This is a genomic window from Rhodococcus sp. p52 (genome assembly GCF_000763325.2).
Classification (GTDB): Bacteria; Actinomycetota; Actinomycetes; order Mycobacteriales; family Mycobacteriaceae; genus Rhodococcus; species Rhodococcus pyridinivorans.
This window is the reverse complement of sequence record NZ_CP016821.1, coordinates 57,672-114,057: the sequence shown is the minus strand read 5'-3', so window position 1 is coordinate 114,057 and position 56,386 is coordinate 57,672. Positions and strand designations below refer to the sequence as shown.

Here is a 56,386-nt window from a genome sequence, read left to right as displayed (position 1 = left end):
GCCGGCTCGTTGAGTCCGTCCGGGCGCTGACGGAGCGCGTGCCCGTGGTGGCCCTCGTGGTCGGCCGCAACGACGTCGCCGAGTTCGCCCAGTCCCACACCGGCGCGCTGGCCACCTCGTGGCGGACCACGCGGGCCGCGCTGCGCCAGGCCGGCGCCATCCTGGTCGACGACGAGCAGCAACTGGTCGACGCGGTCGTGGCGCTCTCCCACTCCCGTCTCGCCCCGGCCGCGAATCCCGGCGTCGGCATCGTCACGGCGCAGGCCGGGCCCGGTCTGCTGCTCATGGACAGCCTGCGCGGGCACGGTGTCGCCGTGCCCGGTCTGTCGGACGGGACGGTGGCGCGGATCGGTGAGCTCCTGCCGCCGCTGACCTACCAGCGCAACCCGGTCGACACGGGCCGCCCGAGCGAGACGTTCGGCGCCGTGCTCGAGGCCGTCGCCGCCGACCCGGGCGTGGACGTCGTCGCCACGTACGCCCTGACGGAGCCGGACAGCATCGACCTGGCCGCCACGGTTCCGGCGGCCTCGGCCGCCTCGGCCGTCCCGACCCTCGTCGGGCTCGGCGGCGCGCCGGAGGAGGTCCGGGAGATCCGCCGTCGTCTCCACGCCGCCGGCGTCGCCGCGTACGGCGCCCCGACGGCGCTGGCCACCGGTGCCGCGGCACTCGTCGAGGACGCGCGGCGCCAGCACCGTGCCCGTCAGGACGCCGGCGCCGGCACCGACGGCGGAGCGGACGGGGCCGACGGCGGAGCAGACGCGTCGTCCTTCCCCATGGTGACGCGGACGGCGTGGGACGAGGACGAGGCCAAGGCTCTGGTGGGGCGGCTCGGCTTCCGCACGATGGCCCGCCGCGCCTGCCAGAGCGACGCCGAGGCGCACGCCGCCCTGGACGCCGTCGGCGGCCCGGTCGCCGTCAAGCTGCTCGACGCCGCCGTGCTGCACAAGACGGAGATCGGCGGCGTGCGCTTGGGCGTGCGCACCCACGACGAGCTGGATGAGGCCCTCGCCGCGCTACGCGCCGCGGGCGCGGACCGGGTCCTCGTCGAGGCGATGGCACCCTCCGGCGTCGACCTCATCGTCGGCGCCCGCCGGGACCCGGTCTTCGGCCCCGTCGTCCTGCTGGGGCTCGGCGGCACCGTCGCCGAGGCGTTGCAGGACGTCAGCCTGCGCGTCGCGCCGCTCTCCCCCGCCGAGGCCGCCACCATGCCTGACGACCTCGCCGGGCGCGCCCTGCTGGAGGGCTTCCGCGGCTCGCCCACCCTCGACCGCTCCGAGCTCGCCGCCCTGCTCAGCGCGCTCGGCGCCCTGCTGCTCGACCACCCCCACCTGGGCGACGTCGAGATCAACCCGCTGCGGGTCACCGCGGACGGGCTTGTCGCCCTCGACGCTGTCGTCACCACGAAGGAGTCGTGATGGTCCGCCCCATCGCCGAAGGAATCGTCCCCTGGCCCTCCGAGCTCGCCCGCCGGTTCACCGCCGCCGGCTACTGGGAGGGCAGGTCGCTGGGTCACCACCTGTGGGCCGCCGCCGACGAGCACCCGGCCAAGACCGCCGTCGTCGACGGCGACGTGCGGATCACCTACGCCGACCTCGTCGCCCGCGCCGACGCCGCCGCCTCCCGGCTCCGGGACCTCGGCGTGGCCCGTGGCGACCGGATCGTCGTCCAGCTGCCGAACGGCTGGGAGTTCGCCGTCCTGACGCTCGCCTGCTTCCGCGCCGGGATCGTGCCGGTGATGGCCCTGCCCGGGCACCGCCGCCACGAGATGTCCTACTTCGTCGAGCACGCCGAGGCGGTCGCCGTCGCGGTGCCCGACGTGGTGAAGGACTTCGACCACCAGCAGCTCGGGTTCGACCTCGCCGCCGAGCACGCGGTCCTGGAGCACGTGCTCGTCGCCGGCGAGCACGTCGCCGAGGGTGCCGTCGACCTGGGCGCGCTCTGTGCCCCGCCCGCCGATGACGCCGACGCCAGGTCGCACCGGGCAAGGTGGGACGCCGCGGAGCCGGCGAGCTCCGACGTCGCCCTCTTCCTACTCTCAGGCGGCACCACCGGCATCCCGAAGCTCATCCCCCGCTCGCACGACGACTACGCCTACAACGCCAAGGAGTCCACGAAGGTCTGCGGCTTCGACACCGACACCGTCTACCTGGTCAGCATCCCGGCCACGCACAACTTCCCGCTCGCCTGCCCGGGCGTACTCGGGACTCTGCTGGTCGGAGGGACGGTGGTCATGCTGCCCAGCCCGTCGCCGGCGCGGGCGTTCGCCACCATCGAGCGTGAGGGCGTCACGCACACCGCCGTCGTCCCCGCCGTCGCCAAGCGGTGGCTCGACGAGCAGGCCGCCAACCCGACCGACCAGCTGGCGTCGCTCAAGGTGCTGCAGGTCGGCGGCTCGCGGCTGGCCGACGAGGTAGCCCGCCGCGTCCCCGGCACGCTCGGCTGCATCCTGCAGCAGGTGTTCGGCATGGCCGAGGGACTGCTGAACTACACCCGCCTCGACGACCCCGAGGAGATCATCTTCACCACCCAGGGCCGCCCGATGTCCCCGGACGACCAGGTCCTGCTCGTCGACGAGCACGACAACCCCGTCCCGCAGGGCACGCCGGGGTCTCTCATCACGCAGGGCCCGTACACGCTGCGCGGGTACTACCGGGCCGAGGAGCAGAACGCCCGGGCCTTCACCACCGACGGGTGGTACCGCTCCGGCGACATCTGCCGCATGGACGAGATGGGCAACCTCATCGTCGAGGGCCGCGACAAGGACATAATCAACCGCGGCGGGGAGAAGATCTCCGCCGAGGAGATCGAGAACCTCGTCTACCAGCTGCCCGCGGTCCGGCTCGTCGCCGCTGTCGCCATGCCCGACGACGTCCTCGGCGAGCGGGTGTGCGTCTACGTAGTCCCGCACGACGGGCAGTCCGTGAGCCTAACGGACGTCCACGCCGCGATGGAGACGGCCGGGGTGGCCCGGTACAAGTGGCCCGAGCACCTCGAGGCCACCGACGAGCTGCCGACGACGAAGGTCGGCAAGATCAACAAGAAGGCGCTCCGCACCGACATCGCGGAGCGTCTCGCTGCCGGGCTTGGCATCCGCGCGAGCCTCTGATGCCGGCTTACGCATTTGCCGGGGTCACCCCGGTCGTCGATCCGACAGCGTACGTCCATCCAAGCGCGGTCCTGATCGGTGATGTGGTGGTCGGGCCGGGCTGCTACGTCGGTCCGCACGCGTCCCTGCGAGCCGATCTCGGCGGAATCGTGCTGGGTGCGGGCTCGAACGTGCAGGACGGCTGCGTCGTGCACACCTTTCCCCGCCGCACGACCGTGATCGGCGAGGACGGGCATGTCGGGCACGCGGCGGTGCTCCACGGGTGCACGGTGGGGGCCGGCGCGCTGATCGGGATCGGCGCCGTCCTGCTCGACGGCGCACGGGTCGGTGAGCGTGCCTTCGTCGGGGCGGGCTCGCTTGTGCCTGCGGAGATGCAGGTTCCCGCCGGACACCTGGTGCTCGGCTCCCCGGCTCACGTGGTCCGCGAACTCTCCGACACCGAGTTGGAGTGGAAGGCGAACGGCACCCGGATGTACCACGAAATCGCTGTCCTCTCGCACGAGCGGCTCGAGGAGGTCATCCCTCTCACAGCCCCCGAGGCGGACCGCCCGGCGCTGCCCTTCGGCTCGGACGATGCCGTTCCCATCCGCGAAGCAAGAGTCACCGGCTGACGGTGACCGAGCTGCCAAATCAGCACGTCACACGTTTCGAAAGGATCAGACGATGACCACCACCGAAGAGCCGCTCGAGCACAGCGACGTCGAGAACGCGATGCAGCCGGAGGACACCCCCGAGCTGCGCGAGCTCTACGCCGGGTTCGAGGCGAACCACATGATCCCGCTGTGGACCCAGATCGACGACCTCATGCCCACGAGCCCCTCGCCGAAGGCGGTGCCGCACGTGTGGAAGTGGTCGACGCTCTACCCGCTCGCGCAGAAGTCGGGCGACCTGGTGCCCGTCGGGCGCGGGGGCGAGCGCCGCGCCATCGGCCTGGCCAACCCGGGCATGGGAGGGCGGGCCTACGTCTCCCCGACCCTGTGGGCAGCCATCCAGTACCTCGGCCCGAAGGAGACGGCTCCGGAGCACCGCCACTCCCAGAACGCCTTCCGCTTCGTCGTCGAGGGCGAGGGCGTCTGGACGGTCGTCAACGGCGACCCGGTGCGCATGTCGCGCGGCGACTTCCTGCTGACCCCGGGGTGGAACTTCCACGGCCACCACAACGAGACGGACCAGCCGATGGCCTGGATCGACGGTCTCGACATCCCGTTCTCCTACACCAACGACGTGGGCTTCTTCGAGTTCGGGTCCGAGCGCGTCACCGACTACGCGACCCCGAACTACTCCCGCGGCGAGCGGCTGTGGTGCCACCCCGGCCTGCGTCCGCTCTCCGGCCTGCAGAACACCGTGTCCTCGCCGATCGGCGCATACCGGTGGGAGTACACCGACCGTGCGCTGACCGAGCAGCTGCTCCTGGAGGAGGAGGGCCAGCCGGCGACGGTCGAGCAGGGTCACGCGGCCGTGCGCTACGTGAACCCGACCACCGGCGGTGACGTGATGCCGACCATCAGGGCCGAGTTCCACCGCCTGCGCGCGGGCACGGCGACGGCGACCCGCCGCGAGGTCGGCTCGACGGTCTTCCAGGTCTTCGAGGGCTCGGGCTCCGTCGTCATGGACGGCACCGAGCACCAGCTCGAGATCGGCGACATGTTCGTCGTCCCGTCGTGGGTGTCGTGGTCGCTCCAGGCCGACACCCAGTTCGACCTGTTCCGTTTCTCCGACGCCCCGATCATGGAGCGTCTCCACTTCGACCGCACCTACATCGAGGGAGCCGACCGATGAGACTGACCACCCTGCGCACCGCCTCCGGGACCGTCGCTGCCCGGGTCGACGGCGACAAGGCCGTCGAGCTGACCGGCTACACCGACGTCGCGGACCTGCTGCGTCGCGGCGACCTCGCCGCCGTCGCCCAGGCGGCCGGCACCGAGCACGACCTGACGACGGCGGACCTCGCCCCGGTGGTGACCACACCGGGAAAGATCGTGTGCGTCGGCCTGAACTACCGCAACCACATCCTCGAGATGGGCCGCGAGCTGCCGGAGCACCCGACGCTGTTCACCAAGTTCCCCGAGGCCCTCATCGGTCCGCGCGACGAGATTCAGGTCCCGCCGGAGTCGGACAAGATCGACTGGGAGGGCGAGCTCGCCGTCGTCGTCGGCAGGAGCGTTCGCCGGGCCGACGCCGAGCAGGCGGAGGCCGCGATCGCCGGGTACACGATCATGAACGACATCACCATGCGCGACTACCAGTACCGCAGTCCCCAGTGGTTCCAGGGCAAGGCGTGGGAGAGCTCGACCCCGCTGGGCCCGGTCCTCGTCCCCCCGGACGAGCTGCCCGCCGACGCCGAGCTGGTCACCCGCCTCGACGGGGAGGAGATGCAGCGCGCCCGCATCGACGACCTCGTCTTCGACGCCGTCGCCCTGGTGCGGTACATCTCGACGATCTTCACGCTCAACCCCGGTGACGTCATCGCCACCGGCACACCGGGGGGCGTCGGCCACGCGCGCAAGCCGGGCCGTTACATCTCCGCCGGGCAGACCGTGTCCGTCGCGATCGACGGCATCGGCGACGTCGTCAACGTGGCGGTCGCCGAGAACGTCGCGGGCGCCGCCGAGCAGACGCCGGCCACGGTGGGCGTATGAGCACCACGCTCGAGCAGGCCCGTGAGGAGCTGCGCCGCCGTCAGGGCGCGGGTGCCCGGTACGACGCCGCCGACGCACCGGCTCGAGAGCTGGCGTGGGCACGGACGGGGACGGCGTACTTCGCACGGAAGCTCAACGAGCTGACCGACGAGGACCTGTTCGGCCCGAGCCTGCTGCCCGGATGGACCCGCGCGGCCCTCGTCGCGCACGTGGGCTACAACGCCCGCGCGCTCACCCGGCTGTGCGAGTGGGCGCGCACCGGCGTGGAGACGCCGATGTACGCCTCGACCGAGCAGCGCAACGCCGAGATCGACCGAGGCGCCACCCTGCCTGCCCGGGCGCTGCGGAACCTGTTCGCCCACGCCGAGGTCCACCTGAACGTCGAGTGGCGCGACCTCACCGACCATCAGTGGGACCACGAGGTCCGCACCGCGCAGGGACGCACCGTCCCGGCTCGCGAGACCGCCTGGATGCGCGCCCGCGAGGTCTGGGTCCACGCCGTGGACCTCGACAACGCCGGCTCCTTCCGAGACTTCCCCGCCGACCTGCTCGACGAGCTCCTCGCCGACGTCGTGCGGGCGTGGGCGCGGCGCCCGGAGGCGGTCGAGATCGTCCTCGCCCCCGCCGACCGCGGCGAGCAGGTCACCGTGGGCGAGGGGACCGGCCCCACGGTCACCGGCACCACGGCGGACCTCGTCCGCTGGCTCACCGGCCGTGGCGCACGCCGACTGACCAGCACCACCGGCGAGCTGCCCAAGATCCCGCGCTGGTTCTGCCCCGCCGGTGCCAAGGATCGGCTCCCTCCGGCACTCTCTCTGCTTTACGGCAGCTGTTCCGTTGAAGGTGAATTGGCCGTTCGTAGGGCCAGACGGGCTGCATGTCGGCCTGCCCAGCGACCCGTGATGAAAGCGGGCGCGAGACCGCCGACATATCCGTAGCGGGAAAGACCGCCTGCGTCGGCGCCAGCTGCGAAAAGATCTGGAAGAGGGGTGCCATCGTGGCCAAGCACTTGCGCGTCGGTGTCGATAGCAACTCCCCCAAAGGTGAACGTGATAGACGGCTGTACCATGACGGCGTAGTACGGGGAGACCTTCGGACCCCTCGCTGAAGGTGCTACCCGTACGCCATCGACCGATCCACCACCTGTTGTCGACGACGCTCGAAAATGAGGCCATAGCGACGGTCGAAAATGAGGCCACCCAGACAGATTGGATGGGTGATCTCTGTGGAGGATTGGGCTCTGGTCCGGCGGCTGGTGGCGGATGGTGTTCCGCAGCGTCAAGTCGCCCGGGACTTGGGTATCGGACGGGCGACGGTCGCGCGGGCTGTGGCCTCGGAGGGGCCACCGAGGTACGAGCGGCCGGCGGTGTCGACGTCGTTCACGCCGTTCGAGCCGGCGGTGCGGCAACTGCTGGTCACGACCCCGGACATGCCCGCGACGGTGATCGCCGAGCGGGTCGGGTGGACCGGGTCGATCACGTGGTTCCGTGACAACGTGCGGCGTCTGCGCCCGGAGCATCGGCCAGTTGATCCGGCGGACCGGCTGATCTGGCTGCCGGGGGACGCGGTGCAGTGCGACCTGTGGTTCCCGCCGGTGCGGATCCCGCTCGAGGATGGCACGGGGGCGGTGCTGCCGGTGCTGGTGATGACCTGCGCGTACTCACGGTTCACGCTGGCCCGGATGATCCCGTCCCGTCACACCGCGGATCTGCTGCTGGGGATGTGGGATCTGCTGATGCAGCTCGGGTCGGTACCGCGACGGTTGATCTGGGACAACGAGGCCGGGATCGGACGCGGTCGCCGTCATGCTGAAGGGGTCGGTGAGTTCACCGGGACCCTGGCCACCACGCTGCAGCGCTGCAAGCCCTACGACCCGGAGTCCAAGGGACTGGTCGAGCGCAGGAACGGTTAGGGCCTTCACCCCGGATCTTGGACACGGTGGGTGGTTGATTACGCCGCGGCTTGCAGCGTAGTGGCCCGGCGGGCCTCGTAGGTGGATGGGGAGAGATAGCCGCACCAGGAGTGACGGCGTCGGGTGTTGTAGCGGGTGGCCCACCGGAACACTCGTCGGCGGGCGTCGGCCTCGTCGCCGAAGGTCGCCGCACCGGCGAGGACCTCGCGCTTGAGGGTGGCGTTGAAGGACTCCGCGAGCGCGTTGTCGGCCGAGGAGCCAACAGCGCCCATGGACTGGGTGACGCCGAAGACGCGGCACAGCTTGGCGTAGTCCTTCGAGGTGTAGACCGACCCGTGGTCGCTGTGAAAGAGCGCGCCCTTCAGCGATTCGCGGTCGGCACGGGCGGCCTTGAGCGCGTCCTCAACCAGGCTGGTGCGCATGTGGTCGGCGACCGCCCAGCCGGCGAGCTTGCGTGAGCAGCAGTCGATCACGGTGGCCAGGTAGAGGTTCGACCCGTCCGCGAGCGGCAGGTAGGTGATGTCGCCGACGTACTTCTGGTTCGGCTCGGTGGCGGTGAAGTCCCGGTTGAGCTGGTCGGGGAACTTCTCCTCGGTCTGGTCCGGCACGGTGGTCCGCACGCGTCGGCGGAGCCGGATCCCGGCGAGCCCGTGCGCCTTCATCACCCGGGCGACCCGCTTGTGGTTCACGCGTTCTCCCTCGGGCTTGTCGTCGTTGAGTTCGGCGGTCACCCGTGGCGCGCCGTAGGCCCGGTCGCCGCCCTGTTTGGGGTCCTGGACGACCCGAATCTTCTCCGCGAGCACCGCATCAGCACGGGCACGCTCCTCGCGGGCAGGGGCTGCGGCAACCCAGGCGTAGTAGGACGAACGCGCGATCTCGATGACCTCGCACAACCGCTTCACCTCGAAGGCGTCTTGGTGGTCGGCGACGAACTGGAAGCGGCTCACCAGTTCGTCTCCCCAGCGAAATACTTGGCCGCCTGGCGAAGGATCCGCTTCTCGGTCTCGATCTTGGTCTTTTCCGCCTTCACCGCCGCGAGCTCGGCCTCAAGTCGGGCGATCTTCGCTGCCGGCGACTCCGGTCGGCCACCCGATGGCGGGGCCGCTCCGATCGCTGCAGTCCTCGACCCCGTGCCGTAGGTCTTCACCCACGCCGCCAACGTGCCCCGGGCGATCCCCAGGTCGTCAGCGATGCCGGCCAGCGTGGCCCCCGGGGTGGTCTCGAAGAGATCGACGGCCTGACGACGGAACTCCTCGGAGTAGTTCTTCCTGGCCATGAACTGGATCATCTCGCTTCCTCCAGCCACTGCTGGATTCTGCGTGTCCAAGATCAGGGGTCAAGCCCCCAGTACAATCAGCTGTTCACCATGCATGGCACGATCATGCTGCTGATGTACGCCACTCCTGTGGTGTTCGGCTTTGCCAACTACATCCTTCCACTGCAGATCGGCGCGCCCGATGTCGCATTCCCCCGGCTGAACGCCTTCAGCTACTGGCTGTATCTGTTCGGATCCCTCGTTGCAGTCGGCGGCTTCATCACCCCCGGCGGCGCCGCCGACTTCGGCTGGACCGCGTATGTGCCTTTAAGCACGGAAGTGCACTCCCCCGGCATGGGCGCAAATCTATGGATCGTGGGCCTGGCCATCTCAGGACTGGGCACCATCCTGGGCGCAGTCAACTTCATCACCACCATCGTGTGTATGCGAGCCCCCGGCATGACGATGTTCCGGATGTCGATCTTCACTTGGAACATTCTCGTCACCTCCATCCTGATCCTCATCGCCTTTCCGCTGCTGACCGCAGCGTTGATGGGGCTGCTATACGACCGGGTACTCGGCGGTCACCTCTTCGATCCCGCCACCGGCGGAGTGATGCTCTGGCAGCATATGTTCTGGTTCTTCGGTCATCCCGAGGTCTACATCATCGCGCTGCCGTTCTTCGGCATCGTCTCCGAGATTTTCCCGGTGTTCTCCCGGAAGCCGATCTTCGGTTACACCGGCCTGATCTACGCCACCCTCGGCATCGCGGCCCTGTCGATCGCGGTGTGGGCGCACCACATGTATGCCACCGGCGCGGTGCTGCTGCCGTTCTTCTCGTTCATGACCTTCCTGATCGCCATCCCGACCGGAGTGAAGTTCTTCAACTGGATCGGCACCATGTGGAAGGGGCAGTTGACTTTCGAATCACCGATGTTGTTCTCCGTGGGTTTTTTGATCACCTTCCTCTTCGGCGGCCTGTCGGGCGTGATCCTGGCCTCCCCTCCTATGGACTTCCAGCTGCACGATTCGTACTTCGTGGTGGCGCACTTCCACTACGTCGTGTTCGGCACCGTGGTGTTTGCGACCTATGCGGGTATCTACTTCTGGTTTCCGAAGATGACCGGTCGAATGCTCGACGAGCGCCTAGGCAGGTGGCATTTCTGGTTGACATTTCTGGGCTTCCATTCCACCTTTCTCGTCCAGCACTGGCTGGGCAATGAAGGCATGCCCCGCCGGTACGCCGACTACCTGCCCTCGGACGGATTCACCACCCTGAACACGATTTCGACGATCGGATCTTTTGTCCTCGGTGCCTCGGTGTTGCCATTCGTGTGGAACATCTTCAAGAGCTACCGCTACGGGCAGATCGTCACTGTCGACGACCCCTGGGGCTACGGCAACTCGCTCGAATGGGCGACTACCTGCCCGCCGCCGCGACACAACTTCACCGAACTGCCGCAGATCCGCTCCGAACGGCCGGCGTTCGAGCTGCACTACCCGCACATGGTCGAACGCATGAGGGCCGAGGCACACGTGGGTTTCGGTGGTGCGCCCAGGAGCACCGAAATCGCTAAGCGTGAGCTTGCCGAACCGCGGAGCACCGGCGAGGCCTCGGCACGCACCGATACGAAGGAATAAATCGTTCGCCGTCTCGGCGCCGAAAGATCGGAAAATACCGTTGAAGACCAACATGCCGGTGGTGACCGTGCCGGCAACAGACCGAGCCACCGCGGCATTGTCCGACTGGCTCATCCGAGACCTGACCGCCGTGACGCTCGAGCATGCAGGGCTTCCGGATCCTCAACGGTTACGTCGCCTGCCGCCGATCACCGCCGCGCACATCGGCAAGCCGGGTAAGTTGCGCCGACATGTGCGTGCGTTGGAACATGTTCTCGGGCAGGTGGATCGGCATCTTCGTGCCGGTGCGCACCTGCGCGAGCATGGCCTAGGAACCGAGTCGGTACCGGCCGTGCCGACAGAGCTCTTCGACGTGGCGGCGGACCTGGCCGGCACCGTCGTCGAGCGTGGCAGTCCGGCCGCGGCACTGGCCAATCGGGCGGTGCTGCTCGCGGCCGGAGTTATCGGCCGGGGGCTGGGGGTAGTCGATGCCTCCGCGACCTGGTCCGCTACCGCGGGGTCGTATTGCGCGATCATTGCGCAGTTGTGGCGGGACGAGCCCCAGGCACAGGTGCTGGTCGATCCCGGGTAGAGGGCTGGTGCCTGGTCCGAGGGGTGCGGGTACCTGCGCCGGTCGGTCCTCGGACGGATCGGGCTGGATCCATCCGAGGGCCGACCGGTCTGCTCCGCTTTGGACGGTCGCGGTCACCGGAACATTTTCCCAGGGCGGAGGTCGAGTTATGAGCGAGTCGGGTGACCGTAGTGATCCGGACGAGGTACAGCCCGGCGACGAGTCGACTGTCTACCCCGATCCGGTCCACAGTCGACAGGAGCTGGCGGCCGCCGAAAAGAGGGTCGCCGGACAGATCGATCCCGGGATGCGTGCGGTGGTGGTCGCTGCAGTGGTGGTGGTGGTGGCGGTCTCGTTCTCACTTCCGCACAACGGTGGCGCCAACGGCTGGCAGGTGCTGGCCGGCTCTACGGTGGCACAGGCCGAAACCATCACCCTTCCTTCGCGGATCTTTTTGGTGCTGGCAGCGGTGTTCGGGATCGTGCTCTCGATGCTGGCGCTGGTGACCCGACGATGGGTGCTGGCCTGGTTTGCCAGCGCCGGGTGCACGCTGGCGATCGTGTTCGGTGTGCTTGCCGTGTGGTCGCGGCAGACCCTCGATCCCGTCGCCGGTGGGGCCGGCCCGGGCATCGGCTTGTTTTTGGGGTGGGGAGCGATGACCGTCCTGGCGTACCACTGGATCAAGGTGGTTTGGGCGCGGTCGTCGCAGATGGTCGAGGCCGAGGCTGCCCGTCGGGCTGCCGAATCCGAGCTGCCCGAGCAGTACCTGCACCGGCTTCCTCCACCACGCGAGGACGGCACGTAGTCGTCCGAGCATTCCCGCGCGCCTCGCAAAAGGTACCTCGCGATGGGGAGAATATCGCTCGATGCGCCGTGAGTGAGCGGAGGCTGCCGCTACCCGGAAACTTTTGTCAGATCAGGGTCTGCCAGTACGGCCAGAAGGCGTGCGCTACCAGGGCGGATACAGTCAGCGTCCAGACGGTGGGGACCACTGCATGCAGCCGGTGCAGCCGCTGCCATGACCGCAACGGTCGATGTTTTTGCACCGCCTCGAGGTGCAGCAGGCAATACCACCAGCCGAGCACGCTGACCAGCCACACCACCATGCAGTACGGGCACAGCGCTTCGATCCGGTAGAGGCTCTGGAAAATCAGCCAGTGCACGAAGGCGACCGCCGCGGTCAGGCCGGCGAACAGGCCGTTCCAATACCAGCGGGGCACGCCGGCCCCGGCCAGGACCGCTACGGCGGTGGTCAGTACGACCGTGAAACCGATGACGCCCAGCAACGGATTAGGGAAGCCGAACAGTTCCGCTTGCCACGAGGTCATGATCGACCCGCAGCTGATGACCGGGTTGATGCTGCACGAGGGCCGATAGGCCGGATCGGCCAGCACGGCGAACTTTTCGACGGTGAGTACCAGCGAGGCTAGTAGCCCCGCTGCGCCGCAGACAACGAGGATCCAGCCCACCCCCGTGCTGCCGAGCGTCCGACCCGACGCCTCGTCGGTGGCAGGCGCCGCCGGACGCGTCGGGGCGCTCACTCGGCCAGCGCCGCGTCGATCCGGGCCCGTAGCTGTTCGTAGGTGGGCATGGGGGGCAGCTCGACGCCGTTGAGGAACAGGGTGGGTGTGCCTTGTACACCGAGGGTAAGACCGTCGTCGAAGTCCCGGTCCACGCGCGCGCTGACGGTGGGATCGTTGACGTCCCGCTCGAATGCGGCCATATCCAGGCCCAGTTGTTCGGCAAAACCCCAGAATACTTTTTCCTGGGACTGGCTCGACTCGCCCCACTGTGCCTGGGTGTCGTACATGAGCTGATACATCGGCTCGAGACGCCCTTGCCGGGCCGCGGCTTCGACGACCCGTGCGGCCAGATGGCTGTTGGTGTGGCTGGGAATGGGGAAGTAGCGGATCCCAAAGTCGATCCGCCCGACGTACTCGTTGCGGATTTGTTCCATCACCGGGTACAAGGCCCGGCAGGACTCGCATTCGAAATCAAGGAATTCGACGAGTTGGACCTTGTCGTCGGGGGCCGTGGACAAGGTACGGATATCTGGGGTCCACACCGGTGCCGTGGCAGCGCCGGGCGCCTCTTGGCCAGTCGTCCCGGCGTTCGTCCCGGCCCTATTGGTGTAGAGCAACACCGACAACAACACCACGAACAGGGCGACCAGAGCCGCGGACACTTTCACATTGGTCGTCAGTTTCATATTCTCGTCCGTCTCGGTGTCTGAGCGAGCCGGTAGCGTCACCGACCAACCGTAAAACTACGGTACATAGTAGATGGGCTAGGGTAGACCCCGATCAGCACCCTTTGCGTTCTCTCGACAGGCCACCGCGCCGGACGCTGCGCCGGGGTAGGGAGCCGAGAAAGTATGTTCCCATGACCAGACTCATCACGATCTTCGCCGCGGCCGCCGCGGTGCTGCTCCTCGGCGTCGCGCCCGCGCAAGCTCACAGCATGTTGATCGGTTCGACTCCCGCCGCCGACGCCACGGTGGCAAGTTCCCCGGACGGAATCGAACTCGAGTTCAACCAACCCATCAACACCGCTTTCGCCACCGTGACACTTACCGACAGTTCGGGCACTCAACGGGGAAGCTCCGAGGCGATTGTCGACGCAGAACGGGTGCGGCTGGCCATCCCGGAGCCCTTGACCGCAGGGGAGTATACCGTCGGCTACCGGGTCGTCTCCGCCGACGGCCATCCCATCACCGGTTCCTACGCCTTCACCGTCACCGCGGCGGCCGGGCAGACACCGACCTCCGAGGCTCAGGAGGCGTCCCCCTCGTCGGGCGCAGCCGAGCCCGAGACCACCGAAGCGCAGGTTGCCCCTGAGGACTCACAGTCCTCAGGCTCGTCGATTCCGTTGCTGCTGGGGTTCGCAGTACTGGGGGTGCTGGTCATCGCCGGGGGCACCTGGGCGGCAATGCGCGCCTTCCGGAAGAGCTGACACCGGACTCGGCGAGGAGGTGCTGCCCGCAGTCATCTCCTCGCCGGGACTCTGTGCACACCGCGACTTCTTGAAATTTCGGTTCCCCTGACTTTTAATTCAGGGAAACCTTTTGGAGGGCGGATGACGCTGACGCGCAATGTCGGGCCAGTGCAACGGTGGCGCCGTGGGACTCTTCTCGGACCGGCATTCGTCGCCTCTATCGCCTACGTCGATCCGGGCAACGTGGCCTCCAACGTCAGTGCCGGGGCCCAGTTCGGTTATCTGCTGGTGTGGGTCATCGTGGTGGCCAATGTCATGGCCGCGCTGGTGCAGTACCTGTCCGCCAAACTCGGTCTGGTCACCGGCAGGTCGTTGCCCGAGGTGCTCCGCGAGCGCATGTCCCTACCGGCGCGCTTGGCGTACTGGGGACAGGCGGAACTGGTCGCCATGGCTACCGACCTGGCCGAGGTCATCGGCGGCGCCATCGCCCTGAACCTACTGTTCGATCTCCCGCTACTGACGGGAGCGTTGATCACCGGAGCGGTCTCGTTGCTCTTGCTGCTGGTGCAGGACACGCGTGGTCAGCGCGGTTTCGAACGGGTCATCACCGGTCTGTTGCTGGTCATCGCGATCGGGTTCGTCACCAGCCTTTTCGTTGCCCCGCCCCCCGCCCACGCCGTGGCCGCAGGACTCGTGCCGCGCTTCGACGGTGCCGAATCGGTGCTGCTCGCGGCGGCCATGCTCGGTGCGACCGTGATGCCGCATGCGGTGTACCTGCACTCGGGACTGGTCCGGGATCGTCACGGTCATCCCGAGCCCGGTCCGCGACGGGCCGTGCTGCTGCGGGTCACACGCTGGGATGTCGGACTGGCCATGGTGGTGGCGGGCACGGTGAATCTGGCCATGTTGCTCACGGCCGCGACAACGTTGCAGGGCCGGGAGGGGGTCGATTCGATCGAGGAGGCGCACACGGCGCTGGGCCTAGAACTCGGCTCGACGGTAGCGCTGCTGTTCGCGCTGGGCCTGTTGGCCTCCGGGTTCGCGTCGACCTCGGTGGGTGCCTACGCTGGGTCCTTGATCATGGACGGGCTGCTGCGCAGACGGATACCGCTGCTGGCGCGGCGCTTGATCACCCTGGTGCCGGCGTTGGTGGTGGTCGCGCTCGGGACGGATCCGACCCGGGCCCTGGTGCTCTCGCAGGTGGTGCTGTCGTTCGGTATTCCTTTTGCGTTGATCCCTCTGGTGCGTCTGACCAGCGATCGGGCGCTGATGGGCATCGACGTCAACCATCGGCTCACCACCATGGTGGCGTGGGTTATTGCTGCCACGATCACGGCGCTCAATTTGGTGTTGATCTATTTGACGGCGCGGCCTTGACTGCGTCCGTTCCGAAACATCGGATTGATGAGGATCAGGGCCGGGGCCGTTTCGGTGGGTATTTTCGCTGGTTATCGATGATGCGGATCTCGTCGTTGATCCGGGTGCGCAGCCGATGCAGGGCTACCAGCGACACTGCTATCCCGGCGAGTACACCGACAAGGAGCGTCCACGTCAGCGACACCTCGAGTCCGAGAAGGTGGACGCCGGCCACCGCGGCGCCGGCGCAGCCGGCGACCACCGCCAGACGGACTGCGGTGTAGAGGAACACCAGGCGGGACACCCGCATGGTCGACGACTGTTTCATGATCGCTCCTGAGCGCCGACCCGGGACGGTGCCGGTCCGGGTCCTGGCAGTTTCGCCGGTCAGTTCATCGGTAAGGGTGCGGCGCCGTGGGCCGTAAGTAGTTGCTGCATCGTCGTCGATTCGGCTTGCTGGGTGTCGGCGATCTGTCGGGCCAGCGTCGTGACCACTTGTTCGGTGGCGTTGGCCGCGGCGTAGCGTGCCATCGGCAGGCCGCCTTGATGGTGCCGAAGCAGCAGTTGCAGGTACAGGGTGTCGAATGCGGGGCCGGTGGTGCGTCGTAGCGTGTCGAGTTCGGAGGTGGTGGCCATCCCGGGCATCCGTGGTCCTTGGATGGCCGATCCGGGCGGCATCGCCGCGTGCTCGGTCATACCTGCCGCCGTCCCGGCGCTGTCCTCGGTAGCGCGCATCCAGGTCATCGGTTCCCCGGCCGCCTGCAGCGGTCGGTCCCATACGGCCAACCAGCCCTGCATCGTGCCCCATTGGCCCTGCTGGGTGGTGAGCACGTCGTAGGCGAGGGTGCGGACCGCCGGGTCGGTCGCGTTGGTCAGCGCCATGGCCGACATTTCTACCGCCTGGCTGTGGTGCACCGACATGTCCTGGGCGAAGCCAACCTCGACCGAGTCCTGTGCAGGTGGCTCGGGATGACCGCCTCTCAGTCCCGAGGCACCGATACCCAGATAGAGACCGACGACGAGCGCGAACACACCCACGGCGAGCGTGCGGCCGAGCCTGGCCCATCCACCGGCAGCGGGAGCGGCGGGGGCAGTGAGGACGGGAGTGTCGTCGGACTCAGCCATTGCCGGGTCCGAGGTTCGAGCCTGTCGCCGGGGCGGCGGGGGCAGACTGCTGGCCCACGGTCATGGGGACGGCGTCCGGCCCCGGCGCGGACGCATCGAACGGCGGCGGAGCGCTCGGATCGAAACTGCCTGGAGTGGTGGAGCAGGTGGCACCTGCCTCGGGGTGGGTGTTGGGGTTTCGGCGCAAGGCAGTGATGAACTGGGCGAGTCGATCGTCTTCGGAGTCATCGAGCGCGAGGCGGTGGCCCCAGGACTGCACCGAGATCGGGGATGGCAAGCCCGGATAGGGCGACATCAGGGTGTAGGGCTGGCCGTCGACCTTCGCCTCCAATGTTGACACCTCGTCCCCGGTGACCTTCTGCGGGTCGTACGTAATCCACACCGCGCCGTGTTCGAGCGAATGCACCGCGTTCTCGCTGCGGATCGGTTCGGAATAAACCGTGCCGGTACAGGTGGCCCAGTACTGATCGTGTGGGCCCCCCATCGGGGGAGTCTGGTCGTAGGCCACCCGTTGCGGTGCCTGCACATGCGTTCCGGCCGGGTAGTCGATCTTCTCCACCCCGTCGATCACCGCAGACGGATCGGGGTTGTCCGCACTGGGCACGTACTTCTGGGCCTCGGTGCGTTCGGAGATCTTCGGGACGAGGTTGTACGCGATGGCCCCGATCAGGGCGATGATCACCACGGCAGCGCCGATCATCGGCCACGGCACCCGGTGCGAGTCGGCTAGGAGGAGCGGTCCCGGTCGCTTTCGGGGCGTCTGCGACTTCGGTTTGTCTGAGCTGTTCACCGCGTTTGCCTTCCTCGGCACCGATAGGCCGTCGCCCTACCGTAAATACTATAAATCATAGTTTTCCACGTGGGGGCCGTCGGAGGCTGCCATCGCCGAGCCGACGCGGCGGCTATGCCATCCGCGACAGGTCTGTCGGGGGTACACCCCGTTGCTGCAGCCACTGGGTCGGATCTACCTTCGTACCGGCCGGATCGGTGGTTTCGAAGTGCAGGTGCGGACCGGTGGACTGACCACGATTGCCGACGGTGGCGATCTGCTCACCGGCTTGCACACGCTGATCTACCTCAACCAGCGTTTCGTTGATGTGGCCATAGGTGCTGGTGGACCCGTCATCGTGCCGGACCTGGACCCACAGACCGAACCCGGAGGCCGGGCCGGAGTCGATCACGGTGCCCGAGGCGGCAGCATAGACCGGGGTGCCGATGCTGTTGGCGATGTCCAGACCGGCGTGGGACGAACCCCATCGCGGTCCGAACGCGGAGGTCAAGGTGCCCGAGACCGGAGCGACGGCGAGGGGCTGCAGTGTCGGTGTCGCCCAGGAGGCTGCGTTTGTCGGCACCGCTGAGCTCGACGGCAGGGCCGGAACAGTGGCGGCAGGGGACACTACCGCGGGAAAACCCGGAACCGCGGCGAGTTGGTCGAGCGCCGCCTCGACCTCCGGCAGAGCGGCCAGTGCTGCGAGTTCGGCTGGCAACGGGACCGGTGCAGGCGCGGCGGCATGCACACCACCCGAGGTCGGCTGGGCAGCCGCGGTGCCCGGAGCGAGAATCTGAGATCCCACGATCAGCAGTGCGCCGGTCGCGACCGACGATGCACATGCCCCGGTCGTGGCGCGGTTCGTCGGCGCCCGGTGCCGCCCCCGGCGTCCTTCGGATCCTGGCGCGGAACCCGGTTCTATATCGGTAAGGTAACGGATTTGGTTCCGGGTTGATGCATGGTGCCGTCCCACAATAACGCTCCTGACATGCTCTTTCGATGTAGATCCGCCGTTGCCGCGACGGGTAAGATAACGAAACGATATACTAAGAAGGCGCTAAAAACTACCTGTCTTAGTAATTGGGTGGGTGTGGGCCTTCTGGCGACCGATGAGCAGGATCCACATCACGGCCGCGGCGGCGAGCACCTCAGGGCCCGAACCGAGCCGGGTCGCCCAGGTCAGTCGGGTACCCAGGGGCAGCTCACCGACGAGGACGTCGGCGGTGAACATCGCACTGCGGTTGGTGACCGCGCCGTCGGGAGTGATCAGAGCGCTGACGCCGCTGGTAGCCGCGACCACCACGGACCGCCCGTGCTCTACCGCCCGTAGCCGAGACATGGCCAGCTGCTGGTAGGTCATCTCGGTGCGGCCGAAGGTCGCGTTGTTGGTGGGCACTACCAGCAACTGGGCGCCTGCCCGCACCGACTCGGCAACCGCATCGTCGAAGGCAACCTCGTAACAGGTCGCCACCCCCACCGGTACGCCGTTGAGCTCGACCCGGCCGGTACCGTCTCCGGGGATGAACCGGCCTGCCTGCGCGGCCGCCGGCCACAGGCGCTCGATCACCGGGCGCAGCGGCAGATATTCCCCGAATGGCACCAGGCGCCGCTTGAGGTGCCGGGCCCCGGGACCTGTCACCGGATCCCACACCAGCGCACTGTTACCGCTGGTGCCGTCCCCGTTGTCGAGCACGGCACCGACGAGGATGGGCACGCCGATGGCGGCAGCGGCCTCATCGAGCTCGGCGTGGGCATCGGCCTGACGCAGCGGATCGATGTCCGAGGAGTTCTCCGGCCACACCACCAGCTGCGGCCGGGGCGCGCGACCCGACGCCACGTCGACGGCAAGTCGTTCGGTCGCCGCGACGTGATTGTCGAGCACGGCCCGACGCTGGGCGTTGAAATCGAGCCCCATTCGCGGCACGTTGCCTTGCACGGCCGCGACCGTGACCGTCGATGCCGGGAAGCGGGCGGAGTCGCGCATCCCGACGAGCGGTGCCGCCGCAAATGCGACCGCTGCCAGCAGCATCGAACCCATCGCGACCGCAGGCCGCCGCTCGCGCGCAGCGATCACGGTTGTGACCACCGCGGTGCCGATCACCGCGACGGCGAAGCCCACACCGGCAGGCCCAGCAAGGGAAGCCAGCTGCAGAAGTGGCCCCTCGGCTTGCCCGAAGGCCAGCCGTCCCCACGGAAATCCTCCGAACGGAATCCGTGCGCGTATTGCTTCGGTGACCACCCAGGCGGCGGCAATCGATACCGGGGCCGCCGGGCGGCGGCTGAGCGCCGCGGCCAGGGCGCCGAATATCCCGACCGCGAGCGCCTCGATCGCTGCAAGCGCCAACCAGGGCACTGGTCCGACGTAGACACCGACCCAGGGCAGCAAGGGCAGAAAGAACCCCAACCCGGCCAGGTAGCCGTAGCCGAAGCCGGCGCGCCTGCGTCGGCCGTGCAGTACGGCGGTGAGCACGGCAATGGCGAGCGGGGCCAACCACCATCCCGTGCGGGGTGGGAAACTGGCATAGAGCATCAGCCCGGCCAGAATCGATGCCGCACTACGCACCGGCACCGACAACTCCGGTCCGCGGCGGCGCACCGAGGTAGGGAGCGCCACGGTGGTGGCCCCCTCACTCATCGACGAGTTCCCTCCTATTAGGCGGACGCGCAGACCCCTGTACACACAGGTACACATGCCCAGGGTGTGTCAGTTCAGTCCGGCATAGGAGTGCAGCCCCGAGACCACCATGTTGATGATGAACAGGTTGAACAGCATAGATACGAACCCGGCAATGTTGATCCAGGCCGCGCGGGTTTCCCGCCAGCCGGCGGTGGCCCGGGCGTGCAGGTAGGCGGCGTAGATCACCCATGCGATGAACGAGACGGTTTCTTTCGGGTCCCAGCCCCAGAACCGGCCCCAGGCGGCTTCGGCCCAGATCGCGCCGAGGACGACCCCGGCACCGAACAAGGGGAACGCGAAGATCGTCGTGCGGTAGGCGAGACGGTCGAGGGCGCGGGCGTCGGGGAGCCGTTGCATGAGTCGGGCCAGCCGGGTATCCGGGCGTTTTTCGGCGTTCAACGCCAGCAGAAACAGCGTGCTGGCCACCCCGGAGACGAGGAAAACTCCGCTCGAGACGGACACGACCGAGACGTGGATCGGCAGCCAGAAAGACTGTAGCGCCGGCACCACCGGGGCGGCATCGGCGTAGAGCACGGTGCCAGCGACGAACAGCAGGATCAGCACCGGGATCAGCGCGAATGCCCACAGCACGCGCAGCGCCGGGCGGCGCAGCACGATCAGCCCGGCAAGTACGCCCACCGCGCAGGTGACGGTGACGAACTCGTACATGTTGCCCCAGGGGAAACGCGCGGTGGCCAGCCCGCGCAGCACCATCGAACCAACGTGCAAGATCAGGGCGATCACGAGGACGCTGACGCCCATGCGGCCGAGCCGGTCCGAAAGGTCCCGCCGGGGTGGCTCGGCGACCCGGCCCGGCCTGTCGGCGGGGACCGCAGAGGTGGTAGAAGTGGCAGAGGTGGTGGCGGCCGCGAGGATGGGTGCGGTACGGCGCACCCGCACGGCCGCGAATTCGGCGATGAACAGCACCAGCGCCAGTAAGTAGATGGCGAAGGCTGTTTCGAAGCTCAGGTCGGAGTAGCGGGCGAGGGTGTCGTCAATCGGCATACGCTATCGGTCTTCCTTCGGAGCAGAGGGCACATCGGGTAGCAGGCGCTGACAGATGTCGGTGAACTCCGAACCCCACCCGGCCTGGTCGGTACGGGCCAATCCCCCCAGTTCGAGGGCGGTGCCGGCGCCGTCAGGGCGCAACCGCACCCAGATCCGGCGGCGCTTGATCACCAGCGAGGCCAGAAGTCCGCCCATCATGGTGATTGCGAAGACCAGCACCCAGTTCTGCGCGGGATCATGAGAGACCTGCAGGTAGGCGAATTCCTCGGCGCCGTCGAACCGTACCGCGGTACCGTCGGCCAGGGTCGTGGACTCGCCGGGCTTCAGGTTGACGCGGTCCTGTTTGACCAACCGGCCCTGATTGATCATTTCGGAGTTCAGCTTGAAGATCGACTGCGGAATGCCGGTATCCAGGCCGGTATCGCCCTTGTAGATGTCGATGGCCACGGCCGGATCCAACATGTCGGGGAACACCGAGGTCAGCAAGGTGCCGTCGAACGCTGCGGTGGGCGCGAACAGCCCTTCGAGCGCGATCTGGTTGCGGCGGCGCTCGTCCGGATCCGGGTAGGTGCCGCCGGGCGGATCGAAACGCAGGGCGCCGCTGCTGAGGAACGTGGTGGCGTCCTCGGGGGCGAACTGCAATGTTTCGGTGCGCGATTGTCCGTCGGGGAAGGTCACGGTGAACCGGGGCGCGTAGCCGTGGCCGGTGAGGTAGACCCGTTCGTTGCCCAGGCGCAGCGGTTCGTTGACCCGCAGTCGGTGCTGCTGCCAGCGGTCGGTGCCCAAGTCCTCTCCGTTTTGGTAGGAGATGTTCGAGGTGAACATCTTCGCTTGGCCGTTGTCGAGGTAGTCGGCGGAAAAGTCCTCGACCCTGACGCAGAAGGGCTCGAGTCCGGTGCCGTCGGTGGCGGTACCGGCTCGGAACGAGTCGTACACCGCCGGGGAGGTGTTGCAGAACCCGGGACCGCCGTCGGCGATGACGATCACCGCGCCCTCGTACCCGAACAACCGGCCGGTGGCCACCGCCACCAACAACCCCACCAGGGAGAAGTGGAAGACCAGGTTGCCGGCCTCGCGCAGGTAGCCCTTTTCGGCGGAGATCGACCGGTGCCCGTCGTCGCCGGTGCGGGTGACCGTTCGCCACCGGCGCAGCACGGTCTGTACCTGCTCGAGAGTGTCGTCGATGGGAGTGTCGAGTTTTCCCTGGTGGTGGTGCGGCAGCCGGGACAGATTGCGCGGTACCGCGACCGGCTCACTGCGCAGCGCCCGCAGATGCTCGCGCAGGCGCGGGAGCAGACATCCGATGAGCGAGATCATCAGCAGCGCGTAGATGGCGGTGAACCAGAAGCTGGCGAACACGTCGAACATTTCGAGTCGGTCCAGGAGCGGGCCGAGAACCGGGCGGGCGGCGATGTACTCGTCGACCTTGCCGACGTTGAGGTTGCGTTGCGGGAGCAGCGCCCCGGGGATCGCGGCGACCGCGAGCAGGAACAGCAGCACCAGGGCGGTGCGCATCGAGGTGAGCTGACGCCACAGGTTCCGGGCCTGGGCGAGGGCGCGGCGCCACGGAGGAGGACTCGGTAGCGGTGGTGCCGGATTCCGGTCGGTGAGGGTCATATCGGTAGCACCACGCTGGTGACGAACTCATCCCGGATCCACGCGATGAACAACTCCCATGCCCCGGTCAGCAGAGCGATGCCGACCGCGAGGAGCATCACGCCGCCGACGATTTGAATGGTGCGAGAGTGGCGGCGCAGCCATCCGACACCGCGCAGGGCCGAGGACGAACCGAACGCCAAGGCGATGAACGGCAGTCCCAGTCCCAGGCAGTACGCGACGATCAACAGCACTCCGCGGGCGGCGGTGGTGCCTTCGGTGCCGGCCGCCACAGACAGCACCCCGGCCAACGTCGGGCCCAGGCACGGTGTCCACCCCAGCGCGAAGACCCCACCGAGCAGCGGGGCGCCGGCGAGTGAGGAGATGCGCCGGGGCGCAAAACGGGTGTCCTTCTGCAATGCCGGAATCAGGCCGATGAAGGCCAGGCCCATCACGATGGTGATCACCCCGCCGAGGCGTTGGAGCAGTTCCTGGTTGATCCGCAGTGCCCCGATCACCCCGAATACCGAGGCGGTGGCCAGCACGAACACCACGGTGAAACCGGCGACGAACAGGCCGGCGGCGCCGGTGACCCGCCACCGGCCCGTGGTGTGTACCCCGGCGGTGCCTACACCGGCAGGGGTCAGGGCCGGTGCTTCGGCGCCGGAGACGCCGGCCAGATACGACAGGTAGCCGGGCACCAGGGGCACCACGCACGGAGAGGCGAACGAGATCAACCCGGCCAACAGACAGGCGCCCACCGCCAACAGCAGCGGCCCGGACGCGGCCGCGGTCTGGAAACTCGCCCCGATTCCCTGCGCGAGCACAGTCACGGTCACTGTTCGGCCGCCACGCGTTCGATGACCGGTTGCAGGTCCTCGGTCAGCAGGGCCCGCAGGAACACCGCCGCGACGCGATGCTGCCGGTCGAGGACGAGCGTGGACGGGATGACGCTGGTGGGAAAGGCGCCACCGAGGGCGGTCAAGGTCGCCATCGGCGGGTCGTAGATCGATGGGTAGGACACATTGTTGTCGATCACGAAGTCCTGGGCCTTGTCGCGCTGGGGATCGCGGACGTTGATACCGAGAAACTGCACTCCCAGATCCTGGGTGGCTGCGTAGGCGCGCTCGAGATCGTCGGCTTCGCTGCGGCACGGGGCGCACCACTGTCCCCACAGGTTGAGCACGACCACCTGGTCGGCGTAATCGGCCAGGTCGACGGTGACGCCGTCGGTCATCAGGTCCGGGCCGGAGAGCGCGCCGAGGGTGCCGCGGTCGGCCGGCGGATCGTAGAAAATGTCGGTCTGTCCACCGGGGGCGACGAAATCGAAGGTGCCACCCTGGGCGACGGCGTCGGAGCCGGTGCCGCAGCCGCTCACCCCCACCAGCACCACCACGGCCAGGACCACTCGGCCCAGCAGTCGAGACGGCCGGCCGCCTGTCGGCTTTACGCCGGTCATCGCAGCAGCCCGTTCACCGCGGCACGGACCTGGTCCGGGCCTGTGAACACCGCGGGCTCGGCGATCCGGTCCACCGAACCGTCGCGCTGCAGAAGGAAGGTCAGCGGCAACACGGGTGGGCCGGCCAGTGCCTGCTGTGCCCGGTCGTCGGTGTCGACGAACGAGGGGTAGCCGATGCGCAGGTCGGTCATCAGCGTCGCGGCGGAGCCCGCGGTGTCCTGCACGTTGATCCCGATCACCCGCACCGCGCCGGGCTCGCGGGCGTAGGCATCGAGCACGGGCATTTCTTCCCGGCACGGTCCGCACCACGAGGCCCACACGTTGAGCAGGGCCGGTTCCCCGGCCAGGGCGCCGCCGAGATCGACGGGGCGGTCCGAACCCAGGCACCGCACCGTCACCTCCGCCAGGGGACCTGCAGCCCCGATGCCCGTGCCGGTCGGGCAGGGCGGGGTCGCGCCCGGGTCGGGCAGAGCGTTGCGTGCCGGGGCGGGGCGGGCGGATACCGCGGTCGGCTGTAGCCCGGAATCGGCTGGGGTCACGGTGTCGTCCTCCCGTTGGGGCCACAGCGCCACCACGAACGCGACGATCACGAACAGACACGTGATCGACCATGCGGCTCTGGTAGACGTGTGGCCCCTCTCCGTTGTCGTCCGACCGAAATACTACGCGAGATAGTATTTCGATCGGACGACCGGTCGGGATCAGCAGCACATCATCGACGCACACATCTGGCATGCGCCGCTGAGCATCATCACGTGGCAGTCCCACAGCGCCTGCAAATTCGCAATCATTTCCTGCATGTTTCACCTCCTCCTCGATCGCGATGCGCCGCTTTCGCGCATCTACTATCTCCGTACGTAGATAGTAGATGTAGACGGGAACGCTGGTCCTGGGCTCGTCCAGCAAGGAAGCGTTCATGCCGAAAACGACCGGTTCACCTCCGCTGTGGCGCCCGTGGCGGGTTCACCACCTCGAGGCGGTGGAGGACTACCTTGCGAGCCTCTACCGTCGGAGCGGCCGCTGCGAAGAAACCTCGACCACGGCGCGGGCAGCCCGTCTGGGCTGGAGGCTGTCAGCAGTGTCAACCATGCACCGACGCCAGGGGGCCGCCGATCTGATCGTCCGCCCCACGGCGCACCGAGCGGAGTTGACCGGCCACGGCCGACAACACGCGAGAAACGTGGTGCGGCGGAACTGCCCGGTGAAGACCTTCAGGGCACCGGAGTTGTCCCTGCTGTGGATCGAACTCCCGAGAGAGGCCGACCGGCTCGAGCATGTTGTCGGCATACTGTTCGAGGTCCGACTCGTCCGGGTCCTGGGATATCCGCGGTCGAACCCGTTCGGCAGTCCCATCCCGTTCCCGACCGAAGACCGCGCCGAGTCGTGGCCCGATCTTCTGACCGCCGTCCTGCCCTGTCGACGATTCACCGTTCGGCGCATCGCCGATCACGACTCGGTGGCGCTCGGACTGCTGACCGGAGTCCACATCGGCCTGCACACCGTCCTGACCGACGTGGTGCTCGATCCGGTCACCGACCTGGTGCACTTCGACACCGCCGGCCACCGGCACATCCATCCGCTCGGTTGCGCTCAGTAGGTGCACGGTCGATCCGGGTGATCGGGAGGGTCAACGGCGGTGACCGGCCGCGGACGCATCCGGCCCGCCTTACCCTGGGAGAACGGCAGACACGAAAGCGGAGGCAACGGTGCGGGTGAAGGGGTTCGGTGAACTCGAGGCCGTGGTGATGGACCGGATCTGGGAGCGCGAGGGCACCACCACGGTCCGGCAGATCTTCGACGCTCTCGCCGCGCACCGCGACATCGCCTACACCACGGTGATGTCGACGATGGACAACCTGTACCGCAAAGGGTGGCTGGCACGGGTCCGCACCGGCAAGGCATTCACCTACTGGCCGACACTGAGCCGGGAACAACACACGGCTCGGCTGATGCGCGAGGTGTTCGACGCGGGCGGGCAGACCGATCTGGTCTTGACCCACTTCGTCGAGCAGATGAGCGCGGAGGAGTCGGCGAGCCTGCGCCAAGCACTGCGTCGACTGTCCGGCGGCGAGGACACCGCGTGATCCCCGTCCTCTGCCTGCTGCTCTACGCCGCCGCCGTCGCGGTGTTCGGTCCCGTGGTCCTGGCACGGCTGACCGCCGCCGGGATCGCCCCGCGCCTGGGCGTGGCCGCCTGGCTGAGCGCAATCACAGGTGTGTCCGTCGCCGCAACCGCTGCCGTGGCGATTGCCCTCGTCGACGTGCTCGGCAGAGGTGGTGACGCCGCTCGATGGATCGTCGACTGTGTCGGCGCGCTCTCGACAAGCGTCGGCGAGCACTCCGGCGCAGACATGCGTCTGCTGTCGGGAATCGTATTGTCCGGGGGGCGGCCGTGGGGGTCGTCGGGGCGTGGCGGATCTGCCGGGGTGTGCAGCGCCGCCGAGCCCGCACCCATGAGCACGCCCACCTGGCCCGGATGGTCGGACGTCGCATCCCCGATCTCGACGCAGTGGTGATCGACTCCGAGGAACGAGTGGCGTACTGCATAGCCGGACGCGAAAGATCGGTGGTGATCACCCGTGGCGCGTTGGCGGTGCTCGATCCCCGGCAGCTCGCCGCCGTCCTCGCGCACGAGCGAGCCCACCTCGGCCGCCGCCACTCGCTGGTGCTCGATGTCGTCCACAGTGTGGCAGCGGCACTGCCCGGGGTTTCCCTGTTCCGGGTCGGCGCCACCGAGATCGGGCGTCTGTTCGAGATGTGCGCTGACGACGTGTCGGTCCGCGGACAGGGAAGGCGGGCCCTCCTCGGCGGTTTGCTCGCCTTGGGTGGGCATCCGGCCCCGGAAGGTACCCTCGGCGGCGGCGGTGGGCTCACCGCCCGCGCCGCGCGGCTGGTCAGCCCGCCTCCGCCGCTCGTTCGTCTCGGCGTCACCGTCCTGCTCGGGGCCGTCATCGTCACTGTCCTTGCGGGGCCGTTGATGTGCACCTTGATGGATTGAGGCGTTGGGCGGCACCCGAGGTCCCGGGGGCCGGGGGCCGGCGTGGCCGAGGGCGATCCCACCAGGGCGGCGACTCTGTCATCGTCGAAACCCGATATAATCCCCTTCAATCGATTATAGGTGTGCGCCGAAGCGTTGCTGTCTTCCCGGATCGCTCGTAAGCGGACGGGTTCGGGCGCCGGGTCGAAAGGTGCTCATGAATCTGCTCGCGTCCGTCCTGCAGGCGGTCGGCCTGTTTCTCGTGACCAATATCGACGACATCATCGTGCTGTCGCTGTTCTTCGCTCGAGGAGCCGGGGTTGGGGGCACCACCACAGCGATTTTGGTGGGACAGTATCTGGGATTCGGCGCCATCCTCGCCGCCTCCGTTCTGGTCGCAGTGGGGGCGACGACCTTCTTGCCGGAGGAGGTGATCGCCTACTTCGGTCTGATCCCTCTGCTTCTGGGTGCGTACGCCGCATGGCGGGCATGGCGGGGGCGAGGGGAGGACGACGAACAGAAAACCGCCGGTAAGAAGGTCGCGGTAGGGACGGTCGCCGCGGTTACGTTCGCCAATGGAGGCGACAACATCGGGGTCTACGTCCCGGTGTTCGTCACTGTCGGAGCCCCCGCGGTGGTGGCCTACTCGATCGTCTTTTTGGCCTTGGTTGCAGTTCTGGTCATCGCGGCGCGCTACCTCGCCACCCGCAAGCCGATCGCCGAGGTTCTTGAGCGCTGGGAACACGTGCTGTTTCCGATCGTGTTGATCGGTCTCGGCGTGTTCATTCTCGCCGAGGGGGATGCATTCGGGCTGTGAGGATGCCCGCCGGTGACCCGACCTATTCATATCGTTGAGTGCCGGTTATTATCGTCATATGACGATCAATGATGTGGGTTGCCACGCCCGCGAATCCGTGGATTCGGCAGTGGCGTTGTTCCACAGCCTCTCCGACGGCACCCGCCTAGCCATCGTGCGCCGGCTCGCCGGCGGTGAAGCCCGCGTGGCGGATCTGGTGGGCGCGCTCGACTTGGCGCAGTCGACGATTTCCGCGCATGTGGCGTGCCTGCGGGACTGCGGTCTGGTGCAGGGCCGACCCGAGGGCCGGCAGGTGTTCTACTCGCTGACCCGACCGGAACTGCTCGATCTGCTCGCCGCGGCCGAAACCCTCTTGGCCGCGACGGGCAACGCCGTCGCGCTGTGCCCGAACTACAGCACCGACACCGGGGAGAAGTCGTGAGTGACGCGTGCGGTTGCGGCCACGACGAACCCCGCGTCGAGGGTGAGGAAGACCACGAGCCCGACAAGTGGTGGCAGGTCACCGAGATTCGGGCGGCCGCCGTCGCCGGGCTGCTGCTGGTTGCCGCCCTGGTCGTGGGGTGGACCGACGGCCCCCACCCGGTGAAGCTGACCCTCGAAGCCCTGGCGCTGATCGTCGCCGGCTACACCTTCGTCCCCTCCACGCTCACACGCCTGGCCCGCGGCAAGATCGGGGTCGGCACTCTGATGACGATCGCCGCCGTCGGCGCCGTGCTGCTCGGCGAGGTCGGCGAGGCCGCGATGCTCGCCTTTCTGTTCGCCATCAGCGAGGGCCTCGAAGAGTACGCGGTCCCCCGCACCCGCCGCGGCCTACGCGCCCTGCTGAATCTGGTGCCGGACACCGCCACCGTCCTGCGTGGCGGTCGTGAACAGACCGTCGCCCCCGCAGAGTTGGTGCTCGGGGAGATCATGATCGTCAAACCCGGGGAGCGGCTCGCCACCGACGGCACCATCCGCACCGGCCGCACCGCCCTGGACACCTCCGCGATCACCGGCGAATCCGTCCCGGTCGAGGCCGCACCGGGCTCCGAGGTGTTCGCCGGCTCGATCAACGGCACCGGCGTTCTCGAGGTCGAGGTCACCGCCGGTGCGCAGGACAACTCGCTGGCCAAGATCGTGCGGATCGTCGAGGCCGAGCAGTCCCGCAAGGGCGAGGCCCAGCGTCTGGCCGACAAGATCGCCAAGCCTCTGGTTCCGGGGGTGATGGTTGCCGCGGCGCTGATCGCCGCGATCGGCAGCGTGTTCGGCGATCCGCTGGTGTGGATCGAACGCGCCCTGGTGGTGCTGGTCGCCGCGTCCCCGTGTGCGCTGGCCATCGCGATCCCGGTCACGGTGGTCGCCGCGATCGGCGCCGCGTCCAAGCTCGGTGTCCTGGTCAAGGGCGGTGCCGCCCTCGAAGCGTTGGGCCGGATCCGCACCGTCGCGCTGGACAAGACCGGCACCCTGACCCGCAACCGCCCCGAGGTCATCGACGTCGCCACCACCGGCGGCGCCACCCGCGGCGACGTCCTGAACGTCGCCGCCGCCCTCGAGGCCCGCAGCGAACACCCCCTCGCCGCAGCGATCCTCGCCGCCGTCGACGACTACACCCCGGCCGAGGACGTCGATGCGGTCCCCGGGGCCGGACTGACCGGACACGTCGGCGGCATCCCCGCCCGGCTCGGCCGGCCCGGCTGGATCGATCCTGGCCCCCTGGCCGCGGATATCGAGCGGATGCAGCACGCCGGAGCCACCGCGGTGCTCATCGAATGCGACGGCGCCCTGATCGGCGCGGTCGCGGTGCGCGACGAACTGCGCCCCGAAGCCCGCGACGTCGTCGCTGAGTTGCGCCGCGACGGTTACACCGTGGCGATGCTCACCGGCGACAACGAGCGCACCGCACGAGCGTTGGCCGCCGCCGTCGGCATCGACGAGGTCCACGCCGATCTGCGTCCGGAGGACAAGGCCCGCATCATCGACACTCTCCGCGGTACGCGGCCGACGGCGATGGTCGGCGACGGCGTCAACGACGCCCCGGCCCTGGCCACCGCCGACCTCGGGATCGCGATGGGCGCGATGGGCACCGACGTCGCCATCGAAACCGCCGATGTCGCCCTGATGGGTGAGGACTTGCGGCACCTACCCCAAGCCCTGCAGCACGCCCGACGCTCCCGGACGATCATGTTGCAGAACGTCGGCCTCTCGCTCGCGATCATCACCGTCCTGATGCCCCTGGCCCTGTTCGGGATACTCGGGCTGGCCGCCGTCGTCCTGGTCCACGAGATCGCCGAGATCATTGTGATCGCCAACGGGGTGCGCGCCGGACACGCCCGGAGCCTGACCGCGACAACAGAATCGACAAAGTCATCCGTGCCGGTCGCCGGAGCTCGGTCATGACAGATAAGGACAACTCCGTGTCGTCCGTAGTGCCCGTGGGCAGGCGGCGTTGCGGCCGAGGTATTCTCGTCGTGCTGGTGGGTGCCCTGGCTGCGGTCGCGTTGGCCCTCGATCCGGTGGCGCGCGACGCGCTGTCCGGTGGGCGGGCAATCGATTTCGGGTTGTTGCAACTACGGTTGGCCTACAACACCGGGGTCGCGTTCAGTCTCGGTGACCAGCTCCCCCCTACCGTCGTTCTTGCCGTCACCGCTGCCCTCACCGTGACGATCGGCGTGTTCGCCTGGCGCACTGCACTCGACAGTCCACTGATCCAGACCATCGGCCTGGCCGCGATCGTCGCCGGCGCCACCGCCAACGTCGTCGACCGCTTCCTTGATGGCAAAGTCACCGATTATTTCCACACCGGGTGGTGGCCCACCTTCAACCTCGCCGACACCTACATCACCTGCGGTGTTGTCCTCGTCGTCGGCGCCCTGCTTCTCGCAACCTCCAACAGGGACCACATCTCATGAGTCGAATGCCCGAACAGCTGCGCACCCTCTACACCGCGGAGATGACCGCCGCTCGACATAGCAGCGACGATGTCAGGCGCTGGCGCCACCTCGAACGCGCCCACATCTTGTCCCAGCCCTACCCGTGGCCGCACACCCGCAACCACCTCGCCATGTTCACCTTGGCGCTGCGCCAGCGTGATCGCCGCGAGGCTGTGGGCCAGGTCGTGCGGATTCTGCTCGCCGCTCCCGGCTCGGCGCTGGGCCGCTACCCTCAAGGCAACACCGGGCGTACTTCGGCGGGGCTGATGACCCCGATGCAGGTCCCGGAGGATCTGGTTTCGATGCTCACTCGACCCACCTGACACCGCGCCTCTCGCTGCGATTGAGTCAGACGGAACAACAAGTCCGGTAGTGCACCGTCTTCCTCATCTACTACTTGCTGTCCGAGTTCGAAAGGGGCCAGTCAGGGGGACTACCCGCACGTTGTGCTGCGCGGACACGGATTATGTTGAGGGCCGGGCAATCATGTGGCGGCCAGAATCGCAGGACTCGACTTGCCCTCATACCGTCGAACCGAGGTGAACGAGTCCTGCGACCTGACTCTCCCTTCGCTCAGAAGGGAAGAAAACTTTCCGTCTCATTCTACAGCGCAGATCCCGAAACCGGCACGGCACTTTGTGTGCTGGACCTTTTGCGCGATGCATGAGGAACCGCTGGGCGTTGATGCTGAAATGTGCGCGGTCCAAAGATGGCCGTCGCTGCCCGCGTAGCTCGTGGACTGTCGAATCGGAGCACAACGTTGGGCTCGGTTACCGCGGTCGGCCGTACCGGGCGGCGAGACTCTCGCTCGCGGAGAGCGGCGTCTCGTCGTCGGTTCGGGTGGCCTTCACCTTGCGGCGTTCCTTCAACTCCGCCCACACGAAATCCCCCAGTCCCATTGGGGCCATGATCCCGAACGCGAGCCACTGCAGCCCGTACGACAGATACGGACCCGCATCAAGTTGGGGAAGTGGGATGACTCCGAGCCCGCCCGGCTGGTGAGCATCGAGTTGTAGGTAGACGTCTTCGAGTTCGAGACCCGTCACAGCCGCGACCTGCGGCGCGTCGATAAAATACACTTGCTGATAGCCCGCGTCAGTGAAGGGCTCCTTGCCGTCCATTGTGCCTTGGGACTTGCGGATCCGAGCATCGAGCGAGACATTTCCGCCCGGTGCGGCGGGGATTGCGGGGACCTCGCTACCGCGTACCGGACGCACATAACCTCGATTGACGAGAATCGTCCGACCATTACCCAGCGCAAACGGCGTGAGCACTTCGTACGCGGGTTGGGATTCGACGCTGCGCAACCGGACGAGCACATCAGAGTCGGGCAGATACGAGCCCTGCGCGACGACCCGCCTCCACTCGTCGTCGATCGTCGCACTGTCACCGCCGAGCAGCTCGGCGACAGGGACCGGGTCCTGCGCCATCGATGCCGAGATCCGCGCATTCCGATCCTCGGTGCTCGTGTTCTTGCTCAGCTGCCACGGGGCGAGCAGGGTGAAGCACCCATACGCGAAACCGACTACCACCACGGCCAGAATGAACCAGCTCGGACGGAGAAGAAACATCACACGGCGCACTTGTTCACGGTAGACCCCAGAGTGGACTCTTCTGCCATCGCATCCCCTCTCGACGCGCTCAACGCCCAGCTGCTGCGGCGCCTCCACCTCGACCTCACCCACCTGACCTTCGAGTCGAGGATGGGGAACAATCCGGGGCGTTTGAGGTGGAGCACCTTGCTGATCTTGGCTACCCCCACGTGCCGGGGCGCGGCCGTGCGGAAATGGTCGTAGAGGGCTTCGGCCCGGTCGTAGAGCTCGCCGCTGATGTTCGGGTCGGCCTCGACCAGTTGTGCTTCGATCGGCGCCGCCGCCCACGGGGCGTCGACGGCGGTACGGATGAACCAGTCGAGTTGGGCGTGGCTGATGCGGGAGCGCACCTTGTGGGTGCGGGCGATCTCGTCGGCGGTGATCTCCTTGAGTGCTCCGGGTCCGGGCAGGTCGTAGCGGGCCACGGTCACCGCCGGATAGCCGTGGGCCGTGGCGGTCGCGGTGTCGATGTCGATGCTGCGTCCGGCGATCACCAACACGGTGGCCCCGTCCTCGCCGCGGGTGCGGTTCATGGCTTCTGCCGCCCGGCCGGGTCCGGGTCGGTGTCGTTGATGCCTCCCAGATCGGTGTATGGAGTCGCAGCGGACGTGTCTGCGGTCGTCGCAGCGGCGATTTCCTTCGGGTCCGGCCGGCTCGAGCTGCGGATCGTGCGAGCGAGTGCCCGCAGGTCCTGGAGCGAGCGGATTCCGTCCGGGACGCTGTCGTCACCGGGTGACCGTAAGGCGTTCGAGTTCAGCGGGTTGGTGGCATGCCGCTCTTCTCCATCCTCGTCCGCGTACGGAGAACGGTCTCCGAGCATCTGGCGGCTCAATTCGCGCATCTGGCGACATTCCTCGATCTTTTCGGCGGCCTGCTGTGCTCGGATCTTTTCGGGCTTGAGGTACTCCTCGATCCGTCCGATGTCCGTGGCGAGGTGCGCCATCGCGGGGGCGATCTTCTCCAATGCCTGTGTTGAGCGTTTCTGCAGGGAGTGCAGTGAGTCCGAGTGCGTCGAGAATGTTCCCCACCTATGGACGCTCATGTCGAGCACGAACGTGTCGCTGTAGGTATCACGCTCGTTGGGGGCAGATCCGTAGGTGATGGTCACGGTGACTCGATCGGGGATCTGTTCATCGTTGCGGATGGACCGGTCGGGGTCGTCCGGGTCCTCTTTGCCGATGAAATAGATGTTGGACAGTTCGTTACCGGGCATGAAGGTGGGGATGGGGTCGGCGTAGCGCTTGAGGAGGAATGCGATGATGCTCGGCTGGCCGCTGTGGGTAGGTTGCTCAGCCAGTGGTGGGTCGAATTCGACCTTGACGTTGTACGCCACCGAGGGTCCGAAGTTGCGTACGACCAGAGACGCCGTCCGAGCAGATAGTTGAGGATCGATCACCAATTCAGCACCGACCATCGGCCGTGATCGGTCCCGACTGTCACGCTTCGTCGCCCGCAACGTGCGAACAGCCACGAAAGCTGCGGCGACCGCCGCCGCTGCGGCCACGACCGTCGCACCACCACCGACAGCCGCACCCACCGCGGACACAAGATCGGTGGTGTCGGACGCAAGGACAGTCGGCACAGTTCTTCTCCACGGGTATTCAGGCGGCAGGGTGGGCGATAATGTCCGATACATCGTCGCAGCATCGAGTTTCAATACTCGAGCGGCGAGTAGCTCCCGATTCTGGGTAGACCTGTGGACGGACTTCCGCGGGAGAAGTTCCGCTGAATCCTCTACAGGTAGCTACTGCACCGGCGACGGTTCCGGACGCAGTTCGGCCAAGGATCCCACCGCGGTGATTCCGACGGGTTCGGTGGTGGATAGCGGAATCACCGCGTACCGGTCGGCAAGCTCACCCCGGACCTTGTCGATCTGCTCGAGTTCGGCTACGGCCCGCCGGCGGAGCAGCGGTGCGGTGGGCTCCGCTGCGGCCAGGGAGTTGTTGACCACCCACGCCCACGGTGCGATACCGGCGCGTCGCAGATCGTCCTGCAGACCGGCGGCCTCGAGCACCGGGGTGGTCTCGGCGAGCGTGACCAGCACAATCTTGGTCTGTGCCGGGTCCTGCAGCCGCATCAGCGGGGTGGTGAACTGCGCACCGTCGCCCATCTGCCGGGCGATCTCGCGGTGATACGAGCCGGTCGCGTCGAGCAGCAGCAGGGTGTGGCCGGTGGGGGCGGTGTCGATGACGACGAACTTGCGGCGTGATTCGTGGATGACCTTGGAAAACGCCTGGAACACTGCGACTTCTTCGGTGCACGGGGAGAGTAGGTCTTCGGCGAGGGTGGCGCGACCGGCGTCGTCGAGTCCGGCGCCCTTGGCGGCCAGGACCCGGTTGCGGTAGGTCTCACTGGCCTCGTGCGGGTCGATGCGGGAGACCTCGAGGTGGTCGAGTTCCCCGGCGAGAGTCTCGGTCAGATGCGCGGCGGGGTCGGTGGTGGTCAGGTGCACGTCATGACCGCGCTGGACCAGAGCGACCGCGATCGCGGCGGCGACGGTGGTCTTACCGACCCCGCCCTTGCCCATACACATCACCAAACCATGCCCGTCGGCCTCGATCGCATCGATCAGATCCGCCAACGGTGCCTCGGCAATCTCGGCAATCGCGACGAGGTCGGTCTCGGCCGCGGCGGTCGGGGGTGAAGCGGCGTCGAACAGGCTGCTCACGGCATCGAGACCGACCATGTTCACCGCTTTGAGTTCGATCAAATCGGTGGGCAGGCCGGCGATCGTATCGGGCACGGTGGCCAGCGCTGCCTGTTCGCGGTGGTACACGGCAGTCGCCAGCGGATCGGTGTCGTCGACGGGGGTGGGCAGCACGCCGTTGACGACCACATGCTGTCTCGTCATGCCGATCGCGGTGAGTTCGTCGTGGGTACGGGCGATTTCGGCGAGGGCGGCGCGGTTGGCGCGGGCGACGAGCACCAGGCGGGTGCGCTCGGGATCCGACAGCGCCTCGACCGCACCGGCGTACATGGCTTTCTGCTTGTCGAGCCCGGCGAGTGGCCCGAGACAGGAGGCGTCGCCCTTACCGTTGTCGAGGAATTCGGTCCAGTTGCCGGGCAGCTGCAGCAGCCGGATGGTGTGGCCGGTGGGGGCGGTGTCGAACAGCACGTGATCGAACCCGGCGACCCGCTCGTCGGGATCGGCGAGCAGCGAGGTGAATTCGTCGAACGAGGCCACTTCGGTGGTGCACGAGCCGGACAACTGTTCGGTGATCGACGCGATCTCCGCGTCGGGCAGCAACCCGCGGACGGGGCCGACGATGCGTTCACGGTAGGCGGCGGCGGCCTGCTCGGGGTCGATCTCGAGCGCTGAGAGCCCCGGCGCCGCGGGGACCTCGGTGATGGTGTTGCCGATGCTCAGACCGAAGACCTGCCCGACGTTCGAGGTCGGGTCGGTCGAGACCAGCAGCACCCTCTTGCCGGCTCGGGCCAGGCGCAGCGCCGACGCGCACGCAATGGAGGTCTTGCCGACCCCGCCTTTGCCGGTGAAGAACACGAACCGGGGCGGGTCGGTCAAAAACGTCGGGTCGGCGGTAGCCATGGAAGCAGGTACTCCTCGTCGGACGGTATCGGCGGGCGGGTGCGGATCTGGGTGGTCAGCAGCAGGTGGACTCGTCCGGTGTGCAGCACGAGTCGTTGTCGTCGGCGAGCCCGAGCATGGTCACCCCGGACGGCGCTGCGGCGGGAACCTCGAGGTCGGCCCACGTGGCGAGCTCGGTGCGGGTCGGGTAACGCCCGGTAGCTACGGTGACGTCGTCGACGAGCACCAGCGGAAGACCGTCCGATCCGGCGAGTTCGAGGAACTTTGTGACGGTCTCGTTGTGCGCGAACGAGAGCGGGTCGTTGGCCAGATTGTGGCGGGTGATGGTGGCGCCCTGCCCGGTCAGCGCGGCCATGTCGGCGGTGAAGGTGACCAGGTTCTGGTCGAGGTCCTCGCCGCACACGCCGGTGTTGCAGCACAGGGCCGGTTCGAAGACTGCGATCGTGCTCATGGTGTTCTGCTCCTGGTTGGGGTAGGTGCTCAGCGGGTCGCGTCGAGTAGCCGGGTGGCGAGTTCGTCGACGCGGGTGGCGATGTCGCCGCGGACCAGACGCATCCGCTCGATGCCGTCGATGCCGCGATCGGACGGCTCGTCGGTGTCCCAGTTCTCCACGACTACGCCGGCGGGCGCGTCGACGTGGGCTTCGCCGCCGAGGGTGACGACGAGGTCGACCTCGGACAGCAGCTGCGGATCGATCGGCTTGGGGTACTCGCCCGCGGTGGGTGCCCCGACTTCCTCGAGAACCTGCATCGACAGGGCGTTGAGCGACGAGCCGGGCGCGGTGCCGGCCGAATGGACAACGATCCGGTCGCTTGCGGTCTTGCGCATGAGGGCGGCAGCCATCTGGGATTTGCCGCCGTTTTTCACGCACACGAACAGCACCGAGGGTGTGGGCACGAGGGGTGGTCCTTTCCGACGGACTCGGGTTGACGATTGAATTGATAGAAGTCAATATAGACGTATGTCGAATCAGATGTCGAGCGGGGCCGAACCGTGCTGCCCGCCCCTCTCACGTGAGCCCCTCACCTCCGATTGGGCCACCGACCTGGCCCGCATGTTCAAAGCCCTGGGTGATCCGGTCCGCCTGCGCATGCTCAGCATGATCGCCAGCCACCAGGGCGGCGAGAGCTGCGTGTGCGACATCAGCCCCGCCTTCGACCTGTCCCAGCCGACCATCTCGCACCACCTCAAGGTGCTGCGCGAAGCCGGACTGCTCGACTGTGAACGCCGCGGTACCTGGGTGTACTACCGGGTGATCCCCGCCGCGCTCAAGCAACTGTCCGTGGTGCTCGCCACCGAAGCCGGGGTGCTCCCCGCATCGGCCTGCACCCCGACCGTCGCGCTCGAGGAGACGCTCTCGTGACCACTACGACCGAAAACCGTTCTGTGGCAGGCAAGATGTCGACCCTCGACCGGTTCCTGGCCGTGTGGATCGGCATCGCCATGGTCGTCGGCCTGCTGCTCGGCCGGATGATCCCCGGGCTCGGCGACGCTCTGAGCGTCCTCGAGATCGACAACATCTCGCTGCCGATCGCCCTCGGTCTGCTGATCATGATGTATCCGGTGCTCGCGAAGGTCCGCTACGACCGTCTCGACACCGTCACCGGCGACCGCAAACTGCTGATCTCGTCGTTGATTCTGAACTGGGTACTCGGCCCGGCGCTGATGTTCGCCCTTGCGTGGTTGCTGCTGCCGGATCTGCCCGAGTACCGCACGGGTCTGATCATCGTCGGCCTCGCACGCTGCATTGCGATGGTCATCATCTGGAACGACCTCGCGTGCGGCGACCGCGAAGCCGCCGCGGTGCTGGTCGCGATCAACTCGGTGTTCCAGGTGATCATGTTCGCCGTCCTCGGCTGGTTCTATCTCTCGGTGCTGCCGGGATGGCTCGGACTCGAGCAGACCGCTTTCGACGTCTCCCCGTGGCAGATCGCCAAATCGGTGTTGATCTTCCTCGGCATCCCGCTCGTCGCCGGTTTCCTGACCCGGCACTTCGGTGAAAAGGCCAAGGGCCGTGACTGGTACGAAGACACATTCCTGCCGAAGATCGGACCGTGGGCGCTGTACGGGTTGCTGTTCACGATCGTGCTCCTGTTCGCGCTCCAGGGCGAGCAGATCACGTCGCAGCCGTGGGACGTCGCGCGGATCGCGTTGCCGCTGCTCGCCTATTTCGTCCTCATGTGGGGCGGTGGGTTCCTGTTCGGCGCCGCGATCGGTCTGGGTTACGAGCGCACGACCACCTTGGCGTTCACCGCTGCGGGCAACAACTTCGAACTCGCTATTGCCGTGGCGATCGGCACCTTCGGTGTCACCTCGGGTCAAGCTCTGGCCGGTGTCGTCGGTCCGCTGATCGAAGTGCCGATCCTCGTCGCCCTCATCTATGTCTCATTGGCGCTGCGCAAGCGTTTCAAGAGTTCAAATACCCCTGCTGTGCAGTAAAAGTCGATACGCCAGGAGGCGACCGATGTCTTCACACCCCGCACAACCGGAACTGCTCATGCCTCAGGCGGTGCTGCAGCGTTCCGCCGAGCACCTCGCCGACAAGTACGCCGGGGTGTTCTCCCCGCAGACCGTGGAACGGATGGTGTTCGAGTCGTACGCTGCGCTGCGCCGCACCGCCAAGATCCACACGCACCTGACCGCCCTGGCCACCCGGTTCGCCGGCGAACGCCTCACCGCGCTGGCACAAGCCGACGGTGCGATCACCAAGGACGTACCGGAGGTGCTGTTCGTGTGCGTGCGCAACAGCGGCCGCTCCCAGATGGCGGCGGCGTTGCTCGCCCACCACGGCGTCGGACGCGTGCATGTGCGCTCCGCCGGATCGGCGCCCGCATCGTCGATCCATCCCGTTGTCGTCGAGGCGATGGCCGAGATCGGGCTCGATCTCGGCGCCGAATACCCCAAACCGCTCACTGATGATGTGGTGGCGGCCGCGGACGTGGTGGTCACCATGGGCTGCGGTGACGCCTGCGCGGTGTATCCGGGCAAGCGCTACCTCGATTGGTCGCTGCTCGACCCGGAAGACGAGTCGCTCGAGGCGGTGCGCGGCATCCGCGACGACATCGATGCCCGGGTCCGTGTCCTGCTGACCGAGCTCGGCGCTGTCTCTGTCTGATCTTGTCTCTGCCTGACCTTCCTCTACGAAAGGACGTTCCACTTCATGACCACCCACTCCGCCACCGATCGCACGCCGTCGGTGCTGTTCGTGTGCGTGCACAACGCCGGCCGTTCCCAGATGGCCGCCGGGTTCCTCACCGCCCTGGCCGGGGATCGGATCGAGGTCCGCTCCGCCGGCTCCGCTCCGGCCGCGCAGGTCAACCCCGCTGCGGTCGAGGCGATGGCCGAGGTGGGGATCGATATCTCCACGCAGAATCCGAAGATCCTCACCGTCGACGCAGTGCAGGCCTCCGATGTGGTGATCACCATGGGGTGCGGCGACACCTGCCCGGCATTCCCGGGCAAGTCCTACCGGGACTGGGTGCTCGAGGACCCGGCCGGGCAAGGGGTCGAGGCGGTGCGGCCGATCCGCGACGAGATCAAGGCCCAGGTCGAGGCGCTGATCGCCGAGCTCGTTCCAAACGTCGCCCGCGCATCAGCGTCCCCGCACTGTCGATGACCTGATCATCGACAGTGCGAGCGATGCCTCACGGCAGAGATGCTGTCGGTGTGTCGGGAACCATGCGTGGCACGAGCCGGACGTAGAGGACCATGCCGACGAGCTCGACCAGGGTTTGCGTGACGACGATGACGGGGGTCAGGGCATAGCCGGCCGGTAAGGCGAGCGCGAGCGGAAGTACCACGAGCGAATTGCGGGTGGCACCACTGAAGATCAACGCACGTGAGCGGCCGACGTCGAACCGGAACACTCGTGCCGCGATGAATCCGAGTCCGGCCATGAGAATCAAGAAGGCGGCGTAGACGGGGATGACCGTGCCGACGTGGTGGAGTTCGTCGCGAATTTTCGGGATCTGACCAGCCACGACGACGAACAGGGTTCCGGCCATCAGTGGAACCATCGCCGCGGTGAACGCGGTGGTGAGCACGACACCGACACGGCGCCGTGCAGCCAGGGCCTGCGTGACCCACGCCAGGGCGAGCGGTGCGACGATCAGGATGAGAAACGCCTCGAGGAACGGTGCGACGTCGACGATATCGGTGAGCTCTGATCCCATGAACAGCCACAACAGCAGCGGCAGTGCCGCCATCTGGGCGAACATCAGCAGCGGTGAGGCGGCAAGCAGTCGCCTGCTGTCACCTCCGGCGAGACCGGAGAACACGATGACGTAGTCGATGCAGGGCGTGAGCAGGGTCAGCAGGATGCCCAGCAGCACGGCCTGCGGGAATGTCACCACCAACGTCAGGGCGGCGATGACGAGCGGGACGACGACGAAATTGAGAACCAGGGCCGCGGTGAGGAACCGGCGGTCGCGGACGGCCTCGGCCAGTGTGGTGAACGGCACCTGCAGGAAGGTGGCGTAGAGCAGTGCCCCGAGCAGCGGGTAGATGCTCGCTTCGAACACCGACGAGGAATCCGGCAGGGTCAGTCCCACGACGGCGCCGGTCACCAGGGCACCGAGGTAGACGAGGATCTGGTGGCGTTCGAGCCACTGGGTCGCGGACATGCGCTGGTAGAGGCCTTTTGAGGCGGGTCGAGCGAGGCAGCAGTGGGGACCGGCTGTGAAAGCCAGGGATGTGGGACCGGTGGTCAGCGAGCAGGTGGGGCGCTCGTGCCGTCGCCGAACAACGCGCGCACCATTTCTGCAGCCGCTGCCGGTGCCCCCACGTCGAGGATCACTTCGGTACCGCGCAGATGCAGGTCGAATTCGTAGAACGGGCAGCAGTGCTGCTCGGCGGCGGCGAGTTCGGCGAGTGCACCGACTCGGTCGATGGGCAGGCGCAGTCGCACATCCGCCGGACCGGGTTCGCGGACAACGTCGACGAGTACCTGCTGCCACCGGTGCACACGTTCCCCGTGGTCGGCGGCGTCGAGGGAGCAGGCAATCGGCGGGTCGACCGGCACGGTGATCGCCGCGCCAGGCGCAGCGAAAGGAGGGTCGACGACCTGGGTGCGGGGCTGCGGCGCAAGGAATCCGCAGCCGGCATCGCACGGCTCGGCGCGATCAGGCAGGTCGTCGAGCTGGGCAAGAGCATGCCGAAGCGTGTCGGTGAAGGCGGCGAGTTCCGCGGTCCGGGTGGCGGCCTCGTCCAGGCGAGCGGCCATCTTCGGGCGTAGCTGCGCACGGACCTCGGCGCAGGGATCGTGCTCCCACACCGCCAGTAGTTCGCGGATCTCACCCAAGGGGAGTCCCACGTGCTTGGCCGCCTGGATGAACGCAACGCGGTCGACATCCCGATCTCCGTAGACGCGATATCCACTGTCGGTGCGCCCCGCCGGGACCAGTCCTGCGGATTCGTAGAACCGCAAGGTGGTGGCCGGGACACCGGTGTGTTCGGCGAACTGGGAGATCAGCATCGTGCTCACTCCTCGACGGTAAACCTTCGAGTCGACTCGAAGGTCAAGCCCGACACCGGCTCAGCCCTGCCGACCTTCGACCCGGCGGAGCACGTCGATCAGCTCCGCGGTGCTCGGGGCGCCGCCGGGTCCGTCGGCGGTGCGGTAGACGCGGCAGGTCAACCCGACACCCTCGGTGGGACCGAACGGGTCGATCCCGTCGATGCGGATCGTCGGGGAGCCCGCGAAGGCGGCGCGCTCAGCAGCCTCCGGGGTCTCGATACGGCGCAGCCGGATCGGGGTGCCGGCGTTGCCGGTTGCGGCCAGGGCCTCGGCGAGGCGGTCGCGGGCGAGCTGCCAGTTCGGGCAGCCGTCGAAGTACAGCAGTTCGATATCCATGGCGGTCGGTCCCGTTCGTCAGTGGTTGTCAGCGGCGGGAACGGACTCGGAGCGGCGTTCGAGCAGTACCGTATCGCGCCACACCCCGGCGAGTTTGCCGATGCGTTCGCGCACACCGACGGTGCGAAACCCCGCCGAATGGTGCAGGGCGAGGCTGGGACGGTTCTCCGGGAAGATGGAGGTCTGCAGCGTCCACAGTCCGGCCTGATCGGCGGCGATGACCTGGGTACGCAGCAGCGCTTTGCCGACCCCGCGTCCGCGCATGCCGTCGCCGACGTACACCGAGTTCTCGGCCACCCCCCGGTAGCACTCGCGCCCCGACACCGGGCTCAACGCTGCCCAGCCGACCACCTGGCCCTCGATCTCGGCGACCCACCGATGCCCGGGCAGCCACTGGTCCTCGAGCACCTCGCGGGTGGGAACCTCGGTGGTGAACGTCGCAGTACCGGTGGCGATGCCCTCTCCGTAGATGCGGCGCACCGCCTCCCAATCGCGGCCGGCGAGCGGACGCACGCTCACGTCGGCCGGGACGTCCTCGGGGCAGCACGGGTGGGCGGTGAGCACCCCCATCACCGCGTCGGCGGCACTGGGCAGGTCGCTGCAGCAACTCGGGTTGACCATCACCACGGTGCTGGTGCCGTGTTTGCCGGTGGTGACGAAGCCGACGTCGGCGAGCTTGCGGACGTGATGGGAGATGGTGGGCTGGCCGACCCCGAGGATCTCGGCGAGTTCCCCGACGGTGATGCCGGCCGGGCGGGCGGCGACGTGGTGCAGCAGCCGCACCCGGGTGGGCTCGGCCAGGCAGGCGAACCACCCGGCGTAGGTGGCCGCGTCCTCGGGGCTCAGGGCGTCGATGTCCACCTCCGCGCCGGGGATGGCCGGGGTCGGCAGGCCGAGTGATGTCATACCCCCACTATATCGATCGGCATCGATGGCTGCATTCATCGATGCCCATCTATATTCTGGCGGCAGCTTAGATCGATACCCATCGATGAAAGGATCTGTTATGAGCGAGTTGCCCGTCGTCGTGGTGGGAGCCGGACCGATCGGCCTGGCCGCCGCCGCTCACCTGCGTGAAGGCGGCCTCGAGCCGCTGGTACTCGAGCGGGGTACCAGCGCCGGAGCCGCCATCACGCAGTGGCACAGCGTCCACACCTTCTCCCGCTGGGCCGAACTGATCGACCCCGCAGCCCGCGTCTCCTCGACACCACCGGCTGGAGCGCCCCCGGCGTCGACTCCTACCCCACCGGCCAGGACTGGGCCGGCCGGTACCTGACCCCGCTGGCCGACGCCCTCGGCGACGCGGTCCGGCTCGACCACCAGGTCATCGGCATCGCCCGCCGCGGCCGCGACCGGATCGTCGACGCCGGACGCGACACCGAACCGTTGTCGGTGCACGTACGCCACCGCGACGGCACCGAATCCCGCCTGCTCGCCCGCGCCGTGATCGACGCCTCGGTCACCTGGGACACCCCCAGCCCCCTCGGCGGTGAAGGACTGCCCGCCCTGGGCGAGCGCGCCGCCGCCGAGAAGATCACCTACCGCGTCCCGGACCTGGGCGAGGACGCGGTGCGCGCCCGCTACGCCGGCCGGCACACCGTCATCGCCGGTAGTGGCCACTCAACGCTCAATGCCATCGTCGCGCTGGCCGAACTCGCCCGCACCACCCCCGGCACCCGGCTGACCTGGGTGCTGCGCCGCGGCGACGTCGGGCTGCGCGCCAAGACGGCCGTCGACGCCGGACTCCTCGAGGTCGTCACCGGCTTCCGCACCGCCGCCGTCGAACCCACCACCGACGGTCAGCTCACGCTGGTCTCTGACACCGGCGCCCGCATCGACGCCGTCGGCGAGGTCATCGCCTCGACCGGGTTCCGCCCCGATCTGTCGTGGCTCTCGGAAATCCGCCTCGACCTCGACCCGGTCCTGCAGGCCCCGACCGCGCTGGCCCCGCTGATCGACCCAAACGTGCACTCCTGCGGCACCGTCTATCCGCACGGAGTCGCCGAGCTCTCCCACCCCGAACCCGGCTTCTACGTCGTCGGCATGAAGAGCTACGGCCGGGCCCCGACGTTCCTGGCGATGACCGGATACGAGCAGGTCCGCAGCATCGCCGCCGCCCTGGCCGGTGACCACGACGCCGCGGCCCGGGTCGAGCTGACCCTGCCCGACACCGGGGTGTGCGGCGGCGCCGGAGTCTTCGACGAATCGACCAATCCCTGATCCCCCGCTCCCAAGGCCATCACTCGTATCGCAGTCAGATGCGGCGCCGACGCATCGATGCCCGCCTCGTACATGTCGGTGACTGATCGAGCGCTGTGCGTGCGCCTGTAGCTTCCACCGCCGACCAGCTGTCCGAAGGAAACCTCCAAGTCCCGGTTCCCGGTTATCCGGAGATAGTGACCGAAAAGCCGGGTGAACTGATCCGGGGAAAGGCTGATCGCTATGTCGTTGTCGGCTACGTCGTGTCGTCCAGCCGTGCGAGCACCCGTGACAATTACATCGGCGCCCAGTGTGCCTGCGGCACTGGCCAACGCAGCCGCTCGATGGCGGTCGGCGATCGACAACTCATCGTGGCCAGCGGCTACCTCACCACGGTGATGGTCGAGCTGCGAGTAGACACCGAAGAAGTGTCCTGTGGCGCCCAGCACCTGGTCAACGCCAACAAACCCCTCCACCCCCACGACCGAGGAGTCACCCCTTCGGGGAGCCTCGTCCACGGTAGTGAAGTGAAAGCGGTACCACCGGTCGATGCCGAGAGCATTCATCCAATCGGATGGTGAATCGTCGTCGTTCTGAACGACAAGGCAGGACTCGATCTCGCTCCTCGTCAAGAGCGCTACCAGCGCCTCCACCGAGGATTGTTCGAGGGTGCCAGTGTCAACGAGAACTCTGATCTGACGAGTCGCCGGTTGTAGGGGATACAGCGGAACGCTCTCGCGTCCAGGAGAACTGACAGGTGGTCGAACGTAGCGGACGAAACGATGATTGGGGAGACCCCGGGGCACAATCAGCGGCACGATATTAGATTCGCATCTCCTGGCCCCGGGACCATCCAGCGACATCGCCGTCGGCGGCACATCACGTGAATAATCTGTGATCACCTGGTGTAAGTCGCTGGACCTGGCACCTGACGTAAGTGTCGATACTGATGGTGACAGTCCGGAGGCACGGGAGTGTCCGAGCGGGCGGGGATGTCGTCCCCATATCGTGCCGCCGCCGGTTGATGTCGGTGTCTGGTTCACCGGCTCCACGACCGTACCGACAAGGCGTTGCAGAAGCTCGCGGTGCCGGCCGGATGCTGCGCGAGGCAGGTGGGCAATGGGCTACGCCGCCGCAGCGTGCTGGCACGAAGTGGACGGGGAAGGGATCGGGTGCATTCGGTCGCCTCTCGGCGAAAGGCGCAACACGGCTCCAGCCGAACGGAACTCCGTGAAGGCAAAGGGTTGAGCCCGGGGGACACGGAAACGCACCCGATCCGGACAGTGCAACGCGCCCCTGCCTCCGGCTATTCCCGGCGCGAGTTGTCGTGGGCACGATAGCGTGAACTGCACCAGTGGCTCGGACCCAGGCTTTCTGATCCGCGTCGATACCGATGCGTGCAGTGCGTGCGATGCGTGCACGCATCGCGAGCCATGCATGCACCGTGGGTCGCGGACAGCGTGCGAGGTCTGGGGCTCCTCTCGAACAAGGAATGCCGGGCTTACAGCTCCAGGTCGGGGCCAGCCTGGGGACTGTGGTCGGGTGGCTCCGGCTGGGCCGGGGTCGTACTACCGCCGGGTGTACCGGGCTTCGAGCGTGGTGGGTGACCGGACACGGCGGCGCGCAGAGCCGACAGCAACGCCTCCTGTCCGCTGGGATCACGAGCGATCTGCTGCGCGGTGCCGGTGTCGCTTGGCGGTCGGGCCGTGTGGGGGTCGACCACGTAGCGGCGAATGAGACCGGACAGACGCGCCGGGGCGATAGTCAGTCCGTCGATGCGCTGGCCGCGGTCGAGCATGGCGACCAGCTCGTGCAGAGCCCGGGCTGCGTCCTTGCGGGCACCGGTACGGGCGGTGTGCAGCTTCCAAGCGGGAAACCGGTCTCGGTGTTCATGGGTGATCGACAACAGGGTGCACAGGTCGGCGACATCCTTGGCGGCGAGGCGGCTGCGCCAGGCGAGCGCCTTGAGCACCACCGCCTGCTCGACGCCGGGCACCGGCACCCCGAAACGCACGGTCTCGCCGGTCGTCAGGCGTGCCCGCACCCGCACCCGAATCGGGTCGGCGGCCAGCGCGAGGGTCAGACCGGGAATGGCGTCGAAGCCGCGCCCGGCGTACTCGACGCGTTCGATCCGGCGACCACCGGTGCCGGGAACCAGGAGATCAACCGACAGGGGAGTGCCGTCCCCGGAGGGTGCCTCGTAGTGGTTGCCGGTCACCAGCCGATAACCACGGGCAAGTAGCGCGGTGTGGAAGGTGGCGTCGGCCGCGGCGACAGGGTCCATGCCTGCATCGGCGTCGGCGGTGACCCGGGCAGCGGTGTCGGTGGGGTAGAGGCGACCGAGCAGGTGCACCATGTGCCCGCCGACGACCCGATAGTTGGCCCCGGCCGTGGCCGCGGCGAGATCGGCCAACGCCCGCAGGCCGCGGTCGGCGGCATTCGACGCGGCGAGGATCTCCACCTCGGTCGTATCAGTCACAGAGCAGCCTTCTGACGGATCGTGGCGAGCACATGATCGGCGGCTTCGGCGGCATCAGCGCCACCGGTGCGCAGCACATCGCCCGCAGTGATCAGCGGATCGGCCAACAGCACTGGCTCGCTGATCTCCGCGGTGCGCCACAGGGTCGGATCGGCGGGGACCTGCACGGCCATGGTGTGTTCGGCCTCGGTGGCGGGACTGAAGCCCGCGGCGGCGAGGTCGACGAACCGATCGGTGTAGAGCATCGCCCGGGTCGGCAGCCGCCATGGGGCGTACACATCGGCCGCGGCATCGCCGCTGACCAACACTGCCACATCCTGCCGGGCGCAGAAGTCAACAACGGCGGTGGCCTGGGCAATCACTGGATCCAGGCCGTACCAGTAGGTCACGGCGCCACCGGGACCGGGATAGCCGGCCAGATAGTCCGCGAGCAACTCCTCGGGGGATGCGGCGAACCAGCCGTGCTCGGTGCGCCGCGCCGCCTGTAGCTGTTTGAGGGCGAATGAGACTGCCTGCTGGGAGACCTCCAGTGTCTCGGCGAGCCGGTGTTGGGTTTGCGCCCTATCCGAGAGCAGCAGGACCCGGGCCAGAGCCCAGCGCACCCAGGGTTTGCGGCCCCGGGCAGCAGATGCGGCAGGGGATGTAGGGGTTGCGTTTTCGGTCACGTCGTAGCGCGCGCCGGCGAATACGAGTAGGTCTTCGTCCACGGCGATGAGATCGATTTCGCCGTTTGTCGCGAGAGTGCGCAGATGCGCCGTGGCGTGTGGGGTTACCACGAGCACGCGCCGGGCTGGGCCCGGTTCGGCGAGCAGCCGGGCGAGGACCGTGGGGGTGGGTGGCCGCCGGGATATGCGCACCCGGGTCGGCAATTCCCGGCCGTCGGGCAGAGTCAGGTCCCAGGCGTCGAGGGAACCGGAGACAAGGCGGATGCCGGCACGACGCAGCAGCGCGATCGCGCCGGAGAGAAGCTGTGATGTTTCGGCCATGCTCGTCCCCTCGACGTGTACAAGCTTAGATGAGAAATCCTACTTTATCTTGTATTAGCTGCTAGAGCGTATAAGAATGTCGAAGTTCGCCCGGTCGCTGGTCGACTGGAGGCACGAGCGGGCACCGAACGGTGGAGCGGCTCGGCGCCGGCGTGCCTAACGTGACGGTGTCCGGTTCTGGTCCACCCTTCCGTGACGATCCAGCGGCGGGGTCGGTATCACCGGTTGTCGGGGTGAGACGGTCGCCGGGTCCCGATCCAGTGAATACCGTCGGGGCCAGGCGAATACGGGTGCGGCAGGTAGCTGGGACAGAACTCGCCGGTGTGCCAGGCGCTCGCGACTGTCTCCGGATCGTCGGGTGCGAAACCTGCTCGGATTGTGGGCAGGTGTTCGCGCCAACCGACCAGGCCGGAGTCATCGCGACCCCATACCCGCACCACCAACGTCATGACCGAATCCGCCCAGCTCAGCCGTTCGATCTCGTACACCCCAGTGTCCCAGGATCGTGCCGACAGATGTCTGGTCAGCGCGGACAAAAAGCGCATATCCTAGTAGTACTTTGTTAGGTTGGGAAGGTGTGATGGCAGGTCGGGCAGGTACCGATCCAATAGGCCAGTGTGCGTTGGAGTTCGCGCACAATGCCGTAGAGGGTCAGTCCCGCCCGATCGCTTTTGGGTCGGTCAGCCGCAGGGTGGTGAGAAACAGGTGTGCGGCGGTGACGAGGATGACGTGGTGGTGCCAGCCGAGCCAGGAGCGGCCCTCGAAGTGGTCGAGTCCGAGACCGGTTTTCAGTTCCCGGTAGTCGTGTTCGATGCGCCAGCGGATCTTGGCCAGGCGCACCAACTCTGACAGCGGGGTGTCCTCGGGCAGGGTGGCCAGCCAGAAGTCGGTGGGCTGCGCCGCGCCCGCCGGCCATTCGGCGAGCAGCCACGCCTGCGGCAGGGTTCCATCCTCGTCGCGGGGAATGGTGCGGTTCGCGGGGCGGATCCGCAGCGCCACGAACCGTGAGCGCATCACCGCGGTCGGGTTGCCCGGACCGGTCTTGGTTCCGCGGCGCCAGGTGACCTCGGTCAGCGCGCCTACTCCGGCCGCCAGAACGAGATCCCTGCAGGTCACGGCCGGTGGGTAGCGTCGGGTCGGAGGCCGCCCGCGCCCGGAGTACGCGGCGGCGGCCGGGACTGCATCGGCGGGGTGCGCGAGGGTGGCGCCCTTGACCGCCACGACATAGACCAGATCGCGGTCGGTCAGGCCCTGCCGGAAGGTCGCCGAGTCGCCGTAGCCGGCGTCGGCGACGATCACCGGCGGGATCCGGCCCCACGCGATCAGCTCGTCGAGCATCTCGAGAGCCATCACCGCCTTGGTGCGATAGCGCTCCTCGGTCGGGATCGCGTTGCGTCGCCGGCGAGCGGTGATCGCCGAGGCCGTCTCCGGATCGTCGCACCGCTGATCGTCCCAGCTCTCAGGCAGATACAGCCGCCAATCCAAGGGTGCGGACGCGGTATCGGTGGCGGCGTGCACACTGACCGCGACCTGGCAGTTTCCGACCTTGCCGAGGGTGCCCGAATACTGCCGGGCCACACACGGCGAGGCGTCACCGTCCTTGGCGAATCCGGTGTCGTCGATCACCCACGCATCCGGGGAGATCAAATCACACGCTTTGCGGGACAGTGTTTTCCGGACCGGTACCGGATCCCACGGTGAGGTGGTGACGAACTGCTGCAGGCGTTGGTGATCGATCCCGAGGCGGTCGGCCATCGGCTGCATCGACTTGCGGCGCCCGTCGAGCATCAACCCTCGCGCATATACCCCGGCCGTTGCTCGCTGGTCCTTGCGTTTGAGCGAGGAGAACACCTCGCCGATGAACGCATCGAGACGTTCACCGACATCGGTCAGGGCTGCGGCATCCACCTGGTTATCGTCTCGGACATCTCGCCGAATCTCGAGGCCTCACACCAGGAAGTGGTGAACCTAACAAAGTCCTACTAGTCCGCTTGTTCGAAGTCACCGTGCCGGACGGTCGGCAGTTCCTCACCGACGTCGCTGGTGCTGTAGTACTCGTGGCGACCGTTGTTTCCGGTGCCTCGGTTCCGGTCCATGGCCGAAGTCTGCCAGGCGGAATTGCCAGGATCCCTACCCTGAGTCGCAGTGTCGCACCATCACACACAGTGGTCCAGAACCCGGTTTCCGACCCCACAGAGGATCCCCGGTAGCAACTCGCACGTGCCAGCGGGCTTGACGGCCTCTCGACGTGGCGTCCTTCGGATCGCAGGATGGCGCTGATTGGCGGGGTCACCCTTGCGCAGTTCCGCCACTGCGATAAATCATGGATAACCCCGATTATCCATCAAATGTGGAAGAGGCGAGAAGGGGCGATCGGTGGTCGCAGCACCCCGGGGGACGGGATGATCCCGCGCCACCAACATGCGCATCGTCCGCGCGATCTGCGGCGCGCAACGCGCACGCGACGACCACACGGTGCTGCCGCAACGCCGCATCGGTGAACCGTGGGTCGGTGCAGTGTGCGCGTCGCTGCGGCATGGCACCCGATGCATGAGCAGCCGGGGTAGCCGTAGCATTTGCCGAAAATCGGGCGGATATGGCGTAGTGCCCGGTCGGTGATCCGCTCGGCCTGTTGGGTCGAAACGATCGTCTGTCTCGCCACCGGCTCCTGGCGGGCGCGGCGTATCCGCCCAGCTCGCCGACGATCCGATTCGGGCCAGAACTCGTGTGGGACGTAAGGGCCCGCAACCCAAGGTTGTCAGGAAGTGCAAAGTAGCGGGATCCTGACGACAGGCTGGTGAATTCTCAGGCTCGTGGTGCAGCACTGCTGACGATGCGGTGGATGGTGGAGCGGCCGACGCTGTATTCCTCGGCCAGGTCCGCCAGGCTCGCGTCGTCGGCGGGGGCGTGGTAGCGGCGGTGGATTGTTTTCCGTGCCGTGAGAGGAAGTTTCGGCTGCTTGCCCTTGAGCCTGCCTTTCGCGCGGGCCTTGGCCATGCCCTCGCGGGTGCGTAGGTGGTTGAGGTTGGCCTCGAATTCGGCGACCATGGCCAAGGTTTGCAGGAAGAGCTTGCCGAACGGGTCGTTCCAGTCGTAGATCGAGCTCCCGAGTCCGAACAGCACCTCGCGCTCGCGCAGTTCGGTCAGGGTCTGGCCTGCTTCGGCCATGTTGCGTGCGAATCGGTCGAACTTCGGCGTGGTCAGCACTACCTGTCGCCCGTCGATGGCCGCCGCGGCGGAGGTGACGGCGGCGAGTGCGTTGTCGAGCCCGGCCCGGTTCTTGCGGGTGGTCCCGGAGAACCCTTTGTCGATGAAGATCCGCTCACGCGGCACTCCGAGCGCCAATAGCTGCTCGGTTTGGATCTCGACGTCTTGTTCGTCGGTGGAGCAGCGGCAGTATCCGACGCGGAACGGCTCACCCATGCCGAAAGTGTTCCAGATAGCGGGGGTTGACCGGCACAGTCAGCGGAACACCTCTACGGAACACCGGTGAGCTGGGTCGACGTTGGCTCTGCGTGGTGTTCCGGTGGCCGATCCGGTTACGGAACAGGGTCAGGGGGTGTTATCGGTGTGTGGGGGTGTGTTGTGGGTGAGGAAGTGGTTGACGTCGACGGTGAGGAACAGGGCGGTGGCGGTGGTGATCACGTGGGCGTGGTCGTTTTCGATGGTGGCTTGCAGGTGGAGTTTGCGGCCGTCGCGGGCGTGGATGTGGGCGCGGAGGGTGTAAGGGGTGTCGAGCAGGATCGGGGCGAGGTAGTCGATGGCAAGGTGGCGGGTGACCGCGGGTTCCCCGACGGTGTAGAGCAGGAGTCCGAACAGTTCGTCGAGGACGGTGGCGACCGCGCCGCCGTGGGCGATCGCGGGGGCGCCGACGTGGCGAGAGTCGAAGCGGTGGTGGGCGTGGACGCCGTGTGCGTCGCGGCGGGCGCGTAGCTGGTGGCCGTGGGGGTTGGCCGGTCCGCAGCCGAGGCAGTGGTCGTGGTGGGGTGGCAGGTCGGCGGAGTCGGGTGCGAGCACAGGGAAGGCGGGAATCCAGTCCGGGACCTGTCGGGGCTCGGGTGTATGGGTGCTGGGTGTGTTCTCGGTCATGGGCGCTTTCTGTGGGGTGTGTCTACCGTGCGGTGGTGAAGAGGATGTCGCAGTGGGCTTTGCGGGCGAGCTCGATCGGTGGGGTAGTCAGCAGCCGGGCCAGCAGCGGTGGCCGGTGGGGATCGGCGGTGACAATGAGGTCGGCGCCGGTGGCGGCGGCCAGGTGCAGCAGCGCGTGCGGGGCGGGTTCGGACAGGATGTGGGTTTCGATGTCGGTGGCGCCGTGGGCGAGGGCGTGCTGGTGGGCGGTCCGCAGGATGGCCTCGGTGGGAGTGGTGCCGCGTAGCTGGTAGGCGTCGGGTCCGAGCCGGTCGAGGTCCGCCCCGAGCTCACGTGCGTCGATGTGGTGGCGGGCGTAGATGATCAGGAGCCGGGCGTGGGTGGCGTGGGCGAGTTCGGCGGCGTGGTCGACCCCACGGTAGGAGCGGTCGGATCCGTCGGTGTCGACGATGATCGTGCGATAGGCCGTCATGACGGGCGTCTTTCACGAGAAGGGAGCGTGTTTTGCGGGGGAAATGGTCGAGATGTATCGGCGGCGTGGTGCGCGGCCGGGGGCCAGTACTGCCAGCACGATCGCCCCGACGGTGGTGAGGGCGGCCAGGGCGAGCGCGGCCTGGCCGCTGCCGTGCACGAACGCGGCCTTGGCGAACTCGGCCAGCGGTGCGGCCACCGGTCCGGCCTGGTCGGCGACCTGCAGCGCCGCGGCCAGGGAATCGGCGACCGGGCCGCGGGCGGGCTCGGGCAACTGGGGCAGGGCGGGCTGGATGCGGTGGGTGTAGCCGGCGGCCAGCACGCTGCCGGCCACGGCGATCCCGATCGCGGCGCCGATCTCGCGGGCGGCGTCGTTGACCGCGGCGGCGACCCCGTGTTTGGCCTCGGGGGTGTCGGCGACGATGGCATAGGTCGCCGGCGCGGTGCACAATCCCAGGCCCGCGCTCATGATCAGCAGCGGCCACAGCAGGTCGAGGTAGTGCGCGGCGAGTGTCAGCCGGCTCACCAGCACCAGCCCGGCGGCGATGGTGAGCAGGCCGGCCACGGTCATCACCCGTAACCCGACCAGGCTCGACAGCCACGGCGCGATCACCGAGATCACGACCAGCGGCACCACCATCGGCGCCAACGCCAGCGCCGAGGCCAGCGGCCCGTAACCGAAGACCAGCTGCAGGTACTGCACAAGCAGCAGGAATACCCCGAAGGTGACCAGGAACTGGATGGTCACCGACAGCGACCCGGCACCGAAACCACGGCGGGCGAACAACCGCACATCCAGCAGCGGCGCCGCCGAGCGCAGCTCGACGACCACGAAGGCCGCCGTCGCGGCCACGCCGACCCCGGCGGCGGCGGCGACGAGCGGGTCGGCCCAGCCGCGCGCGGGGAACTCGATCACGGCGAACACGATCGCCGCGACAGCGACCGCCACCGCCACCGCGCCCACCCAGTCCACCTGCGGATGCTCGCGCTGGCGGGACTCGGCGATGGTGCACGCCAACCCCGCCAGCACCGCCCCGGCCACGGTCAACCCTACGAACACCGATAGCCACGACCATCGTTCGAGCAGCACCCCGGCACCGAGAATCCCCAGTATCGCCCCGGATCCGGCGACCCCGGCCCATATCCCCACCGCCCGGCCGCGATGAGCGGGGGCGAACCCTGCAGTGAGGATCGACAGCGTCGAGGGCATCACCAGCGCGGCGCCTGCCCCGGCCAGCGCGCGCGTCGCGATCAACCAGGCCGGGTCGGACAGCAGCAGCGGCAGCGCCGAGGCGGCGGCGAACACCACCAACCCCACCACCAGCACCACGCGGCGCCCGTAACGGTCACCGACGGCGCCGGCGGGCAGCACCAGACACGCCAGCACCAGCGTGTAGCCGTCGACGATCCAGGTCAGCTGGGCTTGGGTGGCCCCGGTCGCAAGCGCGATCTGCGGCAACGCCGAATACAACGCCGCCATCGCCGCGACCACCAGCGCCACCGCCAGGCACGACACCGTCAGCATCCACCACTGGGCCCTGGTCCAGCGGGCGATCTCGACAGTGTCCGTTCCGGGTGTGGTCACCGGCACCTCCCCGACTTTGAAGACCAACGGTATCTGTACGAGACCATTCGTATCATAGTGGTTGGGGGTGGGATAGAGTTCACCCATATCAAGAGTTCAACGACACGAATTCGGAGGAAGGCGCGTCCATGACCGACCCAGGCCCGGCGGCGACCGACCCGCTCGCCGCGGACGACGAGCAGGCCGATCCGCGACTGGCGCGCTCACGCAACCGGTTGCTCGACGCGGCCACCCATCTGCTGTCCACCGGCGGTGTCGAGGCGGTCACCGTCGAGGCGGTCACCCGCGTGTCGAAGGTCGCCCGCGCCACCCTCTACCGGCACTTCGGCAGCACCACCCAGCTGCTCGCGGCGACTTTCGAACGACTACTTCCCCAGGTCGACACACCGACCGGCACCGGGCCCGTGCGTGAGCGGCTCCTGGCGCTGCTCGCCAGCCAGGCCGACCTCATCGAACAGGCTCCGGTGCAGATGACCACCCTGGCCTGGCTGGCGATGGGTTCCATCGGCGAGGACCACCCCGACCCGGCCGCGGTCACCTCGCTGCGCGCGCGCGTCATCGAGCAGTACCGCCACCCGTTCGACCAGATCCTCACCAGTCCCGAGGCCCGCGCGATGCTCGGCGAGCTCGACACCACCTTCGCCATCATCGAACTCCTCGGCCCGATCGTGTTCGCCCGTCTCACCGGATTACGCAGCATCGACCACGACGACTGCACCCGGCTCGTCGACAACTTCCTCACCGCCCACCGAACACCCACGCCAGCAGACACCGCTATCGACATCGCCACGCCGTAACCACGGGCCCCGGTTCCGCGCGGTCAGAACAAGGTGTCGCGCACCCGCAGCGGCCGGTAGCCCGTCGGGCCGAGGGCGGCGAGTTCGGCGTCGATGTCGACTTCGATCGCGCCGAAGAAGTTGATGTTGGCGCTGTGCGCCGGGCTGATGTGGGCCAGGACCTCGTCATCGATACGCTGCCCGGTCCGGCGCATCTGCTCGACAGCGAACCCGTAATACTCTGTGGTCCAGGCGATCACAGCGTTGGTCGTCAAGGTCAGGCACCAGGCCTGCTCGGTCTGGTCCTCGAGGTGGCGCGCCCGGATCATCCCCTCATGGGCATAGAGCAGGTCGCGGCGCAGCGCGTGCAGCGACTCGCCCTTGTTGAGCTGCCGCGAGATCTTGCGCCGGTAGTCCGGATCGGAGAGGTATCTCGCGGCGTAAATGGTGCGCCGCAGCGCCCCGTACTCCTTGAGCGCCGCTGCCAGGGTGTTCTGCCGCCCCGACGCCGACAGCTTGCCGACCAACAGCGACGCGGTGGCGTGCCCGAACTTCAGCGATCCGGCCAACCGCAGCAGATCGTCCCAGTGCTCGGCGATCAAACCCAGGTTGGCCTTGCGGGTCATCAGCGGGCCCGCGTGCGGGAACCGGGCCTCGGCCTCGGCGCGCGGGCCCGGCCGGTACAGGGTGATCCGCCCCAGATCCCGGATCCGTGGCGAGAGCTGCATCCCGAGCAGGTCGAACAACCCGAAGTTGACCAGGGTGACCCCGTGGGTGTCGGTGGCGTGCTCGGTGATCGGCAGATCGGTGGCGTTGCCCAGGATCTCATCGAGCACGTAGTGGGCTTCGCGTTTGGTCGCCACGATGACCTTGGTGCCGTAGGTGGCGTGGGTGTCGCTGACATGGGTGTAGGTCGACAGGCCCTCGCTGGCGAAATAGCGGCTCAACGGCCGCGCCGTGGTCGACTTACCGCGCGTCGGGAAACGCTGCCCGTCGCTCGACGACAGTGTTCCGGCGCCGAACACCGCGGTCAGCGGCAGCCGCTGGTGGTAGCCGACCAGTACCAGGTTGGCCGCGCGCAGGGTCTCCTCGCGCACATACCACTCGTCGGTCCAGGCCAGGATGTCGTAGGTGATTCCGCACGCCTCGGCCATCCGGATCAACCCCAGGTTCGTCGAGTGCGCCAGCAGTACCGCGATCAGGTTGCGTTTGAGCTCCGGCGTCCGGGTGGCCTGACCGCCGGCGTGGGTGAAGCAGTCCAGGTAGCCGGTGCGTTTGTCCAGCTCGATCAGCAGCGACACGATCGGCGCGAACGGCAGCATTTCGGTCAGCTCGGCCTTGAGCGTGATCGCCTCGGCGGGAACATCTTCCGCGCTCAGCGGCGAGATCACCAGATCCCCGCCCTCGTCCAGCCGGACCGGGCCGTCCCCGCCGGCCAGCACCTCCTCCAGCTCACCGAGAGCGTCGTGCAGTTCGGCGACCACGGTGGCCAGCGCGACGCCGGGATCGGCGGATCGCCCGACCAGGCCGCAGAACTCAACGCGTTGCGGTTCCCACTGCCCGGTGGTGAGCAGGTAGGCGGCCGGGTCGGCGTAACGGCGCGAGCCCGGCACGAACACATCCCCGCTGCGCAACCCGTCACGCAATCCGAGCAGCACACACAACTCCCAGTAGTGCCGATACGCGGTCGCGCTGCCGGATTTGCGGGCCTCGTCGAGGTAGCCGCGCCACTTCATCGGCACGAACCCGGTCGGGGCGTCATCGAAGACCTTGCGCCGCCCGGTCGCGTTCAACTCGCGCAGCATGTTCACCGCGATCAGCAACTCGGTCGCGGCGGTACCGCCGCAGAAGCGCACGGCTTCGAGCACCGCGGGGGTGAACTGACGCAGGTAGTTGTAGGAGGAATCCAACGCCGCCAGATGCCCGTGATCACGCGGCAACCTGGGCTTGGCCTGGGCGATCGCCGCGCGCAGGCGCTCCCACCCGATCTTCTCGCCGCGGATCAGCGCACCGATCTCCTCATCCGGAACGCCGGGGTCGGTAACGATTTCCAACAGATCGTCCAGCAGCGCCTGACGGTCC

The 56,386-nt window shown here is 67.7% G+C and carries 58 protein-coding genes and 2 pseudogenes (2 of these 60 only partly in view); 28 read left to right on the top strand and 32 right to left on the bottom strand.

All coding sequences use genetic code 11. From position 1 onward, the window contains the following. The 6 genes in view from IM25_RS24400 to IM25_RS24375 are tightly spaced (at most 52 nt apart) and all read left to right on the top strand, a layout consistent with a single transcriptional unit that may run on beyond the window. On the top strand, positions 1-1,415 hold the 3' portion of the coding sequence (locus IM25_RS24400) for an acetate--CoA ligase family protein (RefSeq protein WP_033098816.1). It extends 670 nt beyond the left edge of the window; 1,415 of the gene's 2,085 nt are visible here — the last part of the coding sequence; the start codon falls outside the window, past its left edge; the stop codon is at positions 1,413-1,415. Beyond that, entirely contained in the window at positions 1,415-3,106 is a 1,692-nt protein-coding gene (locus tag IM25_RS24395) for a (2,3-dihydroxybenzoyl)adenylate synthase (RefSeq protein WP_033098817.1), read from the top strand. Before IM25_RS24400 ends, IM25_RS24395 begins: the two co-directional genes overlap by 1 nt. Beyond that, positions 3,106-3,717 carry a gamma carbonic anhydrase family protein gene (locus IM25_RS24390; RefSeq protein WP_033098818.1) on the top strand — a complete coding sequence of 204 codons (612 nt, stop codon included), beginning with the start codon at positions 3,106-3,108 and terminating at the stop codon, positions 3,715-3,717. The genes IM25_RS24395 and IM25_RS24390 overlap by 1 nt, the downstream gene beginning before the upstream one ends. Positions 3,718-3,769: 52 nt before the next feature. Next, entirely contained in the window at positions 3,770-4,885 is a 1,116-nt protein-coding gene (locus IM25_RS24385; protein ID WP_033098819.1) for a cupin domain-containing protein, read from the top strand. After that, positions 4,882-5,745 (top strand): fumarylacetoacetate hydrolase family protein, encoded by an 864-nt coding sequence (locus tag IM25_RS24380; protein ID WP_065996615.1) that lies wholly within the window; start codon positions 4,882-4,884, stop codon positions 5,743-5,745. The genes IM25_RS24385 and IM25_RS24380 overlap by 4 nt, the downstream gene beginning before the upstream one ends. Then, entirely contained in the window at positions 5,742-6,683 is a 942-nt protein-coding gene (locus tag IM25_RS24375) for a maleylpyruvate isomerase family mycothiol-dependent enzyme (protein ID WP_084295170.1), read from the top strand. Before IM25_RS24380 ends, IM25_RS24375 begins: the two co-directional genes overlap by 4 nt. Here the strand turns inward: IM25_RS24375 and IM25_RS27210 are convergent. Continuing rightward, a complete protein-coding gene (locus IM25_RS27210) occupies positions 6,566-6,814 on the bottom strand; it encodes an FAD-binding protein (RefSeq protein WP_232333514.1) in 249 nt (82 codons plus the stop codon). The genes IM25_RS24375 and IM25_RS27210 overlap by 118 nt on opposite strands. A gap of 147 nt (positions 6,815-6,961) precedes the next feature. Between IM25_RS27210 and IM25_RS24370 the strand changes: the two genes are divergently transcribed. Continuing rightward, entirely contained in the window at positions 6,962-7,657 is a 696-nt protein-coding gene (locus IM25_RS24370; protein WP_033098823.1) for a helix-turn-helix domain-containing protein, read from the top strand. A 38-nt stretch (positions 7,658-7,695) separates the two neighbouring features. On the opposite strand, the gene IM25_RS24365 is transcribed toward IM25_RS24370, so the two are convergent. Further along, positions 7,696-8,933 (bottom strand): IS3 family transposase gene (locus IM25_RS24365; RefSeq protein WP_157126919.1). Its coding sequence is split into 2 segments (ribosomal slippage): positions 7,696-8,618 and positions 8,618-8,933, totalling 1,239 coding nucleotides; the frame shifts between segments, so codons are not numbered across the junction. Between the two features lie 60 nt (positions 8,934-8,993). Here IM25_RS24365 and ctaD point away from each other — a divergent pair. The 3 genes and pseudogenes from ctaD to IM25_RS24345 all read left to right on the top strand — a co-directional run. Next, positions 8,994-10,553, top strand: a pseudogene (gene ctaD, locus IM25_RS24355) (aa3-type cytochrome oxidase subunit I); the annotation flags it as partial. A 52-nt stretch (positions 10,554-10,605) separates the two neighbouring features. Further along, complete coding sequence (locus IM25_RS24350; RefSeq protein ID WP_033098584.1) at positions 10,606-11,124, top strand: hypothetical protein; 519 nt, start codon at positions 10,606-10,608, stop codon at positions 11,122-11,124. Positions 11,125-11,272: 148 nt separating this feature from the next. Then, positions 11,273-11,908 carry an Rv2732c family membrane protein gene (locus IM25_RS24345; RefSeq protein WP_033098561.1) on the top strand — a complete coding sequence of 212 codons (636 nt, stop codon included), beginning with the start codon at positions 11,273-11,275 and terminating at the stop codon, positions 11,906-11,908. 106 nt (positions 11,909-12,014) lie between these two features. Here the strand turns inward: IM25_RS24345 and IM25_RS24340 are convergent, their stop codons facing one another. Continuing rightward, positions 12,015-12,644, bottom strand: a complete 630-nt coding sequence (locus tag IM25_RS24340; RefSeq protein ID WP_006553273.1) for a vitamin K epoxide reductase family protein — start codon at positions 12,642-12,644, stop codon at positions 12,015-12,017. Next, the gene (locus tag IM25_RS24335; protein WP_006553274.1) at positions 12,641-13,312 is read right to left on the bottom strand and encodes a DsbA family protein; all 672 of its coding nucleotides are present in this window, start codon (positions 13,310-13,312) and stop codon (positions 12,641-12,643) included. The genes IM25_RS24340 and IM25_RS24335 overlap by 4 nt, the downstream gene beginning before the upstream one ends. A gap of 173 nt (positions 13,313-13,485) precedes the next feature. On the opposite strand from IM25_RS24335, the gene IM25_RS24330 reads away from it, so the two are divergent. Then, a complete protein-coding gene (locus IM25_RS24330; RefSeq protein WP_006553275.1) occupies positions 13,486-14,055 on the top strand; it encodes a copper resistance CopC family protein in 570 nt (189 codons plus the stop codon). Between the two features lie 123 nt (positions 14,056-14,178). After that, on the top strand, positions 14,179-15,414 hold the full coding sequence (locus IM25_RS24325) for an Nramp family divalent metal transporter (protein WP_006553276.1): 1,236 nt from the start codon (positions 14,179-14,181) through the stop codon (positions 15,412-15,414). A gap of 34 nt (positions 15,415-15,448) precedes the next feature. On the opposite strand, the gene IM25_RS24320 is transcribed toward IM25_RS24325, so the two are convergent. From IM25_RS24320 to IM25_RS24275, 10 genes are all read right to left on the bottom strand, one after another. Further along, positions 15,449-15,721 (bottom strand): DUF4229 domain-containing protein, encoded by a 273-nt coding sequence (locus IM25_RS24320; protein ID WP_006553277.1) that lies wholly within the window; start codon positions 15,719-15,721, stop codon positions 15,449-15,451. Positions 15,722-15,780: 59 nt separating this feature from the next. After that, complete coding sequence (locus IM25_RS24315) at positions 15,781-16,518, bottom strand: DUF305 domain-containing protein (protein WP_033098562.1); 738 nt, start codon at positions 16,516-16,518, stop codon at positions 15,781-15,783. After that, positions 16,511-17,218: a DUF3105 domain-containing protein gene (locus IM25_RS24310; RefSeq protein WP_033098563.1), complete on the bottom strand. Its 708-nt coding sequence runs from the start codon at positions 17,216-17,218 to the stop codon at positions 16,511-16,513. The genes IM25_RS24315 and IM25_RS24310 overlap by 8 nt, the downstream gene beginning before the upstream one ends. A gap of 202 nt (positions 17,219-17,420) precedes the next feature. Further along, a complete protein-coding gene (locus tag IM25_RS24305) occupies positions 17,421-18,092 on the bottom strand; it encodes a M23 family metallopeptidase (RefSeq protein WP_006554177.1) in 672 nt (223 codons plus the stop codon). 252 nt (positions 18,093-18,344) lie between these two features. Continuing rightward, positions 18,345-19,922 carry an apolipoprotein N-acyltransferase gene (lnt, locus tag IM25_RS24300; RefSeq protein WP_006554178.1) on the bottom strand — a complete coding sequence of 526 codons (1,578 nt, stop codon included), beginning with the start codon at positions 19,920-19,922 and terminating at the stop codon, positions 18,345-18,347. A gap of 69 nt (positions 19,923-19,991) precedes the next feature. Continuing rightward, positions 19,992-20,969 carry a c-type cytochrome biogenesis protein CcsB gene (gene ccsB / locus IM25_RS24295; protein WP_006554179.1) on the bottom strand — a complete coding sequence of 326 codons (978 nt, stop codon included), beginning with the start codon at positions 20,967-20,969 and terminating at the stop codon, positions 19,992-19,994. A 3-nt stretch (positions 20,970-20,972) separates the two neighbouring features. Further along, positions 20,973-22,589 (bottom strand): cytochrome c biogenesis protein ResB, encoded by a 1,617-nt coding sequence (resB, locus tag IM25_RS24290; protein WP_006554180.1) that lies wholly within the window; start codon positions 22,587-22,589, stop codon positions 20,973-20,975. Further along, the gene (locus tag IM25_RS24285) at positions 22,586-23,401 is read right to left on the bottom strand and encodes a cytochrome c biogenesis CcdA family protein (RefSeq protein ID WP_033098587.1); all 816 of its coding nucleotides are present in this window, start codon (positions 23,399-23,401) and stop codon (positions 22,586-22,588) included. Before IM25_RS24285 ends, resB begins: the two co-directional genes overlap by 4 nt. Positions 23,402-23,403: 2 nt before the next feature. Then, positions 23,404-24,027 (bottom strand): TlpA disulfide reductase family protein, encoded by a 624-nt coding sequence (locus tag IM25_RS24280; protein WP_051121670.1) that lies wholly within the window; start codon positions 24,025-24,027, stop codon positions 23,404-23,406. Further along, a complete protein-coding gene (locus IM25_RS24275; RefSeq protein ID WP_198162597.1) occupies positions 24,024-24,617 on the bottom strand; it encodes a TlpA family protein disulfide reductase in 594 nt (197 codons plus the stop codon). The genes IM25_RS24280 and IM25_RS24275 overlap by 4 nt, the downstream gene beginning before the upstream one ends. Before the next feature lie 611 nt (positions 24,618-25,228). Here IM25_RS24275 and IM25_RS25790 point away from each other — a divergent pair. The 9 genes from IM25_RS25790 to IM25_RS24235 all read left to right on the top strand — a co-directional run bounded on the left by IM25_RS25790 (position 25,229) and on the right by IM25_RS24235 (position 31,052). Further along, positions 25,229-25,624: an iron dependent repressor, metal binding and dimerization domain protein gene (locus tag IM25_RS25790; RefSeq protein ID WP_006554184.1), complete on the top strand. Its 396-nt coding sequence runs from the start codon at positions 25,229-25,231 to the stop codon at positions 25,622-25,624. A gap of 109 nt (positions 25,625-25,733) precedes the next feature. After that, a complete protein-coding gene (locus tag IM25_RS24265) occupies positions 25,734-26,111 on the top strand; it encodes a BlaI/MecI/CopY family transcriptional regulator (RefSeq protein ID WP_033098566.1) in 378 nt (125 codons plus the stop codon). Further along, the gene (locus IM25_RS26560) at positions 26,108-26,542 is read left to right on the top strand and encodes a hypothetical protein (RefSeq protein WP_006554186.1); all 435 of its coding nucleotides are present in this window, start codon (positions 26,108-26,110) and stop codon (positions 26,540-26,542) included. The genes IM25_RS24265 and IM25_RS26560 overlap by 4 nt, the downstream gene beginning before the upstream one ends. Beyond that, positions 26,503-27,024 (top strand): M56 family metallopeptidase, encoded by a 522-nt coding sequence (locus tag IM25_RS24260; RefSeq protein WP_051121672.1) that lies wholly within the window; start codon positions 26,503-26,505, stop codon positions 27,022-27,024. Before IM25_RS26560 ends, IM25_RS24260 begins: the two co-directional genes overlap by 40 nt. A 196-nt stretch (positions 27,025-27,220) precedes the next feature. Then, on the top strand, positions 27,221-27,820 hold the full coding sequence (locus IM25_RS24255) for a cadmium resistance transporter (protein ID WP_006554188.1): 600 nt from the start codon (positions 27,221-27,223) through the stop codon (positions 27,818-27,820). Positions 27,821-27,878: 58 nt separating this feature from the next. Continuing rightward, positions 27,879-28,241, top strand: a complete 363-nt coding sequence (locus IM25_RS24250; protein ID WP_081263498.1) for an ArsR/SmtB family transcription factor — start codon at positions 27,879-27,881, stop codon at positions 28,239-28,241. After that, a complete protein-coding gene (locus IM25_RS24245; protein ID WP_065996614.1) occupies positions 28,238-30,196 on the top strand; it encodes a heavy metal translocating P-type ATPase in 1,959 nt (652 codons plus the stop codon). The genes IM25_RS24250 and IM25_RS24245 overlap by 4 nt, the downstream gene beginning before the upstream one ends. After that, a complete protein-coding gene (gene lspA, locus IM25_RS24240) occupies positions 30,193-30,708 on the top strand; it encodes a signal peptidase II (protein WP_051121673.1) in 516 nt (171 codons plus the stop codon). The genes IM25_RS24245 and lspA overlap by 4 nt, the downstream gene beginning before the upstream one ends. After that, positions 30,705-31,052 (top strand): DUF3703 domain-containing protein, encoded by a 348-nt coding sequence (locus IM25_RS24235; protein WP_033098568.1) that lies wholly within the window; start codon positions 30,705-30,707, stop codon positions 31,050-31,052. The genes lspA and IM25_RS24235 overlap by 4 nt, the downstream gene beginning before the upstream one ends. 447 nt (positions 31,053-31,499) lie before the next feature. Here IM25_RS24235 and IM25_RS24230 read toward each other — a convergent pair whose 3' ends face one another. From IM25_RS24230 to IM25_RS24205, 6 genes are all read right to left on the bottom strand, one after another. Further along, positions 31,500-32,312: an SURF1 family cytochrome oxidase biogenesis protein gene (locus tag IM25_RS24230; RefSeq protein WP_065996613.1), complete on the bottom strand. Its 813-nt coding sequence runs from the start codon at positions 32,310-32,312 to the stop codon at positions 31,500-31,502. Beyond that, complete coding sequence (locus IM25_RS24225; protein ID WP_232333527.1) at positions 32,300-32,854, bottom strand: DUF6308 family protein; 555 nt, start codon at positions 32,852-32,854, stop codon at positions 32,300-32,302. Before IM25_RS24225 ends, IM25_RS24230 begins: the two co-directional genes overlap by 13 nt. Beyond that, positions 32,851-33,825 (bottom strand): hypothetical protein, encoded by a 975-nt coding sequence (locus IM25_RS24220; RefSeq protein ID WP_147430370.1) that lies wholly within the window; start codon positions 33,823-33,825, stop codon positions 32,851-32,853. The genes IM25_RS24225 and IM25_RS24220 overlap by 4 nt, the downstream gene beginning before the upstream one ends. Before the next feature lie 240 nt (positions 33,826-34,065). Continuing rightward, positions 34,066-35,868, bottom strand: a complete 1,803-nt coding sequence (gene arsA, locus IM25_RS24215; RefSeq protein ID WP_033098570.1) for an arsenical pump-driving ATPase — start codon at positions 35,866-35,868, stop codon at positions 34,066-34,068. Positions 35,869-35,923: 55 nt separating this feature from the next. Then, positions 35,924-36,319, bottom strand: coding sequence for an arsenite efflux transporter metallochaperone ArsD (arsD, locus tag IM25_RS24210; RefSeq protein WP_033098571.1), 396 nt, complete (start codon positions 36,317-36,319; stop codon positions 35,924-35,926). Positions 36,320-36,348: 29 nt separating this feature from the next. Then, the gene (locus tag IM25_RS24205; RefSeq protein ID WP_442971926.1) at positions 36,349-36,711 is read right to left on the bottom strand and encodes an arsenate-mycothiol transferase ArsC; all 363 of its coding nucleotides are present in this window, start codon (positions 36,709-36,711) and stop codon (positions 36,349-36,351) included. Between the two features lie 118 nt (positions 36,712-36,829). On the opposite strand from IM25_RS24205, the gene IM25_RS24200 reads away from it, so the two are divergent. The 4 genes from IM25_RS24200 to IM25_RS24185 are packed head-to-tail and all read left to right on the top strand — an operon-like array spanning position 36,830 to position 39,484. After that, positions 36,830-37,231: an ArsR/SmtB family transcription factor gene (locus IM25_RS24200; RefSeq protein WP_033098573.1), complete on the top strand. Its 402-nt coding sequence runs from the start codon at positions 36,830-36,832 to the stop codon at positions 37,229-37,231. A gap of 35 nt (positions 37,232-37,266) precedes the next feature. Next, entirely contained in the window at positions 37,267-38,307 is a 1,041-nt protein-coding gene (gene arsB / locus IM25_RS24195) for an ACR3 family arsenite efflux transporter (RefSeq protein ID WP_198162603.1), read from the top strand. A gap of 25 nt (positions 38,308-38,332) precedes the next feature. Beyond that, positions 38,333-38,983 carry an arsenate reductase ArsC gene (locus IM25_RS24190; RefSeq protein WP_006554200.1) on the top strand — a complete coding sequence of 217 codons (651 nt, stop codon included), beginning with the start codon at positions 38,333-38,335 and terminating at the stop codon, positions 38,981-38,983. A gap of 45 nt (positions 38,984-39,028) precedes the next feature. Further along, positions 39,029-39,484, top strand: a complete 456-nt coding sequence (locus IM25_RS24185; RefSeq protein ID WP_033098575.1) for an arsenate reductase ArsC — start codon at positions 39,029-39,031, stop codon at positions 39,482-39,484. Positions 39,485-39,512: 28 nt separating this feature from the next. Here IM25_RS24185 and IM25_RS24180 read toward each other — a convergent pair whose 3' ends face one another. The 4 genes from IM25_RS24180 to IM25_RS24165 all read right to left on the bottom strand — a co-directional run bounded on the left by IM25_RS24180 (position 39,513) and on the right by IM25_RS24165 (position 42,625). After that, positions 39,513-40,490 (bottom strand): arsenic resistance protein, encoded by a 978-nt coding sequence (locus IM25_RS24180; protein ID WP_033098576.1) that lies wholly within the window; start codon positions 40,488-40,490, stop codon positions 39,513-39,515. Between the two features lie 83 nt (positions 40,491-40,573). Then, positions 40,574-41,341, bottom strand: coding sequence for a MerR family transcriptional regulator (locus IM25_RS24175; protein WP_033098593.1), 768 nt, complete (start codon positions 41,339-41,341; stop codon positions 40,574-40,576). 60 nt (positions 41,342-41,401) lie between these two features. Next, complete coding sequence (locus IM25_RS24170; protein ID WP_006554203.1) at positions 41,402-41,719, bottom strand: DF family (seleno)protein; 318 nt, start codon at positions 41,717-41,719, stop codon at positions 41,402-41,404. A gap of 18 nt (positions 41,720-41,737) precedes the next feature. Then, positions 41,738-42,625, bottom strand: coding sequence for a helix-turn-helix domain-containing GNAT family N-acetyltransferase (locus tag IM25_RS24165; protein WP_033098577.1), 888 nt, complete (start codon positions 42,623-42,625; stop codon positions 41,738-41,740). Positions 42,626-42,725: 100 nt separating this feature from the next. Between IM25_RS24165 and IM25_RS24160 the strand changes: the two are divergent. Both IM25_RS24160 and IM25_RS24155 read left to right on the top strand, forming a co-directional pair. Next, positions 42,726-43,939: pseudogene (locus IM25_RS24160) on the top strand (NAD(P)-binding domain-containing protein). Positions 43,940-44,115: 176 nt separating this feature from the next. Further along, positions 44,116-44,499 carry a hypothetical protein gene (locus tag IM25_RS24155; RefSeq protein WP_065996612.1) on the top strand — a complete coding sequence of 128 codons (384 nt, stop codon included), beginning with the start codon at positions 44,116-44,118 and terminating at the stop codon, positions 44,497-44,499. A 920-nt stretch (positions 44,500-45,419) separates the two neighbouring features. Here IM25_RS24155 and IM25_RS24150 read toward each other — a convergent pair. The 7 genes from IM25_RS24150 to IM25_RS24115 form a co-directional block, all read right to left on the bottom strand. After that, positions 45,420-46,397, bottom strand: coding sequence for a hypothetical protein (locus IM25_RS24150; protein ID WP_052040179.1), 978 nt, complete (start codon positions 46,395-46,397; stop codon positions 45,420-45,422). Further along, a complete protein-coding gene (locus tag IM25_RS24145; RefSeq protein ID WP_006554208.1) occupies positions 46,394-47,383 on the bottom strand; it encodes a hypothetical protein in 990 nt (329 codons plus the stop codon). The genes IM25_RS24150 and IM25_RS24145 overlap by 4 nt, the downstream gene beginning before the upstream one ends. 651 nt (positions 47,384-48,034) lie before the next feature. Next, complete coding sequence (locus IM25_RS24135) at positions 48,035-49,291, bottom strand: IS701 family transposase (protein WP_006554210.1); 1,257 nt, start codon at positions 49,289-49,291, stop codon at positions 48,035-48,037. Between the two features lie 897 nt (positions 49,292-50,188). Further along, a complete protein-coding gene (locus IM25_RS24130; protein ID WP_065996611.1) occupies positions 50,189-50,806 on the bottom strand; it encodes a recombinase family protein in 618 nt (205 codons plus the stop codon). Between the two features lie 129 nt (positions 50,807-50,935). Continuing rightward, a complete protein-coding gene (locus tag IM25_RS24125) occupies positions 50,936-51,472 on the bottom strand; it encodes a PaaI family thioesterase (RefSeq protein WP_006553199.1) in 537 nt (178 codons plus the stop codon). 22 nt (positions 51,473-51,494) lie between these two features. Next, complete coding sequence (locus IM25_RS24120; protein WP_033098578.1) at positions 51,495-51,944, bottom strand: universal stress protein; 450 nt, start codon at positions 51,942-51,944, stop codon at positions 51,495-51,497. 12 nt (positions 51,945-51,956) lie between these two features. Then, positions 51,957-53,528 (bottom strand): MFS transporter, encoded by a 1,572-nt coding sequence (locus tag IM25_RS24115; protein WP_033098596.1) that lies wholly within the window; start codon positions 53,526-53,528, stop codon positions 51,957-51,959. A gap of 128 nt (positions 53,529-53,656) precedes the next feature. Between IM25_RS24115 and IM25_RS24110 the strand changes: the two genes are divergently transcribed. Then, positions 53,657-54,325 carry a TetR/AcrR family transcriptional regulator gene (locus IM25_RS24110; protein WP_006554624.1) on the top strand — a complete coding sequence of 223 codons (669 nt, stop codon included), beginning with the start codon at positions 53,657-53,659 and terminating at the stop codon, positions 54,323-54,325. Between the two features lie 23 nt (positions 54,326-54,348). Here the strand turns inward: IM25_RS24110 and IM25_RS24105 are convergent, their stop codons facing one another. Next, positions 54,349-56,386, bottom strand: the 3' portion of a protein-coding gene (locus IM25_RS24105; protein ID WP_033098597.1) for a Tn3 family transposase. 977 nt of this gene lie beyond the right edge of the window; 2,038 of the gene's 3,015 nt are visible here — the last part of the coding sequence; its start codon lies off the right edge, out of view; its stop codon occupies positions 54,349-54,351.

Bases quoted from the DNA above. Each gene is read 5' to 3' on its own strand.
- IM25_RS24125 (WP_006553199.1), bottom strand. From the start codon at position 51,472: ATGACCGAGAACACACCCAGCACCCATACACCCGAGCCCCGACAGGTC.
- IM25_RS24235 (WP_033098568.1), top strand. From the start codon at position 30,705: ATGAGTCGAATGCCCGAACAGCTGCGCACCCTCTACACCGCGGAGATG.
- IM25_RS24170 (WP_006554203.1), bottom strand. From the start codon at position 41,719: ATGGATATCGAACTGCTGTACTTCGACGGCTGCCCGAACTGGCAGCTC.
- IM25_RS24345 (WP_033098561.1), top strand. From the start codon at position 11,273: ATGAGCGAGTCGGGTGACCGTAGTGATCCGGACGAGGTACAGCCCGGC.
- IM25_RS24335 (WP_006553274.1), bottom strand. From the start codon at position 13,312: ATGAAACTGACGACCAATGTGAAAGTGTCCGCGGCTCTGGTCGCCCTG.
- IM25_RS24330 (WP_006553275.1), top strand. From the start codon at position 13,486: ATGACCAGACTCATCACGATCTTCGCCGCGGCCGCCGCGGTGCTGCTC.
- IM25_RS24130 (WP_065996611.1), bottom strand. From the start codon at position 50,806: ATGGGTGAGCCGTTCCGCGTCGGATACTGCCGCTGCTCCACCGACGAA.
- IM25_RS24165 (WP_033098577.1), bottom strand. From the start codon at position 42,625: ATGACATCACTCGGCCTGCCGACCCCGGCCATCCCCGGCGCGGAGGTG.
- resB (WP_006554180.1), bottom strand. From the start codon at position 22,589: ATGACCCTCACCGACCGGAATCCGGCACCACCGCTACCGAGTCCTCCT.
- IM25_RS27210 (WP_232333514.1), bottom strand. From the start codon at position 6,814: ATGGTACAGCCGTCTATCACGTTCACCTTTGGGGGAGTTGCTATCGAC.
- arsD (WP_033098571.1), bottom strand. From the start codon at position 36,319: ATGAGCACGATCGCAGTCTTCGAACCGGCCCTGTGCTGCAACACCGGC.
- IM25_RS24175 (WP_033098593.1), bottom strand. From the start codon at position 41,341: ATGCTGATCTCCCAGTTCGCCGAACACACCGGTGTCCCGGCCACCACC.
- IM25_RS24280 (WP_051121670.1), bottom strand. From the start codon at position 24,027: ATGACCGGCGTAAAGCCGACAGGCGGCCGGCCGTCTCGACTGCTGGGC.
- IM25_RS24380 (WP_065996615.1), top strand. From the start codon at position 4,882: ATGAGACTGACCACCCTGCGCACCGCCTCCGGGACCGTCGCTGCCCGG.
- ccsB (WP_006554179.1), bottom strand. From the start codon at position 20,969: ATGCCGATTGACGACACCCTCGCCCGCTACTCCGACCTGAGCTTCGAA.
- IM25_RS24250 (WP_081263498.1), top strand. From the start codon at position 27,879: ATGACGATCAATGATGTGGGTTGCCACGCCCGCGAATCCGTGGATTCG.
- IM25_RS24225 (WP_232333527.1), bottom strand. From the start codon at position 32,854: ATGAACCGCACCCGCGGCGAGGACGGGGCCACCGTGTTGGTGATCGCC.
- IM25_RS24390 (WP_033098818.1), top strand. From the start codon at position 3,106: ATGCCGGCTTACGCATTTGCCGGGGTCACCCCGGTCGTCGATCCGACA.
- IM25_RS24200 (WP_033098573.1), top strand. From the start codon at position 36,830: ATGTCGAATCAGATGTCGAGCGGGGCCGAACCGTGCTGCCCGCCCCTC.
- IM25_RS24315 (WP_033098562.1), bottom strand. From the start codon at position 16,518: ATGGCTGAGTCCGACGACACTCCCGTCCTCACTGCCCCCGCCGCTCCC.
- IM25_RS24375 (WP_084295170.1), top strand. From the start codon at position 5,742: ATGAGCACCACGCTCGAGCAGGCCCGTGAGGAGCTGCGCCGCCGTCAG.
- IM25_RS24120 (WP_033098578.1), bottom strand. From the start codon at position 51,944: ATGACGGCCTATCGCACGATCATCGTCGACACCGACGGATCCGACCGC.
- IM25_RS24260 (WP_051121672.1), top strand. From the start codon at position 26,503: ATGGTCGGACGTCGCATCCCCGATCTCGACGCAGTGGTGATCGACTCC.
- lnt (WP_006554178.1), bottom strand. From the start codon at position 19,922: ATGAGTGAGGGGGCCACCACCGTGGCGCTCCCTACCTCGGTGCGCCGC.
- IM25_RS24320 (WP_006553277.1), bottom strand. From the start codon at position 15,721: ATGAAACAGTCGTCGACCATGCGGGTGTCCCGCCTGGTGTTCCTCTAC.
- IM25_RS24255 (WP_006554188.1), top strand. From the start codon at position 27,221: ATGAATCTGCTCGCGTCCGTCCTGCAGGCGGTCGGCCTGTTTCTCGTG.
- IM25_RS24385 (WP_033098819.1), top strand. From the start codon at position 3,770: ATGACCACCACCGAAGAGCCGCTCGAGCACAGCGACGTCGAGAACGCG.
- IM25_RS24350 (WP_033098584.1), top strand. From the start codon at position 10,606: ATGCCGGTGGTGACCGTGCCGGCAACAGACCGAGCCACCGCGGCATTG.
- IM25_RS24185 (WP_033098575.1), top strand. From the start codon at position 39,029: ATGACCACCCACTCCGCCACCGATCGCACGCCGTCGGTGCTGTTCGTG.
- arsB (WP_198162603.1), top strand. From the start codon at position 37,267: ATGTCGACCCTCGACCGGTTCCTGGCCGTGTGGATCGGCATCGCCATG.
- lspA (WP_051121673.1), top strand. From the start codon at position 30,193: ATGACAGATAAGGACAACTCCGTGTCGTCCGTAGTGCCCGTGGGCAGG.
- IM25_RS24205 (WP_442971926.1), bottom strand. From the start codon at position 36,711: ATGGCTGCCGCCCTCATGCGCAAGACCGCAAGCGACCGGATCGTTGTC.
- IM25_RS24110 (WP_006554624.1), top strand. From the start codon at position 53,657: ATGACCGACCCAGGCCCGGCGGCGACCGACCCGCTCGCCGCGGACGAC.
- IM25_RS24190 (WP_006554200.1), top strand. From the start codon at position 38,333: ATGTCTTCACACCCCGCACAACCGGAACTGCTCATGCCTCAGGCGGTG.
- IM25_RS24325 (WP_006553276.1), top strand. From the start codon at position 14,179: ATGACGCTGACGCGCAATGTCGGGCCAGTGCAACGGTGGCGCCGTGGG.
- IM25_RS24395 (WP_033098817.1), top strand. From the start codon at position 1,415: ATGGTCCGCCCCATCGCCGAAGGAATCGTCCCCTGGCCCTCCGAGCTC.
- IM25_RS24310 (WP_033098563.1), bottom strand. From the start codon at position 17,218: ATGATCGGCGCTGCCGTGGTGATCATCGCCCTGATCGGGGCCATCGCG.
- arsA (WP_033098570.1), bottom strand. From the start codon at position 35,868: ATGGCTACCGCCGACCCGACGTTTTTGACCGACCCGCCCCGGTTCGTG.
- IM25_RS24145 (WP_006554208.1), bottom strand. From the start codon at position 47,383: ATGGCCGAAACATCACAGCTTCTCTCCGGCGCGATCGCGCTGCTGCGT.
- IM25_RS24180 (WP_033098576.1), bottom strand. From the start codon at position 40,490: ATGTCCGCGACCCAGTGGCTCGAACGCCACCAGATCCTCGTCTACCTC.